This is a genomic window from Clostridium sp. Marseille-P2415 (genome assembly GCF_900155545.1).
GTDB lineage: Bacteria > Bacillota > Clostridia > Lachnospirales > Lachnospiraceae > Lacrimispora.
Genome location: NZ_LT732526.1, coordinates 2,426,982 through 2,484,652, shown reverse-complemented (window position 1 = coordinate 2,484,652; position 57,671 = coordinate 2,426,982). Strand labels below are relative to the sequence as shown.

Below are 57,671 nucleotides of genomic sequence, written 5' to 3'. Positions count from 1 at the left end.
GAAAAATCGGCCATGTTTGAAATCGGAGCCAGGGATATCATTGAACGGATCCTGCCGGTTGTCGATAATTTTGAAAGAGGCCTTGCAGCCGTTCCGGAGGAGGAAAAAGGTACTCCGTTTGCAGATGGAATGGATAAAATATACAAACAGCTTATGAAAACATTAGAGGAGGCCGGCATAAAACCCATTGAAGCGGTGGGAAAGCCATTTGATCCCAATTTCCATAATGCGGTAATGCATATTGAAGATGAGTCTCTGGGCGAAAATACAGTTTCTCAGGAACTCCAGAAGGGTTATACCTACCGCGACACTGTGGTCAGACATTCCATGGTGCAGGTAGCTAATTAAATATATAACATCCAGGAACAGGGTAATATCTTTATGCCCAAAAAGCGAGGGCAGAAAATAGGAAATATTTACATTTTGTTTATGAAATAGGAGGAAAAAACTATGGGCAAGATCATTGGAATTGACTTAGGTACAACAAACAGCTGTGTAGCCGTTATGGAAGGCGGTAAACCGGTTGTAATCCCTAACAGCGAAGGTGTAAGAACCACACCATCCGTTGTTGCATTTACAAAGAACGGAGAGAGACTTGTAGGCGAGCCTGCAAAGCGTCAGGCAGTTACAAATGCGGACCGCACCATCTCTTCCATAAAGAGACATATGGGTACTGATTATAAGGTAACCATTGACGGAAAGAATTACAGTCCTCAGGAAATCTCCGCTATGATCCTTCAGAAATTAAAAGCAGATGCAGAGGCTTATTTGGGAGAAAAGGTTACCGAAGCGGTTATTACAGTACCGGCATATTTTAACGATGCGCAGCGTCAGGCAACCAAGGATGCCGGTAAGATCGCCGGTCTTGATGTAAAACGAATCATCAATGAGCCGACAGCAGCCGCTCTGGCTTATGGACTTGACAATGAAAAAGAGCAGAAGATCATGGTATATGACTTAGGCGGCGGTACCTTTGATGTTTCCAACATTGAGATTGGTGACGGTGTAATCGAAGTACTTTCTACCAACGGTGATACTCATTTGGGCGGTGATGATTTTGATAACCGCATTACCCAGTGGATGGTAGATGAATTTAAGAAGGCAGAAGGCGTTGATTTGTCCGGTGACAAGATGGCAATGCAGAGATTAAAAGAAGCTGCAGAGAAAGCGAAGAAAGAACTTTCTTCCTCTACAACCACGAACATCAACCTGCCATTTATTACTGCTACTGCAGAAGGTCCAAAACATCTTGATATGAACTTAACCAGAGCAAAATTTGATGAACTGACCGCAGATTTGATTGAGCGTTCAACCGCTCCGGTACAGAACGCATTAAAAGATGCAGGTATCACAGCAGCTGAATTAGGAAAAGTACTCTTAGTTGGCGGTTCTACCCGTATGTTAGCCGCACAGGAAAAAGTAAAACAGTTAACAGGCAAAGAGCCTTCCAAATCCTTAAATCCTGATGAATGTGTTGCCATCGGCGCCAGCATTCAGGGCGGTAAGCTTGCAGGTGATGCAGGTGCAGGCGATATCCTTCTGTTAGATGTAACTCCGCTTTCCTTATCCATCGAGACAATGGGCGGCGTAGCTACCAGACTGATCGAGAGAAATACCACAATTCCTACAAAGAAGAGCCAGGTATTCTCCACTGCAGCAGACAACCAGACTGCCGTTGATATCCATGTAGTACAGGGTGAAAGACAGTTTGCAAGAGACAATAAGACTTTAGGCCAGTTCCGTCTTGATGGAATTCCGCCGGCAAGAAGAGGTGTTCCTCAGATCGAAGTTACATTTGATATCGATGCCAACGGTATTGTTAATGTTTCCGCAAAAGATTTAGGAACAGGCAAAGAACAGCACATCACCATTACTTCCGGATCCAATATGTCTGATACCGATATCGATAAGGCAGTGAAGGAAGCCGCTGAATACGAAGCACAGGACAAGAAACGTAAAGAAGGCATTGATGCAAGAAACGATGCTGACTCCATGGTATTCCAGACAGAAAAGGCTCTTCAGGAAGTTGGAGATAAGATTGATCAAAATGATAAAGCAGCCGTTGAAGCAGATTTAAATGCTTTAAAAGAAGCGATCAACAGGGCGCCTATCGATGATATGACAGATGCTCAGATCGAAGATATTAAGGCTGGCAAGGAAAAACTCATGACCGGCGCACAGGCACTGTTTGCTAAGGTTTATGAGCAGGCTCAGGCTCAGGGCGGAGCAGCAGGCGCAGGCCCTGACATGGGAGCAGCAGATGCTTCTTATCAGGACAGCGATGTAGTTGACGGCGATTACAAAGAGGTGTAAACTAGTCTGGTCGATTGACAGGGCTTTGGAAAAAGTGTTGTAGTGATACAGCACTTTTTCCGCAGGCATGAGTTTTTAGCGAAGGCGAGTGAAAGTGAGCCTGAGGTCAGGAACACAGCCGTTCGGCAAGCCATAGCTTGCCGAACTTCCCTAAGTATATGAAAGGTAGACCTAAGATGGCAGAAAGCAAAAAAGATTATTATGAGATCCTGGGCATTCCGAAAGATGCGGATGATGCAGCGATTAAGAAGGCCTACAGGGCATTAGCAAAGAAATACCATCCTGACACAAACCCCGGAGATGCTGCGGCTGCTGAGAAGTTCAAACAGGCTTCGGAAGCTTACAGCGTCCTTAGCGACCCGGATAAGAGACGCCAGTATGACCAGTTCGGTTCCGCAGCCTTTGATGGAAGCGGAGGGGCCGGCGGATTCGGCGGTTTCGATTTCAGCGGAGCGGACATGGGAGATATATTCGGAGATATATTCGGAGATATCTTTGGCGGAGGACGAAGAAGCAGCGCCCATTACAACGGGCCATCAAGGGGTGCCAATGTCAGAACCAGCATCCGGATCACCTTTGAAGAGGCGATTTTCGGCTGCGAGAGGGATATTGAAATAAATTATAAAGAAGAGTGCGCTTCCTGTCACGGAAGCGGTGCGAAATCAGGAACCTCTCCTGTTACCTGTCCAAAATGCAACGGAAAAGGAAAGATCATGTATACCCAGCAGTCGTTCTTCGGTCAGGTTCAGAATGTCCAGACCTGTCCGGACTGCGGCGGTACCGGAACCATTATAAAGGATAAATGTCCGGATTGTTATGGAACCGGATATATTACGAGGAGAAAGAAATTCAAAGTCACCATTCCGGCCGGAATTGACAACGGGCAGTCCGTACGCCTTGTCGGTGCAGGGGAACCGGGAACCAATGGCGGTGAGAGAGGAGACCTTTTAGTAGAGGCCGTGGTATCCAACCATCCGATTTTTAAACGTCAGGATACCAGCATCTTTTCTACAGTTCCGATCTCGTTTGCAAAGGCAGCATTGGGAGGCCCTATCCGCATTAAGACCGTAGACGGAGAGGTGGAATACGAAGTAAAGTCCGGAACCCAGACCGACACCAAGGTGCGCTTAAAGGGAAAGGGCGTTCCTTCTTTACGCAACCGGGCCATTCGCGGCGATCATTTTGTTACTCTGGTTGTCCAGGTGCCTGAACGTTTGACGGAAGCTCAAAAAGAGGCACTCCGCAAGTTTGACGATATCATGAGCGGAGCGGTGGAAAGCGATAAACATAAAAAGAAGGGAATCTTTAAATAGAAACGCTGGAAGGTACATGTTTGGAAGGAAGGGAAGGTATGGGAAGGTTTTCAAAGAAAATGGCTTTAGCAGCAGCTGTTATATGGATAGCAGCGCTGTTTCCGGCGGCCGTCATGGCCGATGACGGTCAGACAGTCAGGGATTTTCCGGGCTGGAACGGCTCCGGCACAAAAATCAGAGGGCCCATTGAGGGAAGTGTATCCTTTGACTGTTGGGACGACGACGATGACGACGATGATGATGATGACGGACCGGGAAGCTATAGCTATCAGAGGGGCTGGCGCTACAGCCCTGCCGGCTGGTGGTTTCAGTACAGTGACGGAAGCTGGCCTTCCAACAGCTGGAAGTATATCGATGGCAGATGGTACCGGTTTAACCAGGGAGGACACATGCTCACCGGCTGGTATACAGATGAGAACGGCTTCCGGTATTATTTAAATCCGGTGGATGACGGAACCATGGGTGCCATGAGGACCGGCTGGCAGATCATTGACGGAAAGGTTTATTATTTTAATACCTTGTCCGATGGCTATTTAGGGAAGCTGCTTACCAATACGGTTACTCCTGACGGATACAAGGTGGGAGCTGACGGTGCCTGGATTCAGTAAATTTTATCGAATGATTTTTAGAAGGTATGGCGGAAATTTTCTGCTGTACCTTTTCTTTTACTTGGTTATTATGTATAATAATTATAGAATAGAAATCTTGAGATGAGTGTTTGAGCGGAGGTATTTCATGAAACGGCATATGCAGTCAATTAACAGTGCTTTAAAGATACTTTGCAGTGAGGCATATAAACCATATATAGAAGCGGTTTATCTTTACGGAAGCTGTGCGAGAGGAGACCAAAAGTTTGACAGTGATGTTGATCTTTTATTGCAGTGCAATGATAAATTCACTCCGGCTATTGGACGCAGAATGAGGATTGATGCAATGCCGGATAATTGGAATCTGCCGGAAGTGGAATTGAAGTTCGTTTATGGAGACAGTTGGAAGACAGGGAGGGACCAGTTCTCACGTAATTTAGAAAAGGAAGGAGTTCTGCTAAAGCCTTGATTATATAAAACAGGAGACGCGCCAGATGACTGAAATGCTTCGGCCACAGACACGTCTCCTGTTTTTTCATTACAAATTCTAATTGCCTTTAGATTGTAATATGTGAAAATAGTTCCTGTTCCAATTCCGGTAACTCGGGCGGGTGTGATGGGGTGTAATGCATCAAGGAATTTCGTTTACTTGATATTTTTTTTGCCCTTGTTCCCGGAACGAAACAAAAGTCATTTTCATCCGTTCAATTAGTTAATGCATCAGCTGTCTTTTTTATTGCATTCTTTTTCAAAAAAAAATTATTTTTTTAAAAAAAGATGAAATAACCTCAAAAGTTCGTTGGTTTTATACGCTTGCAACCAATTTCATTGTATGTTATGATATCATGTGGTTTAGTAATAGGGAAGTTCGATCCGCCTGACGGCGGTCATACCAAAGAAAGGAAACGACACATGTACCAATATCTGATCGTGTGCCCTCTGGTTTTTCTGGCGGGCTTTGTAGATTCCATTGCCGGAGGGGGAGGTTTAATATCCCTGCCTGCGTATCTGGCAGCGGGCATACCGCCCCATTTGGCAATCGGGACCAATAAAATGGGTTCCACCATGGGAACCGTGATCTCTACGGCCCGGTTTGCTAAGAACGGATATATTAAAGTGAAGCTGTCCCTGCTTGCAGCGCTTTTTGCCATGATCGGTTCCACATTTGGGGCACATTTATCAATGCTTGCCAGTGAAAGGATATTAAAAGGAATGATGCTGTTGGCACTTCCGGTTGTAGCCTTTTATGTTCTTAAGAATAAGAATTTGGGAGACAGGCAGGAGGGCAGTGGCATTCCGGAAAGAACGATGTTTTTGATCACCATGGGAGCGGCGCTGGTCATAGGGTGTTATGACGGATTTTACGGGCCCGGGACTGGGACCTTTTTGCTGCTGATTCTGACCGGAATGGCAAAAATGGATGTGAGGTCTGCTTCCGGCACTACCAAGGTGATTAATCTGTCATCGAATATTGCGGCACTGGTTACATTTTTAATAAACGGAAAAGTCCTGATTCCTTTGGGACTGGCCTCCGGGCTGTTTTGCATCGCAGGTCATTACATAGGAGCTGGCCTTGTAGTAAAGAATGGGTTAAAGGTTGTGCGCCCGGTGGTACTGGTGGTGCTTGTCTGCCTGTTTGTGAAGATTATAAAAGGATAGAGGATTGCTATGAAATGGAAGAAATATACGCTGACGACCACGACGGAAGCGGTGGATTTAATCAGCAGCATGTTTGATGAAATAGGGATACAGGGGATTGAAATCGAGGACAATATTCCCCTGACCGAGGCGGAAACCAAAGGTATGTTTATCGACATACTGCCGGAGCTTCCGCCGGATGAGGGCGTTGCGAAAGTCAGCTTTTATCTGGACCCGGATTCCGATACTGAAGGGATGTTAAAGCGTGTGGAAGAAGGGCTTTCAGAGCTTTCCATGTTTACGGACTTAGGGGCATGTACCATAGAGTCCGGCGAGACAGAGGATAAGGACTGGATCAACAACTGGAAACAGTATTTTAAACCATTTACCGTAGATGACATTCTGATTAAGCCTACCTGGGAGGAAGTACCAGAAGAGCACCAGGACAAGCTGCTCATTGAAATTGATCCGGGAACTGCATTTGGAACCGGGCAGCATGAGACGACCCAGCTTTGTATCCGCCAGCTGCGGAAATATGTGACACCGGAAACGGTTCTGCTTGATGTGGGAACCGGAAGCGGCATTCTTGGAATTACCGCTTTAAAGCTGGGAGCGAAGGAAGTGTTCGGAACGGATCTTGATGAGAATGCCATTGCCGCGGTAAAGGAAAACATGTCAGCCAATGACATCGCCGGGGATAAATTTAAGGTTTTACAGGGCAATATCATTGATGACAAAGCGGTTCAGGAAGAAGCGGGATTTTGTAAGTACGATGTGGTTGTGGCCAATATCCTGGCTGACATCATTATCATGCTTCAGAAGGAAATTCCTGTTCATATGAAAAAAGGTGCTGTGTTCATTACTTCCGGTATCATCAATATGAAAGAAGAAGCGGTGAAGAAAGCATTTGCAGAAAATGAAGCCTTTGAGCTGGTGGAAATTACCTATCAGGGTGAGTGGGTCTCTGTAACAGTCAGAAAAAGATAGGAAGAGGCAGCGGATGTATCACTTTTTTGTTAATCAGGATCAGGTCGGACCGGAAACCATCCGGATCACCGGACCGGATGTGAACCACATCAAAAATGTCCTGCGCATGGGCGCCGGAGAACAGGTTTTGATAAGCAACGGTGTGGATAAGGATTATTTATGTGAAATTGTTTCAGTGACTTCCTCAGAAGTGGAGGCAAAGATCCTGTCCGCGGATGAAGGCGGGGGCGAGCTTCCTGCAAAGCTTTATCTGTTCCAGGGACTTCCCAAAAGTGATAAGATGGAGCTCATCATCCAGAAAGCCGTGGAGCTTGGCGTATATCAGATCATTCCGGTAGAGACGAAGCGGGCTGTAGTGAAGCTGGATAAAAAGAAAGAAGAGTCAAAGCTGCGCCGCTGGCTGGCGGTTTCGGAAAGCGCTGCCAAGCAGTCCAAACGTCTTATCATACCGGAGGTTTCGAATGTCATGACCCTTCGGGAGGCACTGGCCTTTGCCGGGGAGTTTGATTTAAGGATCATTCCATTTGAGCATGCCAAAGGTATGGCGGAAACCAGAGAGATTCTGTCCGGAATAAGGCCGGGGATGAGAGTGGGAATTTTTATCGGGCCGGAAGGCGGCTTTGAGGATTCCGAAGTGGAGCTTGCGGAACACTATGGCGCAAAACAGATCACATTGGGAAAACGGATTCTAAGGACGGAGACGGCAGGCCTTGCCATATTATCCGTGCTGGCTTTCCAACTGGAGAGCTTATATGGTTGAAGGGGGTATCCCTTTATGCCCGAAAAGGATGGGCAATAATAAGGAAAGGAGAGTGTCGGATATGGAAGTTTATTTTGATAATTCGGCTACCACCAGAGTGCTGGAGCCGGTAAAAGATATTGTTGTAAAAACCATGACAGAGGATTACGGCAATCCATCCGCCAGGCATAAAAAAGGGATGGATGCGGAACAGTATATCAAAGAAGCGGCGGAAATCATTGCCGGAACCTTAAAAGTCAGCCCAAAGGAGATTGTATTCACATCCGGCGGTTCCGAATCCAACAATATGGCTTTGATCGAAACGGCCATCGCAAATAAAAGGGCGGGGAGCCACATCATCAGTACAGGCATTGAACATGCTTCCGTATACAATCCGCTGGCATTTTTGGAGGAGCAGGGTTTTTCCGTGACTTACCTTTCCGTAAATGCCCATGGACATATTAGCCTGGAGGAGCTGGAGGCGGCCATCCGCCCGGAGACCATTCTGGTTTCCATCATGTATGTAAACAATGAAATCGGTGCAGTTCAGCCCATCGAAGCCATTTCCAGGGTAATAAAAAAGAAAAATCCGGCAATCCTGTTTCATGTGGATGCCATTCAGGCTTATGGAAAATTCGTAATCCGGCCAAAGCGGCAGGGAATTGATCTTTTGTCTGTCAGCGCCCATAAGATTCATGGGCCCAAAGGGGCGGGCTTTTTATACATTGACCAGCGGGTAAAGATAAAGCCTCTGATTTATGGAGGAGGCCAGCAGAGAGGCATGCGTTCCGGTACGGAAAATGTTCCGGGAATCGCAGGTCTGGGCGTGGCGGCTAAAATCATGTATACGGATCACGCAGGGAAGGTGAAGTCCCTGTTAGAAATCAAGGATTATATGATTGACCGTCTTTCGGAAATTTCAGGGGTCACGGTGAACAGCCTTCCCGGTGATTTGTCCGCGCCTCAGATCGTCAGCGCCAGCTTTTCCGGGGTCCGCAGTGAGGTGCTTTTACATGCCCTTGAGGAAAAAGGCGTCTATGTCTCCTCCGGGTCGGCCTGTTCCTCCAACCATCCGGCTGTCAGCGGGACATTAAAGGGGATCGGGGTAAAGCCTGAGCTTCTGGATTCCACGCTGCGGTTCAGTTTCGGTGTTTATAATACCAAAGAAGAAGTGGATTACTGCATCCATGTGCTGAATGAGCTTCTGCCGGTTTTACGGCGCTATCAGAGAGGTTAGTGATCCCAGTTTTTTAGAGAGAAAGGACAACAGATGCAATATAAATCATTTTTAATCAAGTATGCGGAAATCGGCGTAAAGGGAAAAAACCGTTACTTATTTGAGGACGCTCTGGTGACTCAGATCCGCCATTCCTTAAAGAGGGTGGATGGTGATTTTACGGTCTCAAAGGAATCGGGGAGGATCTATGCGTCTGCTGAGTCGGAATATGATTTTGACGAGGTAATAGGAGCTTTGCAATGCATATTCGGCATTGCCGCCATCTGCCCCATGGTTCAGGTGGAGGACAATGGATATGAGGATTTAAAGAAACAGGTATTATCCTATGTGGAGGAATTTTACGAGGATAAGAATTTTACCTTTAAAGTCAATACGCGCAGGGGAAATAAAAAGTATCCGGTAAATTCCGAGCAGATCAACCGGGATTTGGGAGAAGTGATCCTGCACACCTTCCCGGAGACAAAGGTGGATGTCCATAATCCAAAAGTGATGCTTCATGTGGAAGTACGGAATAAAATCAATATTTATTCCCGTGTCATCCCGGGACCCGGCGGTATGCCCGTGGGAACCAACGGAAAAGCCATGCTCCTTTTATCCGGAGGGATCGACAGTCCGGTAGCAGGATATATGGTTGCAAAGCGGGGGGTAAAAATCGACGCTGTTTATTTCCATGCGCCGCCCTATACCAGCGAGCGGGCCAAGCAGAAGGTTGTGGATCTGGCAAAGCTGGTTTCTAAATATTCCGGGCCGGTTCATCTCCATATTGTTAATTTTACGGATATCCAGTTATACATCTACGATAAATGTCCTCACGAAGAGCTTACCATCATTATGAGACGGTACATGATGAGGATCGCGGAGCGTCTGGCACAAGAATGCGGAGCCATGGCCCTTGTTACAGGAGAAAGCATCGGACAGGTGGCTTCCCAGACCATGCAGTCCCTGGCCGCTACCGATGCAGCCTGCACCATACCGGTATTTCGTCCGGTCATCGGCTTTGACAAACAGGAAATCGTGGATGTATCGGAGAAGATCGGTACCTATGAGACCTCTGTTCTTCCGTTCGAGGATTGCTGTACCATTTTTGTGGCAAAGCATCCGGTGACGAAACCGAATTTAAAGATGATTGAGCGGTCGGAGGAAAACTTAAAGGAAAAAATCGATGAGCTGGTTGAGACTGCCATAAGCACTGTCCAAAAGATATGGTGTTAAAGGGAAGAATATAAAAACGGGGTCCGGCTCCTTTTGGAAAAGGCCGGGCCCCATTTTAAACGTATATTTCTTACTGCAGTTAATCGACAATATATGGAGATAAAACGCTTAAGATCTCATCGATATTGCTCTCGGAATGAATGTTTAAATCAATCGGCTTGGATAAATCCAGGCTGAAGATACCCATGATGGATTTTGCATCGATTACGTATCTGCCGGATACCAGATCAAAGTCAGTGTCAAATTTTGTTAAATCGTTTACGAAAGATTTTACTTTGTCGATGGAATTTAAAGATATACGAACTGTTTTCATATGAAAAACCTCCTTGAATTAGCACTTTTTATCAGGGAACCGCCCTTTATTCAATATAATACTACTGATATATTGTATAAAAGTCAATGGTAATTTTACATGAAAATACTGAAAATAAAACGATTATTTAGATAGGAGAAAATGAAATGAGAAAGGCAGCCCTGCATAACCTTGGATGCAAGGTGAATTCATATGAAACAGAGGCTATGCAGCAGCTTCTGGAGAACGCAGGATATGAAATCGTTCCCTTTGCAGAAGGAGCCGATGTTTATATCATCAATACGTGCTCTGTGACCAATATTGCAGACCGCAAGTCCAGACAGATGCTTCACCGCGCTAAAAAAATGAATCCGGGGGCCGTGGTTGTGGCAGCCGGATGCTATGTACAGGCAGCCGGAGAAGAACTGAAAAAGGATGAGGCAGTGGATCTGGTCGTAGGCAATAATAAAAAGACAGAGCTGGTGACCATACTGGAGGATTATTTTGTAAACCGTGAGGAACTGTCAGAGGAGATACCCTACGGGCATACCTTTATGCCAAAAAAGACGGGCAGTAATATGGAAACGGTTATCGACATCGGCGGAACCAGGGAATATGAGAATCTGTCCATTGAACGGATCGCAGGCCATACCAGGGCTTTTATTAAGGTTCAGGATGGCTGCAACCAGTTCTGCAGCTATTGCATCATCCCTTATACCAGAGGACGGGTGAGAAGCCGGAAACCGGATGAGGTGATAGAAGAGGTCAAACGGCTTACCGCTTCCGGCTATCAGGAGGTCGTACTTACCGGAATTCATTTGAGCTCCTATGGAATGGATTTTCCGGAAGAGCAAAGGCTCACTCTCCTGGATCTGATTAAGGGAATTCACGGGATAGATGGCCTCAGACGGATCCGCCTGGGATCATTGGAGCCCCGGATCGTGACCGAAGAGTTCGCCTCCGGCCTTGCCGGCCTTGAAAAAATATGCCCGCACTTCCATTTGTCCCTCCAGAGCGGCTGTAACGGTACTTTGAAGCGGATGAACCGCCATTACACCACGGAGGACTATTTAAGCCGCTGTGAAATTCTGCGGAAGGCATTTAAAAATCCTGCCATCACCACGGATGTGATCGTGGGGTTCCCGGGAGAGACGGAAGAAGAGTTTGAAATGACGAAGGAATATTTAAAGAGCGTTCAGTTCTATGAGATGCATGTTTTTAAATTTTCCAGGAGAAGCGGTACCAGAGCGGCGGCGATGCAGGATCAGATTCCGGAATCCGTAAAAGCAGAGCGAAGCAATGAGCTGCTCCGCCTGGAAGGGGATATGTCCTTAAGCTACCGGAAGTCGTTTCTGGGAACCGGCACGGAGGTGCTCATGGAAGAGGAATATGAATGGAATGGAGTACGTTACATGATCGGCCATACAAGAGAATATGTAAAAGCAGTGGTTCCTTATGAAGAAGGGCTGAAAGGTGCTCTGGTGCAGGGAACCATGGTGGAAATGCTGAATGAAGAGGTTGCATTTTTAAAACGATAAAGGACAAAATTTATTTTTATCTTGCCGAATTCATATTTTTGGTTTAGAATATAGGAGAACAGTTAAAGGACGTGAGAAACATGGGCGATATTCATAATACGCAATTTTTCAGATCAGTGCAGGAAAATAAACTGGACGTAAGCCAGGTTTTGGAACAGGTTTATATTGCCCTTACCGAGAAGGGATATAATCCGATCAACCAGATCGTAGGATATATTATGTCCGGAGATCCTACCTATATTACCAGCCATAAGAATGCCAGAAGTCTTATTATGAAAGTAGAGCGGGATGAGATTCTGGAAGAGCTTATGCGGGTATATATTGATACGATGTTGAAGTAACGACGTGGATAATCTTAAGTCTAGCTGTCAGATGAAGTGGAAGGAGGCGGAGTCTGACAGTTTGTTTTTATACAGTTGGCTGCGGACCAGCTTTGTTTTGTTGCATAAATATTGCGTGGAGAAAAAAATATGAGGATCATGGGACTTGATTACGGCTCTAAGACTGTTGGAGTTGCAGTTTCCGACTTACTTGGTATAACAGCACAAGGGGTGGAAACAATTACGAGAGAAGACGAAAACAAATTGAGAAAAACCTGTGCCCGGATTGAGGAACTGATTCGGGAATATGAGATTGAAACCATTGTTTTGGGTTATCCTAAGAATATGAATAATTCAACAGGTGACCGGGCTGAAAAAACAGAACAGTTTAAGGAAATGCTGATGAGGCGGACCGGGCTGTCCGTTGTTCTCTGGGATGAAAGACTGACAACGGTGGCATCGGAAAGGATTTTACAGGAAAGCGGTGTGAGACGGGAACACCGGAAGGCAGTCATTGATAAGGTGGCAGCAGGACTGATTCTGCAGGGATATTTAGACAGCTTAACAACAGGAGAAAAGTAATGAACAGTGAAGAAAAGAAAATCACCCTGACAACCGATACAGGGGAAGCTGTGGACTTTTATGTTCTGGAAGAAACCAGAATCAACAGTATGAATTATCTGCTGGTAACCGATGCGGCGGATGAGGATGAGGAAGGCGAATGTTACATCTTAAAAGACTTGTCAAAGCGGGATGATGCCGAGGCTTTGTACGAGTTTGTAGAGGATGATAACGAGATAGATTATTTATTTAAGATATTTTCCGAACTGCTTGACGGAGCGGATGTGGATATTGAAGTTTGAAAGAAAAGCATTTTTCAAACTTGAATTTGTGAACGGCGTGCCCTGCTTTACCGGGCGTCAACCGGATATGTAAGCATATCCGCTTGATTCATTCGTACACAAAAATGATGGTGAGTAATTGAGGGACTGTTTATGGAACAGGAAGTTTTTAAGGATATGCTTCGAGAGAAAGGACTCAAGGTGACCAACCAGCGCATGCTGGTACTGGAACTCATGGCAGAGCGCCCCGGGCAGCATCTGACTGCGGAAGAGATCTATGATCTGGCCAGACAGAAATGTCCGGAGATCGGGCTTGCCACGATTTACAGGACCGTGCAGGTACTGGTGGATTTATCAGTCATTGACAAGGTCAGCTTTGACGACGGATTTGCCCGCTATGAATTGGGGGGCTTCGATCGTGAGTCCAGACACCACCATCACCACGCAATTTGCAGCCGATGCGGAAAAGTGTTTTCCTTTAAAGGTGACTTGCTTGATACGCTGGAACAGGCGCTTTTGGATCAGTCAGGGTTTCTTGTGACCGATCATGAAGTGAAGCTTCATGGGTATTGCAGGGAATGCCGGAAGGCAATGGAAGAAGAACAGGACGGAAAATCATAAGATGGAGGTAAAAGATTGAAAAAACAAGACAGCAACGCAAAAGTAAAAATCATTCCTTTAGGCGGAATGGAGCAGATTGGTATGAATATCACTGCTTTTGAATATGAAGACAGCATCATCGTTGTGGACTGCGGACTGGCATTCCCGACCGATGATATGCTCGGAATCGATCTGGTCATACCGGATGTTTCTTATCTCAAACAGAATATTGATAAGGTGAAGGGATTTGTCATTACCCATGGCCACGAGGACCATATCGGTGCCCTTCCCTATATCTTAAGGGACATCAATGTACCGGTTTACGGGACAAAGCTGACCATAGCGCTGATCGAGAACAAATTAAAAGAACATAATTTACTGAAAAATACGAAGAGAAAAGTGATCAAACACGGACAGTCCATTAATTTAGGCTGCTTCCGCATTGAATTTATCAAGACAAACCACAGCATTGCCGATGCTTCCGCCCTTGCCATTTTTTCACCGGCCGGCGTGATCCTGCATACAGGCGACTTTAAGATTGACTATACTCCGGTTTTTGGAGAGCCGGCTGATTTAGAGCGTTTTGCAGAACTGGGCAAAAAAGGCGTTCTGGCTCTCTTATGCGACAGTACCAATGCCACAAGAGCCGGATTCACACCCTCTGAAAAAACCGTAGGGAAAACCTTTGACAACATTTTTGCAGACCATAAGAACAACCGAATCATTGTGGCCACCTTTGCTTCCAACGTAGACCGGGTACAGCAGGTTATCAATTCTGCAGCCAAGTATGGGCGCAAGGCAGTCGTAGAAGGCCGCAGCATGGTCAATGTGATCGGTACGGCAAGCGAGCTTGGCTATATTAACATTCCGGAAGGGACCTTGATTGATATCGACCAGTTAAAAAATTATCCCGATGAGCAGACCGTGCTCATCACGACCGGAAGCCAGGGAGAATCCATGGCAGCCCTTTCCCGTATGGCGGGCAACACCCATAAAAAGATCTCTATTAAACCGAGCGATGTGGTGATTTTAAGCTCCAATCCTATTCCGGGAAACGAAAAGGCAGTCTCCAAGGTCATCAACGAGCTTTCCATGAAGGGAGCCGAGGTGATCTGCGAAGACACCCATGTATCCGGACATGCCTGCCAGGAAGAGATCAAGCTGATGTATGCCCTGGTCCGCCCTAAATATGCCGTTCCTGTTCACGGGGAGTACCGTCATTTGATGGCCCAGAAAAATGTAGTCCAGGCCATGGGCATTCCAAAGGAGAATGTGATCATCATGTCCTCCGGTGATGTGGTGGAACTGGGGCAGGAGTCCTGGGGTATCGTAGACCACGTACAGGCAGGAGGGATCCTGGTGGACGGCCTTGGCGTCGGCGATGTTGGAAATATCGTTTTAAGAGACAGACAGAACCTGGCCCAGAACGGAATTATCGTGGTAGTCCTGACCCTGGAGAAATACTCCAACCAGCTTTTGGCAGGGCCGGATATTGTCTCCAGAGGATTTGTTTATGTGCGGGAATCGGAAGACTTAATGGAAGAAGCCAGAGCCATTGTAAATGACGCTGTTTCCGACTGTCTGGACCGTCACATCAATGACTGGGGTAAGATCAAGAATATCATAAGGGACAGCTTGAGCGATTTCCTCTGGAAGCGCATGAAGCGGAATCCCATGATTCTGCCGATTATTATGGAAGTATAGGGATAAGCGGGAAAGAGCCGTACCTTTAAGGCGAAAGGAGCGGAAGATTATGAGCCGGACAACAAAAGAGATCAACAGAATAACAGGAGCGATCATCGCTATATCAAGCAGGCTCATTGTTCTTGCCCTTGTGGTCCTTCTGCTGTATGAAGGAGTCACCAGAGGATATGAATTCGGCCATGGTATCTTTTATGCTTCCGCTATGGAAGCAGAGCCGGGACGGGATAAGGCAATAACGGTAAATGAAGGGACTTCTGTATCCCAGGCGGCAAAGCTTTTGAAGGATGATGGTCTGATCGCCAATGAATATTCCTTTATCATACAGGCTGAGTTTTTTGGTTATAAGATTATTCCGGGAAGCTATACCTTTAACACTTCCATGACCTCAAAGGAAATCCTTCAGATGATGAATGAGAATACAGAGGAAAAGGAAGAAAAAGAATGATCGTAAATGACAGGATAACGGATTATATCAAATCTCTGGAAGCAGACCGAAGCCCGCTTCTTGAAGAAATCGGGAAAAAGGCCAGACAGACCGGAGTCCCCGTCATAAGGGAAGAAACCGCTGCCTTTTTGCAGACCATGACAGCGGCCATAAAACCAAAGGCCATCCTGGAAATCGGAACGGCAGTCGGCTATTCTACCTTATTAATGGCGGAGGTCATGCCGTCTGACTGCCATATAACAACCATAGAAAAATATGAAAAAAGGATTCCCGAGGCTCAAAGAAATTTTAAAAATGCCGGAGAAACGAACCGGATCACACTGCTTGAGGGGGACGCAGAAGAGATATTAAAGGGGCTTACCGGCCCCTTTGACCTTGTCTTTCTGGATGCAGCCAAAGGACAGTATTTGACCTGGCTTCCACGGATCCTGGAGCTTATGCGGCCAGGCGGCATGTTGATTTCCGACAATGTCCTGCAGGATGGAGACATCATTGAATCCCGCTATGCGGTGGAACGCCGCAACCGTACCATACATTGCCGGATGCGGGAATTTTTATATGAACTGAAACATTCCAGGCAGCTTACGACAACCATTGTCCCCATCGGCGACGGCGTAACCGTCAGCATCTTGGCATAATTTACTTAATGAAGGCAAGAGAATCGAACTTCCTTAAAATATAACACAAGAGAGGATTTTCATGAGAAAGACCGAACTTTTGATACCGGCAGGCAGCTTAGACGTGTTAAAAACCGCAGTGATTTACGGCGCTGACGCTGTCTACATCGGAGGAGAAGCCTTTGGCCTGCGTGCCAAGGCTAAAAATTTTACAAAAGAAGAAATACGGGAAGGAATTGCTTTTGCCCATGAAAAAGGGGTAAAAGTCTACATTACCGCCAACATTCTGGCCCACAATGATGACCTTCCGGGAGTAGAAGAGTACTTTAAGGAATTAAAAGAAACAGGCCCGGATGCCCTGATCATTTCCGATCCCGGCGTTTTTGCCATTGCAAAGCGGATACTGCCGGATATGGAAATCCATATCAGCACCCAGGCCAACAACACCAACTACGGGACCTATCTGTTCTGGTATCAGCTTGGAGCTAAGCGCGTTGTTTCTGCCAGGGAGCTCTCTCTTGCAGAGATAAAGGAAATCCGCCGGAAGATCCCGGAGGAAATGGAAATCGAAAGCTTCATCCACGGAGCCATGTGCATTTCCTATTCCGGCCGCTGCCTCTTAAGCAATTTCATGACAGGAAGAGACGCCAATCAGGGTGCCTGCACCCATCCATGCCGCTGGAAATATTCCATCGTAGAGGAAAAGCGTCCCGGGGAATACATGCCGGTATACGAAAATGAACGCGGAACCTATATCTTCAATTCCAAGGACTTATGCATGATCGAGCACATCCCGGAGATGATGGATGCCGGAATCGACAGCTTCAAAATTGAAGGCCGCATGAAGACTGCCCTTTACGTAGCCACCGTAGCCAGAACCTACCGGAAGGCCATCGACGATTACACCAAAGACCCGGAACTGTACCGGGCTAACATGGAATGGTACCGTTCCGAAATCGGTAAATGCACCTATCGGGAGTTCACTACCGGCTTCTATTTTGGCAAGGCGGATTCCACCACGCAGATTTACGATAACAATACTTATGTAAAAAACTACACCTATCTGGGAACCATTGAAGCCGTCGATGAAAGAGGCTGTGCCCGCATCGAACAGAAAAACAAGTTCACCGTAGGCGAGACCATAGAAGTCATGAAGCCTGACGGCCGGAACTTAGAAGCCATCGTAAAAGCTATTTATGACGAAGAAGGCAGTTCCCAGGAAAGTGCTCCCCACCCACAGCAGGTCCTCTATGTGGACTTAGGTGTGGAAATGGAGCAATACGACATTCTCCGCAGAAGCGAGGCAAAAGGCTGAGAACCTCCGTAAATTTATTTTAATATACAAAAAACCAAAAGTCCCGAACCTTGTGTTTTTTTCATATCTTAAACATCAAAATCATAGGAAAACAGTCATGAAAAGATGGTTACTGCAAATAATAAAGTGGAGGCTGGACTACACAGTCTAAATATTCAGATATTTACAGTTTTATCTTAAATGAGGCCAGCCAGTACGCAGTGGACTTTTTCAAAAACTTTGCCGGGAAAAGAGGCCGGGGGGAGAGCCAGCGGTTGGTTTGCAGGCAGATTAGAGCTTCTTAGGCCGGAAGGGTACAAAAAACATGGGTGAAGGTTGGCCTCAAAGCCAACCTTCAAGGAAACCCGGAGCGCGAATTTCTTTCAGAAATTCGGGCGTAGTTTTCCGGTCCCATGTTTTTTGTGCCCTTCCGGCCTTAGAAGCCCTTCTGCCGAAACTCCAACTGCTGGCTCTCCCCCCGGCCTCTTTTCCCTCAACATTCATTGCCAAAGTCCACGTAACCTCCAGCCAGTAAATTAAAATATAAATCCCCCTTATAATTTTAGTGACAGTTGTAGAATTCCCCATATTGTGGTATGCTATAAAAGAATCATACCCAGAATTTACCTGGGTTTTAAACGTGTAGAAGGAGGCTGGCGTACGTATGGCATGGATCCTGTGGCTGATAGCCGTTTCCTGTATTATTTATTATACTGTGATCGTAATTTATTCGGGGCTTACCACATCGTTTTCATTTATATGGCTTGCGTTTACTGCTATATGCATATTGCTGGCAGTGGGCTGGGAAGCATATATGAAACATAAGGATAAGGTTCCATTATGGATTCCGGTGTCGGTTGTTACCATGTGCTGTACCGGAATTCTGGTATTTATGGTAGTGGAAATACTGGTATTTACCGGAGTAGGTGCCCGTGACACATCCAATCTGGATTATGTCATTGTTCTGGGAGCCAGAGTGAAGGAGACAGGGATCAGCAAATCTTTAAAAAAACGTTTGGATAAAGCCATACAGTATCTGGATGAAAATCCCGGCACGACCCTGGTACTATCCGGCGGACAGGGAGATGATGAGCCTGTCAGCGAAGCAGCGGCCATGCGGGATTATCTGGTGTTTAACGGAGTAAGGGAAGAACAGCTGATTTTAGAGACCCGTTCTTCCAGTACGGTTGAAAATATCGCATACAGCCGTGTGGCGATCGAAGAGGATCAGGCGGAAAAGAAAGCGAAACAACAGAATAATCCGATTTTCATGGAACCCGGAACCTTTGAAGAGGTTCCTGATAAACCGATTAAGATTGGGGTCCTGACCAGTGATTTCCATGTATTCAGGGCACAGCAGATCGCGGAAAAGTGGGGAATTCCGGATATCTACGGCATTTCCTGCGGCTCTGATCCAATTCTTTTTGTACACTTTTGCGTGAGAGAGTGCGTGGCCATATTAAAAGATAAATTAGTGGGCAATATGTAAATAATAAAGATTTTGCAGGAGGAAAAAATACGAAAATGAATCAGTTTAAAAACCTTGCGGCCTATGAGGTTGTGGAAGAAAAGGAAATTAAGGAGATAAACGCATTCGGATGTGTGCTCCGGCATAAAAAGAGCGGGGCGAGAATTTTTACCGTATCCTGCGACGATGAGAACAAGGTGTTTTCCATCGGTTTTCGTACTCCGCCGGCGGACAGTACCGGAGTTGCCCATATACTGGAACACAGTGTGCTGTGCGGTTCCGATAAGTTTCCGGTGAAGGACCCGTTTGTGGAGTTGGTAAAGGGGTCCTTAAACACGTTTTTGAATGCGATGACCTATCCGGATAAAACAGTATATCCGGTAGCGAGCTGCAATGAGAAGGATTTTCAGAATTTAATGAATGTCTACATGGATGCGGTGCTTCATCCAAATATCTATAAAGAACCGAAGATATTCATGCAGGAGGGCTGGCATTATGAACTGGAAAATCCGGAATCCGATCTCATTTACAATGGAGTGGTCTATAACGAGATGAAAGGGGCATTTTCTTCCCCGGAAGAAGTTCTGGACCGCCACACAAGAAAAACTCTTTTCCCGGATAACTGCTATGGCCAGGAATCAGGGGGGGATCCTGCTTTTATTCCGGATCTGACTTATGAAAATTTTCTGAATTTTCATAGGAGATACTATCATCCTTCCAACAGCTATATTTACCTGTATGGGGATATGGATATGGAGGAGAAGCTTACCTGGCTTCATGAAGAATATCTAAGCCATTACGATGAGATTTCCATTGATTCCAGAATTACAAGGCAGGAGCCATTTAAAGAACCGGTGGAGGATGAGATATTTTACTCCATTACAGAAGGGGAATCAGAGGAAAATGCCACCTACCTTTCCGTCAGTACGGTGGCAGGTACGGATCTGGACCCGAAGCTATACATCGCATTCCAGATTCTGGAGTACACCCTGCTTGATGCGCCGGGAGCGCCTTTAAAGCAGGCCCTCATTGATGCCGGAATCGGTCAGGACATTCTGGGCGGATATGACAGCGGCATTCTCCAGCCTTATTTTTCCGTCATTGCCAAAAATGCAAACCGGGAGCAGAGAGGGGAATTTCTGGCCGTTATAAAGGGGACGCTGCGGAAACTGGCAGATGAGGGGATCAATAAGAAAAGCCTGAGGGCCGGAATGAATTATTACGAATTCCGTTACCGGGAAGCGGATTACGGTTCTGCACCAAAGGGCCTGATGTACGGGCTCCAGTGCATGGACAGCTGGCTTTATGACGGGGATCCGATGATGCACTTAGAATACCAGAAAACCTTTGACTACTTGAAAAAAGTGGTGGATGACGGATATTTTGAGCAGCTTATCCGGGAATACCTTCTGGATAATCCGTTTGAAGTATTTTTAACCGTAAGCCCCAGGAAGAACCTGACAGCAATGGAGGAGGAGAAGACGGCAAAGAAACTGGCGGCCTACAAAGCTTCCCTTTCCGAAGAAGAGATCCGTTTGCTGGTTTTACAGACCCGTTCCTTAAAGGAATACCAGGAAACCCCGTCTCCGCAGAAGGATCTGGAGAAAATTCCAATGCTTCGGAGAGAAGATATAAGCGGAGAGCCGGAAGCGATCATATGGGATGAAAAAGAGGTCCATGGAGTAAAGGTGATCCATCATGATATGTTTACATCCGGAATCGGATATTTGAAAGTCCTGTTTGATACCTCTGCCGTTCCGGTAGAAGATCTGCCTTATGTCGGATTTTTAAAGTCCCTGTTAGGTTATGTGAACACAGAGAATTTTACCTATGGGGACTTAACCAGTGAAATCCATTTAAACAGCGGCGGTGTCAGCTTCAGCGTCACCTCTTATCCTGATTTAAAGAATAAGGGACAGTTTAAGGGGTATTTTATGGCCAGTGCCAGAGTGATGTATGAGAAGCTGGATTTCGGTTTCTCCATTCTTGCAGAGATCCTGACCCGTTCCATTTTGGATGATGAAAAGCGTATGGGCGAAGTGATCAGTGAAACCAGGTCAAGAGCAAGGATGAAGCTTGAGGGTTCCTGCCATTCGGCGGCAGTAGCCAGAGCCACCTCTTATTTTTCCGCCACCTCTTACTTTAACGATCTGACCGGAGGAATCGGATACTATGAATTTCTGGAAAAGCTGGAGAAAGAATACCCGGTCCACAAGCAGGAGATCATTGCCCGGTTTAAAGCGGTCATGAAAAAGCTTTTCACTTCCCAAAACATGCTGGTCAGCTACACGGCAAATGAGGAAGGCTATAAGCTTCTTCCCGGTGCACTGGGCAAGCTTTCGGATGTACTGCCGGAAGGAGAGGAAAAACACTACCCATTCACCTTCCCGGCAGGCAAGCGGAACGAAGGCTTCTGCACTGCTTCCCAGGTCAACTATGTAGCCAGGTGCGGATCCTTTGCAGAAAGCGGCCTGGAATATACCGGCGCTCTTAAAATATTAAAGGTCATTTTAAGCTATGATTACCTTTGGATCAATTTAAGGGTCAAGGGCGGTGCTTATGGCTGCATGAGCGGCTTCGGCCGTTCCGGGGAAGGGTATTTGACCTCCTACCGGGATCCGAATTTAAGAGAGACAAACCGGATATACGACGGAATCGTAGATTATTTAAAGAATTTCCAGGTAGAGGACCGTGACATGACCAAATACGTCATCGGTACCATCAGCGATATGGATGTGCCCTACCCGCCATCGACCAGGGGCAATCGCGGTCTTTCCGCGTATTTATCCGGCGTGGACCGGGAAATGATGGAAAAAGAGAGGGAAGAGGTGTTAAACGCCACCCAGGAAGACATCCGCAGACTGGCACCTATTGTAAAAGCGGTTCTGGATACGGGAAGTCTCTGCGTCATCGGCAATGAAGATAAGCTGACCGCGGATAAGGAGCTGTTTGGAGAGATCAAGAACTTATTCCACTCATGAAACAAAGGAGAACCTATATGGAAAACAACTATAAATCAGGCTTTGTTACCCTGATCGGGCGTCCGAATGTGGGAAAGTCCACCCTGATGAACCATCTTGTAGGCCAGAAGATCGCCATAACTTCCGATAAGCCCCAGACCACCAGAAACCGGATCCAGACCGTGTATACCGATGAAAGGGGGCAGATCATCTTTCTTGATACCCCCGGAATCCACAAGGCGAAAAACAAGCTGGGCGAATATATGGTAAATGTGGCGGAGCGCACCTTAAAGGAGGTGGATGTGATATTGTGGCTGGTGGAGCCGACCACTTACATCGGAGCAGGCGAGCAGCATATTGCGGAGCAGTTAAGACAGGTGAAAACTCCGGTTATCCTGGTTATCAATAAAATCGATACGGTAAAAAACCAGGAAGAGATCCTGACATTTATCAATGCTTATAAGGATATCTGCGGGTTTGCGGAAATCGTGCCGGTTTCCGCCTTAAAGGACAAAAATACGGACTTAATGCTGGAACTGATTTATAAATACCTTCCAAGCGGACCTCAGTATTACGATGAAGATACGGTAACGGATCAGCCCATGCGGCAGATTTCGGCGGAGCTCATAAGGGAGAAAGCCCTGCGTCTTTTAAACGATGAGATTCCCCATGGCATCGCGGTAACGGTAGAGAAGATGAAGGAACGGGATAACGGCATCATAGACATTGACGCCACCATCGTCTGCGAGCGGGAATCCCATAAGGGAATCATCATCGGAAAGGGCGGTCTCATGCTGAAAAAGATCGGCAGCTCGGCCCGCAGGGAGATCGAGGATATGATGGATACAAAGGTGAATTTACAGCTTTGGGTAAAAGTAAGGAAAGAGTGGCGCGACAGCGAGCTGTATATGAAAAATTATGGATATAATGAAAAAGACATCTAAAAGCGGTGGTAGGAATTGAGGGAAGTTGAAAAGCTGACGGGGATGGTAATAAAGGTATCCCCGGTCGGGGAAATGGATAAACGCCTTGTGATACTCACCAGGGAAAGAGGAAAGATTACCGCATTTGCCAGAGGAGCCAGAAGGCCAGGCAATCCGCTTATGGCGGTAAGCCGCCCCTTTGCCTTCGGACAGTTCTCTCTTTACGAAGGCAGGGACTCTTACACCCTTAGGTCGGCGGAAATCACCAATTATTTTGAAGAACTGGCCCTGGATGTGGAAGGGACCTGCTATGGATCCTATTTTCTGGAGCTGGCCGATTATTACGCCCGGGAAAATATGGATGGGACGGGGTTTTTAAAGCTGCTTTACCAGTCCATACGGGCTCTTTTAAAGCCGGCGCTGAAAAATGAACTGGTGCAGAGGGTATTTGAGCTGAAAGCAATGGTGTTAAACGGGGAATATACGGAAACCCCTCCCCGCCCTGTCAGCGATTCAGCCAACTATGCATGGGAATATGTGATCGCATCCCCGGCAGAGCACCTTTATACCTTTACATTAACGGAACCGGTATTAGAGGAATTCAGCCACTGCGTGGAAATCAACAAGAAACGCTATGTAGACCGGGAATTTCATTCCCTTGAGATTTTAGAGGTCATGATGGGAAAGTATTGAAATGATGGGTGGTATTTGGTATAATGTCCACGTATGCTATGAGCAGTGCGAATCAGGACACGGAAAATTTTTCGTTGTGCTTGCACATAAGAAAAATTTTCCGTGTCCTGATTCATAGGGCGAATGCCCGTGAGCGATGGAATCCGCAGGATTCCATCGCTGCACTGCGGATTCGCGGATATCAGTGAGTCTTTTGCACCGCGTATACGTGGATAGCAGTGCGAATCCGCAGCACTGCCGATTCAATGCAGGAGGAATATGAATGAAAAAGAAGAAAGCGGTTCTGGCAGTCCTTGTCGCTGCAGGAATGCTGACGGGCTGCTTGGGCGATGGCGGAAGCAGCACCTTGAATGGGGAAAGCAGCAGAATATTTGTAACAGAAGAAGGAATACTCAAGACTTCAACAGTAGAAGCCTATGCGGATCAGGACTATTATAATGCAGAAGAATTAAAGGCTTATCTGGAAGAAGCCGTTTCGGCTTACAATGGAACCCATGGCCAGGGGGCAGTTACCCTTGATTCCTGCACCATGGAAAAGGGCAGCGCCCAAATGATTTTCCGATACGGGTCAGGAAACGATCTGGCCGGCTTTGCTTCTGAGTATGAGGATAAAGCAAACCAGGTGGATTCCATCGCTGTAACCTCCCTTTCGGATGTCTTAGGGCAGACCGAGTCAGAAGGAACCGTATTTGTAAAGGCTTCGGATGGAAAACAGGCAGATAAGAAAGCCTTGTCAAGCAAGGGAGAAAGCCATGCCGTGGTCGTGGAGACACAAAATCCTGTCACAATACAGACCCAGGGAAAGCTTTTATTTATTTCCGGTAATGCAATTGTTAAGGATCGTCATACCGTTCAGATATCACAGGGAAAAAGTTACATCATATTTAAATAAGAGAGGTTAAGATCATGGAAAAGACAATGGAAAAGATTGTGGGGCTTGCAAAATCAAGAGGATTTGTGTATCCTGGCTCTGAGATTTACGGCGGCCTTGCGAATACCTGGGATTACGGCAACCTGGGAGTGGAGCTTAAAAACAATGTAAAAAAGGCATGGTGGCAGAAATTCGTTCAGGAGAGCCCGTATAATGTTGGGGTGGACTGCGCTATATTGATGAATTCCCAGACATGGATCGCATCCGGACATCTGGGAGGCTTCTCTGATCCTCTTATGGACTGTAAGGCATGTAAGGAGCGTTTCCGTGCGGATAAGCTGATTGAAGATTATCTGGCTGAGAACAACATTGAAATCGAGGGTTCCGTGGATGCATGGTCCCAGGAAGAGATGAAAAGCTACATCGATGAAAAGAACATATGCTGCCCAAGCTGCGGGAAGCATGATTTTACGGATATCCGCCAGTTCAACTTAATGTTCAAGACATTTCAGGGTGTTACCGAGGATGCGAAGAACACCGTGTACTTACGGCCTGAGACAGCACAGGGTATTTTTGTAAACTTTAAAAACGTACAGAGAACCTCCCGTAAGAAGATTCCATTCGGCATCGGACAGATCGGGAAGTCCTTCCGCAATGAGATCACTCCCGGTAACTTCACATTCCGTACAAGAGAATTTGAGCAGATGGAACTGGAATTTTTCTGTGAGCCGGATACGGATCTGGAGTGGTTTGCATATTGGAAAGAATTCTGCATCAGCTGGTTAAAGAACCTGGGAATCAAGGAAGAGGAAATGCGTGCCAGAGACCATGAGAAGGAAGAACTCTCTTTCTACAGCAAGGCAACCACAGATATCGAATTCTTATTCCCATTCGGATGGGGTGAGTTATGGGGAATCGCTGACCGGACTGATTACGACCTGACCCAGCATCAGAATACTTCCGGACAGGATCTGACTTATTTTGATGATGAGAAGAAGGAACGTTATGTCCCCTATGTCATTGAACCATCACTGGGCGCAGACCGTGTGACGCTTGCCTTCCTTTGCGCGGCATACGATGAGGAGGAGATCGCGGAAGGAGATGTGCGTACCGTGCTTCATTTCCATCCTGCCATTGCGCCGGTCAAAATCGGTGTGCTGCCTCTTTCCAGAAAGCTGAACGAAGGTGCGGAAAAGGTATTTGAAGAGCTGTGCAAGTATTACAACTGCGAATTTGACGACAGAGGAAACATTGGAAAACGTTATAGAAGACAAGATGAAATCGGTACGCCGTTCTGTATTACCTATGATTTTGATTCAGAGGAAGACCATGCTGTAACCGTGCGGGACCGTGATACCATGGATCAGGTCAGAGTACCGATTGCGGAGCTTAGAAGCTATTTTGAGGATAAGTTCCGTTTCTAGGTATAATTATTTAATGAAGTCAGGCAAAAGCGCGGACCGGATTTGGAAAATCAGCCTTTTGGCTGCCTTCAGGCTTGCCAGTGACGATAGTGACGACTAGCATGAAGAAAGCCCCAGAGCTCGCATCTCTGGGGCTTTCGCTTTGTGTCCAGCTTGGACATAGCTTCATTCTTTGCCTACTGGCATTATATCATATGCCGTGGACAAAATCAAGTATACCCTATTTTAAGTTTTTTAAACCTGCCTGTGTACGAAACCGCTGATCCAGGTACCCAGAATGCTTCCATGGGCCCGGTCCAGGAGAAATCTGGATATCCGGTACTTGCCGGGGGTGATTCCATGTAGGAGGAACCGGAACCGGACAGGAGGGGCATTGAACAGGTACGCCGTCATCAGGAAGCCTTAAGAAGGGCAATTGAAGAATAGAAAACGAAGGGAAAAGCCGGTAAAGTCATTGCAGCATGTGCAGTGGTTCTGCCGGCTTTTGTTCCCCATGTTTGTTTACCTCTGTCCCTTATCATAAGGAATCCCCTCTGCTTTAGGAGCCTGAGAGTTCCTGGAGGTGAAGATCAGTACGATCAATGTGATGATATAAGGTACCATCTTATAGAAATAGCTTGGAATCCCCAGTGCATTTAAGAACGGGATTCCGGAATAAGCAGATGCAACAGCCTTCATCAGTCCGAAGAAAAGAGAGGCAAACATGATATTAACCGGCTTCCACTGGCCGAAGATCAAAACGGCCAGAGCAAGGAATCCGTATCCTGCCACGTCTGCGTTGAAATTAGTGGAGGTCGGAACCACAAAGACCAGTCCGCCAAGTCCGCCCAAAGCTCCGGATATCAATACACCTGCGTACTGCATGTGGTATACGTTAATACCGGCTGCATCGGCTGCATGGGGATGCTCGCCGCAGGCGCGGAGTCTTAAGCCAAACCGGGTTTTATAAAGGACCACGGTAGAGAGCACGAAGATCGCGATGCCGATGTAGGTGGTGAGATAAGCGTTCTGGAACAGAAGAGGGCCGATAAACGGAATTCTGCCCAGTACAGGAACAGAGGTGACGCGGAAGGTGTTGGTAAACTGTACCTGCTGGATCCCCTGAATGACACGGGCCACGAAAATGGCAAAGGCAGGAGCAAACATGTTTAAAGCCGTACCGCTGATAACCTGATTGGATTTCATATTGATGGAAGCGTAGGCATGGAACAGGGAAAATACCATGCCGGCCGCCATGGAAATCAGCACAGCGATGATGAGCTGGAGCTGTCCGCTCATGGAGCCGCCGGTCATATTGATAAACAGAATTCCGGTAAATGCACCCATGGTCATAATGCCTTCCAGAGCGATGTTGACGATGCCGCTCCGTTCGGAGAACATGGCTCCCAAAGCTACGATCATGAGAGGAATCATGAAATACATGGTCTGTTGGAAAATGAAATAGATTACGTTCATGATTTCGTTCCTCCTTCCTTTGCTGCTTCTGTTTTCGCACCTTTCTGCTTTTGGATCTTAGAGATAAGAATCTTTACCATCAGGGCAAAGGCGCTGAAATAGATGATGACCGCCACGATGATGTCTATGATCTCCGTTGAAAATTCAAATAGCTGTAAGTAAAAGCCTCCGGCTGTTAAATATGCGATAAAGATACCGGAGAACAGCACTCCAATGGGGTTGCTTAAACCCAGTAATGCAACGGAAATGCCCGTAAAGCCTTCCGATGCCAGCACATCCTTGATCTCGATATGTTTTCCGGTGCCGGCAAGATACAAAAGCCCGCCGGCCAGTCCGGCGATGGCACCTGCAATCACCATGGACATGATAATGCTCTTTTTCTCATTGATGCCTGCGTATTTGCTGGCATCCCGGTTAAAACCAACAGCTTTCAATTCATAACCAAAAGTCGTTTTATTAAGAAGGACCCAGATCAGAATAACGACCAGGATCGCGATAAGGATCCCTCCGTTCACACTTGAGCCCGGGAATATCTTGTCAAGCCCCATCTTGGGGATGTTGGCGGTCACCGCTACATTGCGGGATTCATTGCGCAGGTTGTTAAACAAAGGCTTATAGCTTTTTACGATCCAGTTTACCAGATACATGCCGATGTAGTTCATCATAATGGAGGCGATCACTTCGTTTACGTTAAAATATGCCTTTAATAGTCCGGGAACAAGGCCCCATACCGCTCCCATGATGACGCTGGCAAGAAGAGCGGCCACCCAGTGGGCCGGTCCTAAGGACGTCCACAGGATACCAACATAAACAGCTCCAAAGCCGCCCATAATGAACTGACCGGGAGTTCCGATGTTAAAAAGCCCTGTTTTGAAAGCAAATCCCACAGAAAGTCCGGTCAGGATGATGGGAGTTGCATAGTAGAAAACCTGTCCCACGCCTTTGGCTCCATGGGTAAACGCACCGGACAAAATAGTAGCAAATCCGGGAAGTGCCTGTTCCGGATTGCAGAGAAGCAGGATAATAAAGCCCACGATAAGTCCGAGCACAATGGCAAAGATGGAAGAGAGAATGCCTGTATGATTCTTTATCTGTTTGGGTTTCATGATTTGCCACCTTCTTTCTTTGCGCCTGCCATATAAAGACCTAATTCCTGAACCGTGATGCTCTTGGGGTCTAAGTCGGCTACGACTCCGCCCTCATACATGACCAGAATCCGGTCGCTTAAATTCATGACTTCGTCTAATTCCAGGGATACCAGCAGGATTGCCGCTCCTGCATCCCTTTGTTTTATCAGCTGTTTGTGAATATATTCTATGGCCCCCACATCTAAGCCCCGGGTGGGCTGAACGGCCAGAAGGATATCCGGCGCTTTTGAGATTTCCCTTGCTACGATGGCCTTTTGCTGGTTGCCGCCCGACATGCTGCGGGCAGTGGTAAAGGGTCCTTCACTGCTTCTTATATCATAATCCCGGATCAGCTTTTCTGCGTATTCATAAATCTTATCGTTCTTTAAAAAGGTACTGCTTTGGAATTCCTTTTCAAAATACTGCTGAAGCACCAGATTATAGGCCAGGTTATAATCCAGTACAAGACCGTGCTTATGGCGGTCCTCCGGAATATGGGACAGCCCGTGAGTGCTCTTGTAACGGATGCTCTTTTTTGTTACATCATCTCCGTTAATGGTAACTGTACCGGCACTCATATCGGAAATCCCTGTGATGGCATGGATCAGTTCGGTCTGTCCGTTGCCGTCAATACCGGCGATGCAGACGATCTCGCCTCTTCTTACCTGAAAGGAAACATCGTGGACCAGCTTTTTGGTGTGTCCTTCTTTCCTTGCTTCCACGGAAAGATCCTTTACTTCCAGTACGACCTCCCCGGGTTTTGAAGGATTCTTGTCGACGGTCAGATTTACCTTACGGCCAACCATCATCTCTGACATTTCCTCGGGCGTTGTTTCTGCTACCTCTACGGTTCCAATATATTTACCGCGGCGCAGGACGGAACAGCGGTCCGCAACCGACTTGATTTCATTAAGCTTGTGGGTGATGAACAGAATGGACTTGCCTTCCTTGACCAGATATCTCATGATCTGCATCAGTTCATCGATTTCCTGAGGGGTCAGAACCGCAGTCGGTTCATCAAATATCATGATTTCGTTGTCTCGGTAAAGCATTTTTAAAATCTCGACCCTTTGCTGCATGCCAACGGTAATATCCGATATGAGCGCATCCGGGTCCACGAACAATTTGTATTTTTCACTTAATTCCATAACCTTTTTGCGCGCATCATCCATTTTTAAAAAGCCGCGCTTTGTTGTTTCCATGCCCAGAACGATGTTCTGAAGTACGGTAAAATTCTCGACCAGCTTAAAATGCTGGTGAACCATGCCGATCCCCAGCCCATTGGCATCCAGAGGGCCGGTGATCTTTTCTTCCTTATCCCGAACTTTGATGACGCCCTTTTCCGGCTGGTACAGACCGAATAAGACACTCATGAGAGTGGATTTCCCTGCACCGTTCTCACCAAGCAGGGCGTGTATCTCGCCTTTCTTTAACTGCAGAGTTATGTCATCATTGGCGATGATACCGGGAAATTCTTTTGTGATATGAAGCATCTCGATAATATAATCCATAAAATCCCCCTTATTTCGGTACCTGTCTATGGAACCCGGTACCAGGTTAGTAAAATATTCCTTGGCATTTTTCGGCTTTTATGAAAAATAAAAAGGAGATGCCGTAAGAGACCAGGTCTGTTCTGACTGGTGAATCAAACGGCATCTCCTTTCCTCTTTCTTTGCCCACGCTTTTTGGGCATAAAGGTATGCCCGAAGGGTGCTTCCTCTTTCTTTGCCCACGCTTTTTGGGCATAAAGGTATGCCCGAAGGGTGCTTCCTCTGCAGATTATTCTACAAAGTTAATTTTGGTCTTTTCAAGCTTTAAGTCAACGGTAGGATTGTTGTTATCCTGGGAAGGCTGTACGAGTTCGATTTTCCCTTCTTTTAACTGGGCGTAAATCTTATCATAATCTTCCTTGGTAAACTTTGTAAACTTCGATGTTTCCAGGGGAAGTCCGATACCATCGTTCTTAGCTGAGAAGATGCTGGTCTTGCCGCCGGGGAAAGCATTGTCATAGAACGCCTTTACGCCGTCATAGACAGAAACGGAAAGCTGCTTCATGGCAGAGGTAATGACCGTTCCGGACTCATAGCTCTGGTCAACGTCAACGCCGATCACTTTTGCGCTTTTTTCTTCAGCAGCAGCCATGACTGAGTTGCCGACGGCGCCGCCGCATCCGAAGATCACTTCCGTTCCGTTCTGGTACCAGGAAGCTGCCATGGACTGAGCTTCCGGTGTAGCTGCAAATGCACCTGTGTAGTTGTACATGATTTCGATGCTGTCAATGCCCATTTCCTTTGCTGCAAAGTCAGCGCCTTCTGCAAATCCGTATCCGAAATGGATAACGGCAGGAACGGCCATACCGCCTAAGAAGCCAAGCTTTGTATTTCCATCCTTAACAGCTGCATAGCCGGCCAGGAATCCAGGCTCGTCTTCCTTGAAAAGGATCGGCATAACGTTAGCTTCCGTTCTGTATTCCGAGTAATCGGCATTGTGAGGTTCGCCATCCAGAAGGATGAAGTGAACGTCCTTGTACTGATCCTGGGCAAGGAATATAGGTTCTTCAAATAAATATCCCGGGCATACAACTAATTTCGCTCCGCCTTCGATTGCAAGGCCGATGGTCTCAAGATAGGAATCTGTGGTGCCTTCCTGGGGCTGATAGTACTTGTAGGAGATTCCGTTTTCCTCAGCGTACTTTTTCATGCCTTCCCATGCTCCCTGGTTAAAGGACTTGTCATCAATGGTTCCTAAGTCTGTAACAAGCGCAAGATCATAACCGCTTGAAGAATCGGACTTCACTGAGGTTGCACCGGTTGTTTCCGCCTGCTTTTCAGCAGCAGTGGTTTCAGCAGGTGCAGCAGTGGTGCCGCCTGAGCCGGAAGAACCACAAGCGCTTAATGATGCGGTCATCATGACTGCCATAGCTAATGCGAATGCTCTCTTTTTCATAATCCTATTTTCCCTCCTGTTATTGATTAATTTTCAGAGATACCATTAATGTATCACATTTTCGGTCCATAGACAATCTCCTTTGGTATTATTTTACAGAAAAAATAGAAAAACACTCTGACAATTTATGGAATATAATCCTTAGCCTTTTAAAATTAACAGATGTTGATTTATTTCACTTGTTGGTTAAGAAAAAAATGTTAAACGGGCAAAATACTTAAAAAAATCAGGGAAATTATGAAGAAAATAAACTTGCCGGAATACCCGGAAAAATTATTTATGAGGTATCTTCTGCCCTCGGTCAGCGCCGGGTAGTTACCTCTATATACATATTAGCAGATATCCTGATGATTGTACAGGGAATCTGGACTGCTACGCCGGCAGCCGGATTTTTAGCTCTGGTAACCCGCCTGATTTTGTTAAAGAACAGAAATCTGTCATTATCCGAAAATTTCTGAATTTATTCCAGAGAAAATATTTTGAATTTCGTATATACGAACGGGAATCGCATATCGGAAAATGACAGAATTTGGAAGTGCTTTCATAATAATTGTATCGAAAAAAGAGCGAATTTTTGCCAATAATTATAGAAAACCCCTTTACTAGAATTTGAATTATGCTATAATATTCGCAGGGCTTTTTCGCAAATGAAACCGGCGGAAGGGCAGAATAACCAACACATTTTGAGGAGGAAATTAACTTATGGCAAAAAAATGGGTTTATTTGTTTACCGAAGGTAATGCAGACATGAGGAACCTGTTAGGTGGGAAAGGTGCGAACCTGGCAGAGATGACCAATTTAGGTCTTCCGGTTCCCCAGGGGTTTACAATAACAACGGAAGCCTGTACTCAGTATTATGAAGATGGCGAAAAGATTAACGATGAGATCATGGGACAGATCATGGAACATATTACAAAGATGGAAGAGATCACCGGAAAGAAGTTCGGCGATAAAGAAAATCCTCTTCTGGTTTCTGTCCGTTCCGGTGCAAGAGCATCCATGCCCGGTATGATGGATACCATCTTAAATCTTGGTTTAAATGAAGAAGTAGTGGAAGTCCTGGCTTCCAAATCCGGCAATCCCCGCTGGGCCTGGGACTGCTATCGAAGATTTATCCAGATGTTCTCCGATGTGGTTATGGAAGTCGGCAAAAAATATTTCGAAGAGCTCATTGATAAGATGAAATCGAAAAAGGGCGTTACAGAAGACGTAGATTTAACTGCCGATGATTTAAAGGAGCTTGCAAATCAGTTCAAGGCCGAATACAAGGAAAAAATCGGCGAAGAATTCCCGGCTGATCCCAAGATGCAGCTGATGGAAGCGATCAAGGCAGTCTTCCGTTCCTGGGACAACCCAAGAGCAAACGTATACCGCCGTGATAACGATATCCCGTATTCCTGGGGAACTGCTGTTAACGTACAGATGATGGCATTTGGAAACATGGGTGAGACATCCGGTACCGGTGTTGCATTTACCCGCGATCCTGCAACCGGCGAGAAGCATCTGATGGGCGAGTTCTTAATGAACGCACAGGGGGAAGACGTAGTAGCTGGTGTCCGTACTCCTCAGAAGATCGAACAGTTAAAGGAAGTTATGCCGAAGGTTTATGAGCAGTTCATCGGCATCTGCGATAAACTGGAAGACCACTACAGAGATATGCAGGATATGGAGTTTACCATTGAAGATAAGAAGCTTTACATGCTTCAGACACGTAACGGCAAGAGGACCGCGAAAGCGGCTTTAAAGATTGCCTGTGACCTGGTTGACGAGGGCATGATCACAGAGGAAAAAGCAGTGAAGATGATCGATCCGAGAAACTTGGATACCTTACTGCATCCTCAGTTTGACACAGCAGCATTAAAGAAGACTGAACCGGTTGCAAAGGCTCTGGCAGCTTCTCCGGGAGCCGCATGCGGAAAGATCGTATTTACCGCAGATGATGCGAAGGCCTGGAAGGAAAGAGGCGAAAAGGTTGTTCTGGTCCGTCTTGAGACCTCTCCGGAAGACATTGAGGGTATGAAAGCCGCTCAGGGTATTTTGACCGTACGCGGCGGTATGACATCCCACGCAGCCGTTGTTGCACGCGGCATGGGTACCTGCTGTGTATCAGGCTGTTCCGAGATCGCCATGGACGAAGAGAATAAAAAATTCGTTCTTTCAGGAAAGGAATACCGCGAAGGGGACTGGTTGTCCATCGACGGCTCCACCGGAAAGATATATGATGGAATAATCCCGACCGTAGATGCCACCATTGCCGGAGAGTTCGGCAGGATCATGGCATGGGCAGATAAATACAGAAGACTGAAAGTAAGAACCAATGCAGATACCCCGGCCGACGCAAAGAAGGCAAGAGAGCTGGGAGCAGAGGGAATCGGCCTTTGCAGGACCGAGCATATGTTCTTTGAAGGCGATCGGATCGACGCATTCCGTGAGATGATCTGCTCTGACACGGTAAAAGAGAGGGAAGCAGCTTTAGAAAAGATCCTTCCGGTACAGCAGGACGATTTTGAGAAGCTTTATGAGGCTCTGGAAGGAAATCCTGTTACCATCCGTTTCCTGGATCCGCCGTTGCATGAGTTTGTTCCAACAGAGGAAGAGGACATTAAGAAGCTGGCTGATGCCCAGGGCAAGACCGTGGCTCAGATCAAGAACATCATTAATTCCCTGCACGAGTTCAACCCGATGATGGGACACCGTGGCTGCCGTCTGACTGTTACCTATCCTGAGATCGCAAGGATGCAGACAAAGGCAGTGATCCGCGCGGCAATCAACGTACAGAAAGCACATGCAGACTGGAACGTATGTCCGGAGATCATGATTCCGCTTATCTGCGATGAGAAGGAATTAAAGTTTGTTAAAAAGGTGGTTGTTGAAACTGCTGACGCAGAAATTGCTGCTGCAGGAAGCAGCTTAAAATATGAAGTCGGTACCATGATCGAGATTCCAAGAGCGGCTCTTACTGCTGATGAGATCGCGAAAGAAGCGGAATTCTTCTGCTTTGGAACCAACGATTTAACCCAGATGACCTATGGCTTCTCCCGTGACGATGCCGGTAAGTTCTTAGATGCTTACTATGACACCAAGATATTCGAGAATGACCCGTTTGCAAAACTGGACCAGATTGGTGTTGGCAAGCTTATGGAGACAGCCATCAAGTTGGGGAAAGGCGTCCGGCCTGAGCTTCATGTTGGTATTTGCGGTGAGCACGGCGGAGATCCTTCTTCCGTAGAATTCTGCCATAAGATCGGTCTGGATTATGTATCCTGTTCCCCGTTCCGCGTGCCGATTGCTAAACTGGCGGCAGCACAGGCGGCGATCAACCAAAAAAATTAATCAAATAACTATAACAACAGGGTATTGCATTTTGAAATGCAGTACCCTGTTTATTTGGTGGGTTATGATGTTAAGTTATAGCTTAAAATTTCAGTAGAAAAGGATGATGGGAGAGGTCATTATCGGAATGTAATTACAAGTAATATGGCTATAAGAAGCATATGAAATCATTAAAGTGGTTTGTCCTGGTTAAATTGGATTTTATAGAATTGGGATATGGAAATAAGTGGATATTTTGATTGCTTTACTGAGTATTTGTTGGTAGAATATTTATATGAGTAATCGTGTACAGGGTGGTTGACCTTCCGGAATTTCATGTTTCACTAATGGAACATAGAAAAGAAGGGAGGTGAAGCGGATGGATACATATCAGGTATTAACATTGTTGTTTTTAGGTGGTAGTTTCCTTGTTGCTTTGCTTGCCTATTTGGATAATAGGAATAACAAGCCAAAAAAATAATGCCTACCCTGTCAGCCAACAGGATAGGCGGCTCTCATTGAGAGCTAAGTAAGCATTATCCGGAAGCTTCCACCTTGTGGGCGGTTGCTCTTTCTAAATAAAATATAACACATCAATCTTTAAAAGTAAAGAGAAAAAAGTACAGTTAAGCCTCCGCAGGACTTGGCTGTATTTTTTATACCCGAAAGAAGACTTAATATACCTCTCCTTTTACTGTCTCAACAATTCCAGTTCCTTCCGGTTGATATAGGTTTCCAGTAAATTCCGGTTGTTGGTGAGACAGTACTCATTGAGGTAATATCCTATAGAACAGGCGGAAAAGGAGCGAATCAGTCTTGTGCAGCCGGGGTATCTGAAAGAGAGCAGGAATCGCTTCCGGAAAGAAATGAGCTGAAGCGGGATCCTGAGAGAAAAAATAATGACTGCTAGGATTTTGCGGGGGAATAAAGAAGTGACAGGAGGGCCCATGAAACCTGGCATGCCGGCCGTGTTTTCATGGGCCACTTCCGGGCTAAAATAAGGAAATTATGAAACAGAAAAAAATGGCTATACTCTCTATATAATATTTCAAAACAGGAAATAAAAAAGGAGGGCAGCATATGAGAATTCCCAGACACATCGGAATCATACCAGACGGAAACCGCCGCTGGGCGCTGGAAAAAGGCATGGGAAAAGAGGCCGGATACGATAAGGGGATATCTCCCGGCCTGGATCTTTACCATATATGCCGGGAGATGGGAATCGAAGAAATGACCTTTTATGGTTTTACGGTGGACAATACCAAGCGTCCGACGGTTCAGAGGGAGGCTTTTTCAAAGGCATGCGTAAAGGCGGTGCAGGAACTGTCAAAAGAAGACGCCGAGCTGCTGGTGTTGGGGAAAACGGCCTCCGCCATGTTTCCGGAAGTTCTAATACCGTATACCAGCAGATGCAGGTTCGGTGCAGGGGGAATGAAAATCAATTTTTTGGTCAATTACAGCTGGGAATGGGATCTGGGGCTTCATGACGGTGTTATAGGCCCTGCATTAAAGACTGCGGATGTTTCAAGGATTGATCTGGTGGTCCGGTGGGGAGGGCGCAGAAGGCTATCCGGCTTTTTGCCGGTACAGTCTGTTTATTCCGATATGTATGTCATAGATGATTACTGGCCGGATTTTAGGTCCCAGCACTTATACGACGCCATTGCATGGTATTCCAGGCAGGAAGTGACGCTTGGAGGATGAGTACGCCAAATAGAAAGCTTCAGCATTAATGCTGGGGCTTTCTATTTACGCGGGTAACGAGCCAGGCGTGTTTCTCCGGTATGGGTTACCGCCTGCGCAGAAGAAGAGGAAGCAGAGAGCCGGCCACAATCAGGCTGAATAGATTCTGAACCAGATTGAATGGAATGTTTATCATGGCAGCCTGCAGGTTATATATGATGAGTTCGAATATAAAATAACCTCCGGTCACTACAGTGCTGGATACGATACCGGCAGCCAGAAAGGGAAGCAGCCAACGGGCCGTCTGGCTGCTGTGAGACAGCCTGTGGTAGAGATATCCGCCTGAATAGGCGGCCAGTGCTTTGATGATAAAGGTAGCCGGTGCATAAAATGCGTAGCCTGACAGTAAGTCTGCCAGCATGGAACCCAATCCTCCGGCGGCTGCGCCGTATAAGGGCCCCTGAAGTATGCCGCTTAACAGTACCATTCCGTCTCCCAGGTGGATATAACCGTTAAATGCAGATGGTATATGGATTAACATAGTAGCTGCAGCGGTAAGAGCTGTCATTAAAGCGCCGAATAAAATTTTTTCCGTTTGTATATCGTTCATAACGATTCCTCCCTGATTGGTAAAGCACATGTTTTTGCTGATACTTATGATATAAAAGAACTGGTATTTTTTAAATAGCCAATTTGATCTAAATTATACATACCAGTTGCAAGGCAGATGGAAAGCGAGCAGCCGGAAGCTGTCTTAACTGCCAATAACCGAAGCAATATGAAACGTGATTGAAGTAAAAATATTTACATAAAAAAATAATAAATATTTTTACTTAAATATATAAATATTTATATAAAAATACTTGAAAATTTAGCAATAATACAATATAATGATATAAAATGAAAATATTGGTTAGCGTATTTGAATATAAATAAGCATAATATCAATCCGTAAATGATAATTTTTCATAATAAGTTATTCTGATCAAGCGAGAAGGAAGATGGGATACAGGTTGTAAATTTAGGACAGGTAAAAAGTTTTAATTAAAAAGTGCTTTAAAACCATTCATATAGACTTTAAGGTAAAATGGGTTGATAAACCTGCAAAAAAATAAGGAGGATCTTATGGGAAAAAGAACGAGAAGGAATGGAAAATTATTAATGGCACTTATGTTATCCGGAGCCATGGTACTTTCTTATGGAAGCAGCGCATTTGCTGATGATGTCCAGACAAAGTCAAAGACAACAACTTACCGTACCGTTATGGAAGTGGAAGACTTTGGCCCGCAAATTAAAAAGGTAATCGTGGACCTTGGTAAAACGGTGAACAAGAATACCGTAGATACGGATACCTTTAAGGTTCTTGCAGTAAGGATTCCAAACAGTGAGAATACTCCGATTATAGGTGATGATGGAGTTGGATACCGGAAGGTCACTAAGGCTTACATATCAGATAAAGACGGCAATGCGGCGGCAAAAGGAAATTATGCAGCTCTTGAATTGGAAATCGGACCGGATATTTCCTTTGGCCTGCCTTTGAATCTGGATTTGAATTTTATCCGCAATGAATGGATTGAATGTAAGTATACAATAACACAGCAAAAGGATATCAAATCCGGTTCGACAACGGTTTCCGGACTGGTAGCGGATGTTTTTGATGGGGGAACGAGAGGACTTCTGGATGAATTTACTGCCTTACAGGGCACTTATGATAATATTACCATGCATTATGCGAGCTATGTACCGGCAAAAGACGGCGCAAAACACCCGTTGATCATATGGCTCCACGGAATGGGAGAAGGAGGAACCGACGGGCTTCTTGGCATCGCGGGAAATAAGGGGGTAAACTTTGCTTCAAAAGAAATACAGTCTTATTTCAATGGAGCTTATGTTTTAGGACCGCAATGTCCGACATTTTGGATGGATGGGAAGACTTCAAATGCTTCTGGAAATGCAGCTTCAAAATATAAGAATGTTTCTGCTTTTGCAGACGGGACTTCAAATTATGAGAAAGCACTCATGGCTCTGATCAAGGATTATGTTGCAAAGAATCCGGATATTGATACAAATAGAATTTACATTGGCGGAGATTCCAACGGCGGATATATGACGATGCTTATGGCCAGAGATTATACCGGCTATTTTGCAGCGGCATTCCCGACCTGCGAAGCATTAAAAGATACATTGATCACAGATTCAGATATACAGAAGCTGAAAGAGCTTCCCATGTGGTTTGTCGCAGCGAAAACGGATACGACGGTTCCTGTTTTAGATTATACGGTTCCGACGTATAACCGGTTAATGAAGGCAGGAGCAAAGAATGTTCACTTATCACTATTTGATAATGTAATAGATACTACAGGATTGTACAAGAAAGCGGACGGTACACCATACGAGTATAATGGGCACTGGTCATGGATTTATGTATTTAACAATAAACCTGCAGAGACAATCAATGGAAAAAATGTAACAATTATGGAATGGCTGTCCGAACAGTCCTTAAATAAAGAAGCAGCAGAATAACCGGTTTATAAGTAAAACAACGAACGGACCTATGGGAACATGGGTCCGTTTGTTGTGCTCCCATGCTTGCATATTTAGAGAAATAGTAATAAAATAGTTAAAAGAAATTGTCTGATGGGTCTGGAAAATATAGAAAAAATTATCTTTATGTTTGCAGTTTCCTTCAAATGTGATACAATGATTGTATGACAGCATGAAATATTTATACAAAAGATATATAAGAAGAGGGAGTGAAGATCATGGAAGAGGTTTCTAGAATTCCAATCGTGCAGCAGGTGGTAAACAGCATGAAGGAATTTGTTGCAGCGGATGGAATAGCGGTCGGACAAAAATTACCTACGGAAAAAGAATGGTGTGAGAAGCTGACGGTGGGACGTGGTACAGTCAGGGAAGCCTTCCGTATTCTAGAGGCCCGGGGGCTGGTGGAGATCAAACCTGGACGCGGTGCATTTCTGGTAAGTAAAAAAGAACTGGGTCAGGAAGAGCTGGCGGAATGGTTCCTTAAAAATGAGGTGGAATTAAAGGATTATATTGAAGTCAGAAGTGTCCTGGAGCCCTTATGTGCACGGTTTGTAGCAAAGCGGGCCACCGATGCGGAGCTTGAACAGATCGAACGGACCCATTTCCGGTTTATCCGTGCAGTAGAGGAAGAGGATTTTGCCGGAATGGCAAAATACGATGAGAAGCTGCACCGGCAGATCGTGGAAGCCAGCAGGAATAAAATGCTGATTTTTATGAATAAAAAGATCGACGAATGCATCCGGGACTTCCGGTTAAAGACATTCCAGGTGCCGCAGAACGCCCGGAATGCCATAAAGGCACATCACAATATCGTAGAAGCTTTAAAGGCCCGGGATGAAGAGGTGGCGGAGCTTTATGCAAAGAGACATATCTCCCTGATCAATACGGATATGAATGTCATCATTAAGCGGTAAACCATAGAAAGAGCTGCAGCAGAACGAACGGAAGGAAGGAGACCGTTTTGCTGCAGTTTTTTTCCTGCCAATATTAACTGCTTCTGTCAATAAGCAATGGTTGTGTTTCGGAATGATTTGTAGTACAATTCAACAGGATATGATAGAAAAATCATGAGTTTATGTTTGCGGTTGCCGCAGGAGGACTTCCATTGAGATACCGGGTAAAAAAGATCCGCGCTGTAAGCCGGATACTGGCAATGTTATTTTGCATTGCCTTACTTTCAGCAGAACTGAATATGTCTGATAACGACAGGAATCCCGGCCAGTCTTATTTCTCTTCTGCGGGAACCATATCGGAAGGATATCACCACCATAGGGAGGCCGGTTCTATCGCTGCAGTGCCCGGCGTTCTCGAGGATGAGGTGGTCGGTGAGATTTTATCCGGTGCAGGAAACCGGTTTTCATTCAGGGTCTTGCCTTTAAAATATATATTGGTCAGGACATTTTTCTTATTTATTCCGCTTGTTTTATGGTCCATACGGACGGTGCTGCTCCAAAGCGGGTATATCAGCAGAATGTTTCTGATACGGTACATACATGATTCGGACGGAGAGAAAGGGGAAGCAGCAGGCATTTAACGGCAAATAGAAAATGAAACAGGAAAAGAGGAAAACCTATGAAGCCAGGAAAGAAAATGCTTGCTGTAATTTTTTTCGTAATTGCAGCACTGATTTATGTTGCGGTATTTGGAGCTGGAGAAAGCATCAAAGGCGTATTTGACATGCGCTACGGCATCGACATCCGCGGAGGAGTGGAAGCTGTTTTTGAACCACAGGGGCTTGACCGCAGCCCCACCGAACAGGAGCTTGAGACAGCCAGGGAAGTTATTGAAACCCGCATGGACAACCAGAATATCACGGACAGGGAGGTGACCGTGGATAAAAACGGCGGTTATATCATTGTCCAGTTCCCGTGGAAATCCGGTGAAACCAATTTTAATCCGGAAGATGCTATTGCGGAATTAGGTGAAATGGCAGAGCTTACGTTTCGGGATCCCGATGGTAATGTGCTGATCCAGGGGAAAGATGTGCAGAGCGCATCACCGGAGACCACGAATTCCAATGGAATAAAAAGCTATCAGGCAGCACTTCAATTTAATGATGATGGGGCGAAGCTGTTTGAAGAAGCCACCGGGAAGCTGATCGGGAAACGGATGAGCATTTACATGGACAACGATCTGATATCCAGCCCTACGGTGCAGACCCGGATATCCGGAGGCCAGGCTGTCATTACAGGAATGAGGACCTATGATGAGGCAAAGGACCTGGCTAAAAAAATCAATGCCGGCGCCCTGCCGTTTTCCTTAAAGACAACTAATTTCTCGACCATAAGCCCTTCCCTGGGAAACAATGCTCTTAATATTATGGTTGATGCCGGTATTGCCGCGTTTTTCGTCATCTGCCTCTTTATGATCGTGTTTTACCGGCTGCCAGGCATCATTGCCTGCATTACCTTAGTGCTTCAGATGATCCTGCAGATGCTTGCAGTATCCATACCCCAGTATACCCTGACCCTTCCGGGGATCGCCGGTATTATCCTGACGCTTGGTATGGCAGTGGATACGAACATTATTATTTCGGAGCGTATATCGGATGAGCTTAAAAAGGGCATTTCCGTGAAAGGAGCTGTTTTAGCCGGATATAAAAATGCGTTTTCATCTGTTCTGGACGGGAATGTGACCACAGCGATCGTTGCGGTGATTCTGATGTTTTTGGGATCCGGTACCATGTTAAGCTTTGGTTATACGCTGTTGATCGGTATGATCGTAAACCTTTTGATCGGAGTTTCCGTTTCCAAGCAGCTCCTTTTATCATTGATCCAATCCGATCTGTGGCGTGACGAAAAATGGTTCCGGATCAGGAAAGATAAAAAGACGGTACCGTTTTACCAAAAGAAATATGTGTTTGCGATCCTTTCCGGTTTCGTGATTTTATCCGGCATCGCAGGATGCTTCTTTTATGGGGTCAAGCTTGATACCCAGTTTACCGGAGGCGCCGTACTCAGCTATTCCGTAACCGAAGGGGCAGATACCGGTAAAATTCAGGAAGCCGTTGAAAAACAGACAAACCGTCCGGTTACGGTTCAGATCAAGGAAGATAACATGACCGGGCTTAAGAGGCTTTCGGTCACGCTTGCAGGGAATTCAGGCATGTCGCCGGAGGACCAGAAAAAGGTAACGGATGCGATTAACAGCACTTCGGACCAGGCGGATGCAAAGCTTTCTGAAACCTTTGTGGTCGAGCCTTATATCGGGGCAAAGGCACTGAAGAATGCAGCCATTGCCATTGCCCTGTCCATGATTTTCATCGTTATATATGTATGGATCCGTTTTTCAGCCATATCAGGCCTTTCGGCAGGAGTCACCGCAATGATTGCACTGCTTCATGACGTTTTGGTCGTATTCTTTGCATTTGTGCTGTTCCGGATTCCGTTAAATGATGCCTTTGTGGCAGTCGTCCTCACGATCATCGGTTATTCCATCAATGACACCATCGTCATCTATGACCGGATCCGTGAAAATAAAAAAAGGGATTCCAAAAAACCGGTGGCCGATCTGGTAAACGAAAGCACGACCCAGACTCTTGGCAGATCCATCAATACGTCTTTTACGACAGGGATCTGCGTGCTGATCATTCTGGCTGCTTCGGTCTATTTCCAGATCGAGTCCATTCTGGAGTTTTCCCTTCCCATGTTTTTTGGTATCCTGACGGGATGCTACTCCTCCATTTGCGTGGCGGGTACACTCTGGGCAATGTGGGAGAAACGAAAAAAAAAGAAATAATCCAGCTTCCAAAGAGCCGGAAAGTCAATGGTTCCATGACTTTTCGGCTCTTTTTTTGTGGAAAAACCGGCAGATGGGGCAGTTATTATACAATCCGGGTTGTAGGGCATATGACAACATTTTGTATGATTTGCATAATTTTAAAAATTCTATTGACAAAATTCGAGTAAAGATGTATTATTGGATTACAATATTGTATGACAGCAGACAATAATGCAAACCCGGGGAAGCGATTAAGAATGATATCATACAATAGTTTTAACATTTGTAACAAAAACTAGGGTATAAAAACAGAAACAAATTCAAAGAATGCTACAAAAGAATGAAAATGTTGAGAGGTGGATTATTATGAGAAAAGTTACCGCAATTGTATTATCAGCCATGATGGCATTGTCTTTAACCGCTTGCGGTTCCTCTGCTAAGGAAACAACAGAAGCAAGCAGTGGGACTGAAACGACCGCAGCGGCTACAACCGCAGCAAAAGCAGAGGAATCCAAAAAGCCGATTAAAATTGGAGTTTCTGCACCGGATTTAACCAATGTGTTCTTCATCCAGATCAAAGACGCGATGCAGGCGGCTCTGACCGGACCGGAAGACGAACTGATCATCCAGGATGCAGGCGGCGACCAGAATAAGCAGATGAACGACGTAGCAGATATGATCAACCAGGGAGTTGACGTAATCTGTATCTCTGCGATCAACTCAGAAGGAGTGCGCGCCACTCTGGAAGCATGTAAGGAAGCGGACATACCTGTAATTGCGTTTAATACAGCGGTTAAGAATCCGGAGCTGGTTCAGTGTACCGTTGTTTCTGATAATAAAGAGGCCGGAAAGCTGTGTGCACAGGCTCTGGCTGAATCTTTAGGCGGAAAAGGAAAGGTAGTAGAAATTACTTATAGTACCACAGAGGTTTGCTATGACCGTCAGCTCGGTTTTGAAGAAGAATTAAAGAACTATCCGGATATTGAGATCATTCAGACTAAAGACGTTGAGAAGCCAAAGTCCGATTATTCCCAGCCGATCATGGTAGACTTTATCAACGCAAACCCGGTGATTGACGGCGTATTCACGATCAATGACCCGACAGCCCGCGGTGCAATCGCAGCCCTGAAAGAAGCAGGCCGCCTGGAAGCTGCCAAGGTTGTTTCCGTTGACGGTTCCGATGAAGGAAAAGGCTTTATCCGCTCCGGTGAAATGGTGGCATCTGCAGCACAGGATCCGGCAGGAATCGGTACAACCTGTATCGAAACTGCATACAGACTGCTGACAGGCCAGACAATTGAAGAGAAGGTAGTCGTACCGATGTCCATCATTACAAAGGAGAACGTAGATCAGTAATCCGTAAAGTATTGACCCGAAGCGAAGAATGCAGAACAGGAGTGTAAAAAACATGTTAAATGAATATGTTTTTGAAATGAAAGATATTACCAAAGCGTTTGGTCGCAATGTTGTACTTGACGGAGTCAGTATTTCCATAAAGCCCGGAGAAGTCCGGGCTCTTATGGGAGAGAATGGTGCAGGAAAATCCACCTTGATGAAAATTCTGGGTGGCATTTTCAGCGCTGATTCGGGCACCATCTGCATGGAAGGGAAGGAAGCTTCCATAAAGACCGTAGACGATGCCCGCAAGTATGGTGTCAGTTTTATCCATCAGGAAATCACCAACATTCCTGAGATGACGATTGCAGAAAATATTTTTCTTGGCCGGGAACCGAAAAACCATTTGAAGATGGTAGATTACCGGAAAATGAAGCATGAGGCGCAGAAAGCTCTTGATGCGCTGGGGCTTAATCTGGATGCTGGAATGCTGATCCGGGGGTTATCCGTAGCACAGCAGCAGATGATAGAAATTGCAAGAGCGGTGAACGAGGGGGCAAAAATCCTGATTCTGGACGAACCCACAGCATCTTTGTCAAAAAGTGAGACAGACAATCTGTTTGCACAGATCGACCGTTTAAAAAAAGCCGGAGTTGCGATGATTTACATATCACATCGTATGGAAGAGACCTTTAAGGTCTGCGATTCGGTAACGGTACTCCGTGACGGTAAGTTTATAGGAACCAGAGATACAAAAGAAACATCAGAAAACGAATTGATCAGCATGATGGTAGGCCGTGAATTTAACAACATGTATGGAAACAAACGTGTCATCGGCGGGGACGTCATCATGGAAGTGAAACATTTAACAACCCAAAAGGTATCCGATATCAGCTTTACATTGAGAAAAGGGGAAATACTTGGTTTCTCAGGATTGGTAGGAGCAGGACGTACCGAACTGGCTCTGGCATTATTCGGCATTGACAGCATTCAGTCAGGTGAGATCTGGCTGGAAGGAAAACGGCTTACCATTAACAGGCCAAAGGATGCAATGGACGCAGGCATCGCACTGGTGCCGGAAGAGCGTAAGGAGCAGGGGCTTTTCCTCAGCCATAGCATTGCAACCAATCTGACATTCCAGGTGCTTTCTGAATTTATACATCAGTTACGAGTGGACAAGAAAAAGGAATCGAATATTGTAGGTGAGTTCAAGCAGAAGCTTTCTATTAAGATGGCATCCGTGGAACAGACGGCAGGAGAGCTTTCCGGCGGCAATCAGCAGAAGATTGTCATATCCAAATGGCTGGCAGCAAAGCCAAAGGTACTCATTCTGGACGAACCGACCCGAGGGATCGACGTAGGCGCAAAGGCAGAGATATATAAGCTGATGCACAGCCTGGCCAGTGAAGGAGTTTCCATTATCATGATCTCTTCAGAGCTTCCTGAGATCATCAATAACTCCAGCCGGGTTGCCATCATGAGGGAAGGACATCTGGCCGGAATCTTAGACCAGCAGGAGACGGAAGCTACACAGGAAACGATCATGTCATTTGCAGTGGGAGGAGAACATACAACATGTTAAGCAAGAAGAATCAATCAGAGACATCAGAGATACAAGCACCAAGCCTCTGGAGCACCAATCCCTTTATGATCTGGCTGAAACGCAATATGGCGGCCATGATCGCGTTGGTATTCCTGTGTATTGTTTTATCGATTACAACCGATACGTTTCTTGTTAAAAACAACCTGTTCAGCGTATTGCGCCAGGTATGCGTAAACGGCTTCATCGCATTTGGTATTACATGCGTTTTGATCTGCGGCGGCATTGACTTGTCCGTAGGTTCGGTCGTAGCGGCTGCCGGTGTTATCGCCGTGCGCTGCGGAAATGCGGGACTGCCGCTCATCTTATGCATTCTGGTTCCCCTGTTATTTGGTGCGGTTATTGGTTTCATCAATGGATATGTCATTTCCCATACAACTCTGCCGCCGTTCATTGTAACGTTATCCATGCAGATCATCGTACGTGGTGTCAGCTACATATTAACGGGCGGCCAGCCGGCACAATCCAATAACGAAGTATTCAACAACATGGGGGTAGGAAGCTTCCTCGGAATTCCCATTCCGGTCGTATTCGTAATCGTAGCATTTATAATTCTGTATTTTATTATGAACCGTACCTCCTTTGGACGTCACGTCTATGCAACCGGCGGAAATAAGGAAGCAGCAAAATACGCAGGCGTTGATACCAAATGGATCCAGGTAAGAGTATTCATCATCAGTGGTGTGATGGCAGCTTTAGCCGGTGTGGTTCTGGCAGCAAGACTGTATTCCGGCCAGCCATCCGTAGGAGAAGGCTTTGAGCGCGATGCAATCGCAGCTTCCGTACTTGGGGGTACAAGCTTTAACGGCGGTCTTGGTACATTAGGCGGAACCGTTATCGGTGTACTGATCATCGGTGTTTTGAACAACGGTATGAACCTTCTTAAGATAAACAGCTACTGGCAGTTTGTAGTAAAGGGATGCGTAATCCTTGGGGCAGTATACGTGGATTACTTAAAGAAGAGAGGTTCACTCAAAAAGTAATATTTCATAATTAAGACGGAGGCATAAGAACATGATGGACATTGAGGAATTAAAAAGGAAATGTAATGATATCCGAAGGGATATTATTAATATGACGGCAGACGCAGCCAGCGGCCATCCGGGCGGCTCTTTATCAGCCGTAGAGCTGATGGCAGCTATGTTCTACACACAGATGCGGGTAGACCCAAAGGATCCGGACAATGAGGACCGTGACCGTTTCGTGCTGAGCAAGGGACATGCAGCTCCCTGCTACTATGCAGTATTAGGAGAGATGGGCTTTTTCGATAAAGCGGAATTTAAGAATTTCCGGCAGCTTCACAGCATTCTTCAGGGGCATCCGGATGCGAAGAAGGTTCCGGGGATCGATGCTTCCACAGGTTCTTTGGGACAGGGGATCTCCATCGCAGTCGGTATGGCACTTGGAGCAAAGGCTCAGAAAAAGGATACGAAAGTATTTACTCTGCTTGGAGACGGAGAACTGCAGGAAGGCCAGGTCTGGGAGGCATGCATGGCAGCGGCCAACTATCATCTGGACAACCTCACCATCATCATTGATAACAACGGTCTCCAGATCGACGGAACAAATGATCAGGTTATGTCTCTCGGCGATTTATCCTCCAAATTCAAAGCATTTGGATTCAACGTACTGGAACTGCCGGATGGCAACAACTTAGAAGAAGTGCTGGCTGCATACTCCATCAGCACCATGGCAGGAAAGCCAAAGTGCATTCTGGCGCACACCGTAAAAGGAAAAGGCGTTTCCTTTATGGAAAACCAGGTGGGCTGGCACGGCAAGGCACCAAGCGAAGAGGAAAGACAGCAGGCATTAAAGGAACTGGAGGGTTAATGACATGAGTGAAATGAAGGCAATTAGAGTGGCATATGGTGAGGCATTGGCCGAACTGGGCGAAGCAAATGAAAAAGTCGTTGTATTGGATGCGGATCTTGCGCATGCCACAATGACCGCTACCTTTGCGGCAAAATTTCCTGAGCGGTTTTTTAATGCTGGTATTGCGGAAGCAAATATGGTCGATATGAGTGCAGGTCTTTCTACCATGGGATACATTCCATTCTGCAGCACCTTTGCCGTGTTTGGTGCAGGACGGGCCTATGAACAGGTCCGCAATGGCGTAGCTTATCCTCATTTCAATGTAAAGCTGGGCATGACACATTCCGGAATTACTCTTGGGGAAGACGGCGGAAGCCACCAGGCCATCGAAGATTTGGCACTTATGCGCGTAATTCCCGGCATGACCGTGGTCGTTCCCTGTGATGCCAGTGAAACACATCGTGCCGTAAAGGCGGTAGCAGAGATGGAAGGGCCGGCTTATCTTCGTCTGGCAAGACTTCCAAGCCCTGTATTTGAAGAAGAAATGCCGTTTGTGATCGGAAAGGCAAACGTATTAAAAGAAGGTACGGATGCAGTGGTATTTGCGTGCGGCATCATGGTATCTGCCGTACTGGAATGTGCAAAGAATCTTTTAGCAGAAGGAAAATCCATTACCGTAGTCAATATGCATACCATCAAGCCCATCGATAAAGAGTGCATTTTAAAATACGCGGCACAGTGCAGCAATGTGATCACCGTAGAAGAACACAGCGTCATCGGCGGTCTTGGAGATGCGGTCGGTGAGGTTCTTTTGGATAACAAGTGCAATGTAACATTTAAGAAGATCGGTGTTCAGGACCGTTTCGGACAATCCGGAAAACCGGAAGACCTTCTGGAAGAATACGGACTGAGCGGGAAACAGGTATATAATCAGATAAAAGGAGTTTTGAAAGCATGAGAATCGCATTAATTAATGAGAACAGCCAGGCGGCTAAAAACGGATTGATTTACAACAGCTTAAAGAAAGTTGCAGATACAAAAGGCTATGTGGTGGATAACTATGGAATGTATTCCGCAGAGGACAGCAATTCCCTGACTTATGTACAGAACGGAATTCTGGCAGCTATCCTTTTAAACTCCGGTGCAGCGGATTATGTGGTCACCGGATGCGGAACCGGCGCGGGTGCCATGCTGGCATTAAACAGCTTTCCGGGCGTGATCTGCGGCCTTGTATGTGACCCAAGCGACGGTTACATGTTTGCACAGATCAACGACGGCAACGCCATTGCCATGCCATTTGCAAAGGGCTTTGGCTGGGGAGCAGAACTGAATCTGGAGTATACATTTGAAAAATTATTCTCGGAAGCAAGCGGACAGGGCTACCCAAGAGAGAGAGCCGTTCCGGAGCAGAGAAATAAGAAGATATTAGATGGAGTAAGAGAGAATAACTTAAAAGATATCCTGACCTGTTTAAAGGGACTTGACAAGGAACTGGTAAAGGGAGCCATCGGCGGGGAGAAATTCGGCGAGCTGTTCTTCGCAAACTGCAAGGATGAATCCATTGCGGAATATGTAAAGAGCCTGTTGGCATAGGAGGTCCCTCATGCTGAAAAACAAACCATCTGGAGTTGCCCATGTGGCAATTCCTACGGATGAACCGGAAGTAACCGTAGCTTTCTATGAGAATCTGGGTTTTACCAGGCTGGTGGATGGAGGCGTCCGCGGAATGCTGCAGTGCGGGACCTGCGTCATTGAATTTTATCCAAGACGCCAGGATGTGAAGCCCATCGGTAATATCGACCACATTGCCCTGACTTGTGAGAATCTGGATGAAGCATATGAGGAAATCGCGGCTCAGGGACATAAGTTCCTATCGAACGGCATCGAATCCAACCAGATGTTTGCCCCCCGCACCAACCGCTTCTTTCTCTTCCAGGGTCCCAATGGCGAGAAGATTGAATTTTGCAAAGTCAGCTAGTTTTGAGTAAATATAAAATTTAAGGAGAACTGCCATGAGATTTTTTATCGATACAGCAAATACGGAAGACGTAAAGAAAGCAAACGACATGGGCATCATCTGCGGTGTTACCACCAATCCTTCCCTGATCGCCAAAGAAGGCCGCGATTTTGGTGAGGTCATCAAAGAAATCACTTCCATCGTGGACGGACCCATCAGCGGGGAAGTGAAAGCAACAACTGTGGATGCAGAGGGCATGATTGCAGAGGGACGTGAAATCGCAGCGATCCATCCGAATATGGTTGTAAAGATCCCCATGACCGTAGAAGGACTGAAGGCCGTTAAGGTATTGACTGCAGAGGGAATCAAGACCAATGTAACACTGGTATTTTCTGCCGCTCAGGCACTTTTAGCTGCCCGTGCAGGCGCGACCTATGTATCCCCATTCTTAGGCCGTTTGGATGACATTTCCATGCCGGGCATTGACCTGATTTGTGACATCACGGATATTTTTACGGAACACGGAATCGAGACAGAAATCATTGCAGCCAGCATCCGCAACCCGATCCATGTGATCGACTGTGCAAAGGCAGGAGCAGACATTGCTACCGTACCATACAGCGTACTGGTGCAGATGACAAAGCACCCGTTGACCGATCAGGGGATTGAGAAATTCAAGGCGGATTATAAAGCGGTATTCGGGGAATAATCAGTAATTTTGGGCGAAGCTTTTTCAGGCTTCGCCCTTTTTTTGAAACAATATTTTTACATTACAGATCTATTCTTGCTTATTATCAGATGTTACTGATAAATAATATTTTTTGATATATGATTGAATATTTTTAATAAAAATGTTAGAATATGATAAACCCAGATCCTGGTATTGTGCCTGTTTACAGTAATTTGATTTTTGAAACCGATATGGAAATCAACTTTAAAGGAGGACGAAGATTATGCTAAATAAAGAAATTGTAACGAAAATAAATCAACAGATCAATTTTGAGTTTTATTCCGCATATTTATATCTGGACATGTCCAACTATTATGCGGACAGCAATTTAAACGGCTTTGCCAACTGGTTTAAAATCCAGACTCAGGAAGAGCGGGATCATGCCATGCTCTTTATGGATTATTTGTTAAACAACAGTGAAAAGGTCGTATTTCAGGATATTAAGGCTCCGGCTTTTGTTTACAAAGATTTCCGCCAGCCTGCAGTGGAGGCTTATGAACACGAGCTCAAGGTGACGGCTTCCATTCATGATATTTACGGTACAGCTTATGAATTAAAAGACTTCCGCACCATGCAGTTCCTTGACTGGTTCGTAAAAGAACAGAATGAAGAAGAAAAGAATACGGATGAAATTATAAAGAGATATGATTTATTCGGCAATGATGCCAAGGGATTATATTTACTGGATTCTGAACTGGCGGCGAGGGTTTATACGCCTCCGACACTTGTAATCTAATAACGGAATGGTGTTCGCTATCGTAACGCTATAAAAAGAGCAGCTTCTGACATGATATTGCACCGGCATTCATGGCAGAAGCTGTTCTTTCGTTTGTCAGTTCCGAATGATAGGAAAGGTGTATGCAGATAAAGCAGGAAGAATGAAAAGCCGCTTGCTTTTGGTTCGGGATTGGATATAAAATGGAAAAAAGAAAGCGAGGCATATATGGAAATCATTACATTGTCAAAGGAAAATTTAGAGCAGGAGCACATCTGCTGCGCCATTGCCAATAATAAGGACTGTCAGGTCGCGGCTAAAAAAGCCTGGCTGGCCGAACGCCTTGAGGAGGGACTGGTATTCAAAAAGGGAAATGTTCGTGGGAAATGTTTTATTGAATATATTCCGGCGGAGAAAGCATGGGCACCCATTGATGCTGCCGGGTATATGTATATCAACTGCTTTTGGGTATCCGGTCAATTCAAAGGACAGGGGAATTCCAATCTTTTACTGGAAGCCTGTATAGAGGACAGCAGGGAAAAGGGGAAAAAGGGGCTGGTTATCTTGTCTTCAAAAAAGAAGCTCCCCTATCTTTCTGATCCGAAATATCTTCGCCATAAAGGCTTTGAACTGGCGGATACCGCGGAGCCTTACTATGAACTGCTGTATCTGCCTTTTATAAATGACGCGGATAAACCTGGCTTTAAGCAGTCAGTCAGGGAACGTAAAATCATGGAACCGGGCTTTGTCCTTTATTATTCACATCAATGCCCTTTTACTGCAAAATATGTTCCATTGATAGAAGCAGCGGCAGAAAAGAAAGGAATACCGTTTCAATCCATTCGTTTTGAGTCTGCGAAGGAAGCGCAAAATGCTCCGGCACCGTTTACAACGTACAGTCTGTTTTATAATGGAACGTTTCTAACCAATGAAATATTATCGGAAAAAAGATTTGAAAAAATGTTTGGGTAAAGGGGGGAGCGGTGTTCATGGCGAAACAGAGGGAGAGGGTGGAATTCCGCTACTATGAGATACCTGAGGATGAACCGGTTCTGGCTCTATTGGGAGAGGACTGGATCAGAGAATACGGGAAACATATCAAATACCTTCACTTTCATAATCTTATGGAAATCGGATACTGCCACTGGGGTACCGGGGAAGTGATACTGGGGCAGGAGCGTATTCCTTTTTCCAGAGGCTCACTGATGATCGTGCCGCCAAGGCTTCCCCATACCACCAACAGCGACGAGGGAACAAAAGGGTTCTGGGAGTGGATGTACATTGATTTTCAAAAGATTATTTCCGATGTTTACCGTAATGATTCCATACTCCCCAAAAACATATTAAAGCGGATACACAGAACCGGATACCTTCTGTCCGGTGACGAGAACCCAATACTGGCCGGGCTGATTTCGGGAATCATGAATGAGACCCAATATAAGAAGCCCTATTATAAAGAAAGCATAAAGGGGCTTCTGCGCGCCTGCATGGTGGAATTATTACGGCTTTCCGATGGTGAGGAACATATCATGCGCTCCAGGACCAACACCGCTATGATTGCAGGTGCCCTGGATTATGTGGCGGATTATTATGCCGGCGAAATCAAGATAAGAAGTATGGCGGAGGCCTGCAGCATGAGCGAAAGTCATTTTCGGCGGGTTTTTGAAGAAGGCATGAATATGAAACCGGGGGATTATATTAATCTGGTCCGTATCCAGAATGCCTGTGAACTGTTGAAAAAAACGGACAAATCCATGGAAGAGGTGACAATTGCAGCAGGATTTGCTTCTATTTCTGCATTTAACCGGAATTTCAGGAAAATAATGAATAGTTCTCCTTATCAATGGAAGAAATCGGCGGAAAATTATGAGGGGAAGCTGCTGTATTGCAGGATCAGCGCTCAGAAAGGTTGGGAATAAGAAACGCAAATGATTGAATATGCGCGTTTTTTAATTGAATCTAAAAACTTTAAATCTTCAGAATTGGTATAATGTGGTTATCAGAAATCTTTCGAAAGAAAAAGATAATCACATGAGCCAATTTTTTTATGAAAGAGGAGGAGTTTCGCTATGAAGAAAAAGATCACATCCGCATTACTGGCCGGAGCCATGGTGGTTTCCCTGGCAGCCTGCGGGAATTCCGGTACCGCAGGAAAAGCGGCAGGAGACAAGACCGGAGAGGGGGCACAGCCGGCAAATGAATTGACCGTCTGGTGCTGGGACCCGGCATTTAACATGTATGCCATGGAAGAGGCGGCAAAGGTATATCAAAAGGATCATCCGGATTTTAAGCTGAATGTGGTGGAAACACCCTGGGCCGATGTCCAGACCAAGCTGACTACGGCGGCAACCTCCGGAAACTTAGATTCCCTTCCGGACATTCTTTTGATGCAGGATAACGCATTTCAGAAGAATGTGCTCAGTTATCCGGACGCATTCAAGGATCTGACAGGTAGCGGAATCGATTTTACCAAGTTTGCAAAAGCCAAAACTGCTTATTCCGTAGTTGACGGAAAGAATTATGGAGTTCCGTTTGATAACGGGGCCGTGGTCGCATGCTATCGCACCGATATCTTAAAGGAAGCCGGATATACGGTTGATGATTTTAAGGATATTACCTGGAACCAGTATCAGACCATAGGGGAGGACATCCTGGCAAAGACAGGAAAGCCTATGTTATCCTGTCAGGCCGGTGAATCTGATCTGATCATGATGATGCTCCAGTCAGCGGGTGGAAGCCTTTTTGACAAGGAGGGAAATCCCAGCATGGTTGGAAATGACAAGCTGAAGAAAGTCATGGAAACCTATGCTTCGCTGGTGAAGAGCAGTGTTCTGGTAGAAGTCAATGACTGGGATCAGTATGTAGGGACCCTGACCAACAGTACCGTAGGTGGAACCATTAACGGCTGCTGGATCATGGCCAGCATCCAGACCGCGGAGGACCAGTCCGGCAAATGGGCCATTACCGATATTCCTAAGCTTGAAGGCGTGGATGGTGCCACCAATTATTCCAACAACGGCGGTTCCAGCTGGGCAGTTACGAAAGCCTGCAGGAATCCGGAGCTGGCACAGGATTTCCTGGCTAAAACCTTTGCAGGCAGCACAGAATTCTATGAGACCATACTTCCCAAGTCCGGTGCGCTGGCTGCCTATCTTCCCGCAGCTGACAGCAAGGTTTATGCAGAACCTCAGGAATTCTTCGGAGGCGAACCTGTGTATTCCTTAATTACGGATTTTGCTTCAAAGGTTCCTTCCAACAACACAGGTGTCTATTATTATGAAGCGCGTGACGCGGTGGCCACTGCCATTACCAATGTGGTCTCCGGCGGAGATATCGATGCGGAGATCAAGACTGCAGAGGATACGGTTAATTTTGCAATGGGAAAATAGTGGCAGAGGGAGGAGGCATTATTGGTGGGTGATAGAAAGAAAAAGTTATCGTTAGGCCAGAATCAGAGCCTGGCAGGCTGGGCATTTCTGACTCCGGCGGTCCTGTTTATCGCAGTCATGAGCTTTCTGCCCATGATTCAGGCGCTGTTCCTTTCCTTTAAGACAGGAGTCGGCGCAGGGCTTAAATGGACCGGGGGAACCAATTACATAAGGATGTTTAAGGACCCTGTTTTCATGCAGGCTTTAAGAAATAATTTCATCTACCTGATCATACAGGTTCCGATCATGTTGATACTGGCCCTGATACTGGCCTCTCTGCTTAACAATAAGGACCTTCGTTTCAGGGGCCTGTTCCGCACGGCAATCTTTCTGCCCTGCGCAACCTCACTGGTATCTTACGCGGTGATTTTCCGGTCCCTGTTTACAGTGGATGGGCTGGTGAATACGGTTTTCATAAAGCTTGGGATATTGTCCACCGGATATAATTTCCTGGGTCATCCGGCCAGTGCCAGGATCGTCATCATTCTGGCACTGGTCTGGAGGTGGACCGGTTACAATATGGTGTTTTATCTTTCCGGGCTCCAGAACATTGAGTATTCCATATATGAGGCTGCAAAGATCGACGGGGCTTCTCCGGTTCAAGCTTTTTTGCGGATCACGGTTCCGCTTTTAAAGCCCACCATTCTGCTGACTGCGATCATGTCTACCAACGGCACGCTGCAGTTGTTTGACGAATCCGTGAACTTAACATACGGCGGTCCTTCCAATGCCACCATTACCATGTCCCATTATATATACAATGTATCCTTTAAATATGTACCGAATTTCGGGTATGCGGCAGCCATGTCCTACCTGATTCTGATCCTGGTGGCAGTTCTTGCATTTATGCAGATGAAGGTAGGTGATAAACGTGACTAAAGGAAAGAAGTTTCTGGCATATGGTTTTTTGACGGTTGTCTCTGTCATTTCCGTTTTTCCGCTATACTGGATGATGGTTGCGGCCACTAACAAAAGCGTGGCTGTGACACGGGGGACTCTGATATTCGGTACGGAGCTGTTTGAAAACCTGAAAAAACTGTTCGGTTCCCAGAATGTAGGCGCAGCCCTTGGGAATTCATTTAAGTATTCTGCAGTCATGACGTTGGTTTCCCTGTTTATATGCTCCATTGCCGGATATGGTTTCGAGATTTTTCATGACAAGGCAAAGGACCGGGTAATGAGTATTATTTTACTGGCAATGATGGTTCCCTTTGCCGCGACCATGATACCGCTGTATCAGATGTTTTCAAAGGCAAATCTTTTAAACAGTACCCTTGGTTTCATTCTTCCGACCGTTTCGACGCCGTTCTTGATCATGATGTTCCGCCAGAGCGCAAGGTCCTTTCCCGTCGATATCATGGAGGCAGCAAGGCTTGACGGTTTAAGTGAGTTCCAGATTTTCTGCCGGATGTTCATTCCTGCCATGCGCTCCACCTATGCTGCGGCCATGACCATTACCTTCATGAATGCCTGGAACAGTTATCTATGGCCCAAGGTGATCATGTCGGATGCGGACAGCATTACCATGCCCATGCTGGTTGCCAACTTAAAATCAGGGTATGTGACCGATTACGGGACCCTGATGTTAGCGGTATTGATCTGTACCATTCCTACCGTGATTATTTTCTTCCTGCTGCAGAGAAGCTTTGCAGAAGGGATCACAGGGGCAGTAAAGTAAATAAATATAGGATTAAAGCAGGCGCTGCGGCCGTGCTTCCAAATGTGGAAAACGGCGGCAACGCTTATTTAGAAAGGAATAAGAGGATATGAAGAGTAATTGGTTATGGTACGGAGGGGATTATTATCCGGAGCAATGGCTGGACCGGCCTGATATCCTGGAAAAGGATCTGGAATACATGAAAAAAGCGGGAATTAATATGGTGACCCTGGGAGTGTTTTCCTGGTCCTTTTTGGAGCCGGAAGAGGGAAGGTACCGGCTTGAATGGCTTAAGGAGAGGGTGGATAAGCTGTATGAGAACGGGATATCCACGATTATGGGAACTCCTTCCGGTGCCCGTCCCAAATGGCTGGCGGACCGGTACCCGGAGGTGCTGCGGGTGGATGAGACGCGCAGGCGCCGGTTTTTCGGAGGGCGGCATAACCACTGTTATACCTCTCCCGTATACCGGGAGAAGGTAAGACGGATCGACGGAGAACTGGCGAAACAGTTTGGCACTCACCCAGGAGTTGTGATGTGGCATATCTCCAATGAATTCGGCGGCGAGTGCCACTGCCCGTTGTGCCAGGCCGCCTTCCGCAGATGGCTGGAAAAGAAATACGGTTCCATAGAGACTCTGAACCGCAGCTGGTGCACCGCGTTCTGGAGCCACATCTATCAGTCCTTTGACCAGGTGGAAAGCCCGTCTTCCATTGGGGAGAGCATGGTCCACGGGTTAAATCTGGATTGGAAACGTTTTGTGACCGAACAGACTGCGGATTTCGCCTTGTGGGAAGCGGCCTCTTTAAGGGAGGCAGGAGCCGGACAGCCAACGACGACGAACCTTATGTATGATTACACCGGGCTCAATTATCAAAGGCTGTCCCAGGCAGTGGATGTGGTTTCCTGGGATTCCTATCCCCTGTGGCATAAGGAGAAGGAGATCCTGACGGCCAGGGATAATGGGATGCAGCATGATTTCATGAGAAGCTTAAAGAAAAGGCCCTTTCTGCTCATGGAATCCAGTCCCAGCAGTACAAACTGGCAGGAAGTCAGCAAGCTGAAACGGCCCGGTCTTCTAAAGCTGGCCTCCTGGCAGGCCGTAGCCCATGGCTCGGACAGTGTGATGTATTTCCAGATACGCCAGAGCCGGGGCAGTTCGGAGAAATTCCACGGGGCGGTCATTGACCACTATGGAGGATGTGACACCAGGGTATTTGAGGAGGTCAGCCAGACCGGAATGGAGCTTGCCCTTCTTCGGGAATTGGCCGGCACCGGGACCTTTGCAAGAGCGGCACTCATCTATGACGTGGAGTGCCGCTGGGCCATGGAGGATGCCCAGGGGCCCAGAAACAAAGGTCTTTATTATCATGAAACCTGTGTGAAGGTTTACAGCGCCATGAAAAAGCTGGGCTTCAATGTAGATGTCCTCACCATGGAAGGAAGTCTTAAGGATTACCGGCTTGTTGCAGCTCCCATGCTTTACTTATACCGGAATGGGATTGAGGAAAAGCTGAAGGAATTTGTGAAAGGCGGGGGACAGCTGGTCACCACCTACTGGTCGGGTATAGTGGATGAGACAGATGAGTGCTTTCTTGGAGGCGTTCCTCATGGACTCCGGGAGGTTTTAGGG

Annotated in this window: 53 protein-coding genes (2 of these 53 cut by a window edge); 47 read left to right on the top strand and 6 right to left on the bottom strand. The window is 46.3% G+C overall.

The window, feature by feature from the left end:
- The 10 genes from grpE to thiI form a co-directional block, all read left to right on the top strand.
- A protein-coding gene (gene grpE / locus BQ9856_RS16255; RefSeq protein WP_077611971.1) for a nucleotide exchange factor GrpE crosses the window boundary here: on the top strand, positions 1-348 show its 3' portion. 306 nt of this gene lie to the left of the window's left edge; 348 of the gene's 654 nt are visible here — the last part of the coding sequence; the start codon falls outside the window, past its left edge; its stop codon occupies positions 346-348.
- Positions 349-450: 102 nt separating this feature from the next.
- On the top strand, positions 451-2,313 hold the full coding sequence (gene dnaK, locus BQ9856_RS16250) for a molecular chaperone DnaK (protein ID WP_077611970.1): 1,863 nt from the start codon (positions 451-453) through the stop codon (positions 2,311-2,313).
- 176 nt (positions 2,314-2,489) lie between these two features.
- The gene (dnaJ, locus tag BQ9856_RS16245) at positions 2,490-3,626 is read left to right on the top strand and encodes a molecular chaperone DnaJ (RefSeq protein ID WP_077611969.1); all 1,137 of its coding nucleotides are present in this window, start codon (positions 2,490-2,492) and stop codon (positions 3,624-3,626) included.
- Between the two features lie 38 nt (positions 3,627-3,664).
- The gene (locus tag BQ9856_RS16240; RefSeq protein ID WP_077611968.1) at positions 3,665-4,234 is read left to right on the top strand and encodes a glucan-binding protein; all 570 of its coding nucleotides are present in this window, start codon (positions 3,665-3,667) and stop codon (positions 4,232-4,234) included.
- A gap of 127 nt (positions 4,235-4,361) precedes the next feature.
- Complete coding sequence (locus BQ9856_RS16235) at positions 4,362-4,682, top strand: nucleotidyltransferase domain-containing protein (protein WP_077611967.1); 321 nt, start codon at positions 4,362-4,364, stop codon at positions 4,680-4,682.
- 443 nt (positions 4,683-5,125) lie between these two features.
- A complete protein-coding gene (locus BQ9856_RS16230; RefSeq protein ID WP_077611966.1) occupies positions 5,126-5,872 on the top strand; it encodes a sulfite exporter TauE/SafE family protein in 747 nt (248 codons plus the stop codon).
- A gap of 9 nt (positions 5,873-5,881) precedes the next feature.
- Entirely contained in the window at positions 5,882-6,838 is a 957-nt protein-coding gene (prmA, locus tag BQ9856_RS16225) for a 50S ribosomal protein L11 methyltransferase (protein WP_077611965.1), read from the top strand.
- Between the two features lie 13 nt (positions 6,839-6,851).
- Positions 6,852-7,598, top strand: a complete 747-nt coding sequence (locus tag BQ9856_RS16220) for a 16S rRNA (uracil(1498)-N(3))-methyltransferase (RefSeq protein WP_077611964.1) — start codon at positions 6,852-6,854, stop codon at positions 7,596-7,598.
- 61 nt (positions 7,599-7,659) lie between these two features.
- Positions 7,660-8,814 carry a cysteine desulfurase family protein gene (locus BQ9856_RS16215; protein ID WP_077613409.1) on the top strand — a complete coding sequence of 385 codons (1,155 nt, stop codon included), beginning with the start codon at positions 7,660-7,662 and terminating at the stop codon, positions 8,812-8,814.
- A 33-nt stretch (positions 8,815-8,847) separates the two neighbouring features.
- Entirely contained in the window at positions 8,848-10,026 is a 1,179-nt protein-coding gene (gene thiI / locus BQ9856_RS16210) for a tRNA uracil 4-sulfurtransferase ThiI (RefSeq protein WP_077611963.1), read from the top strand.
- A 79-nt stretch (positions 10,027-10,105) separates the two neighbouring features.
- On the opposite strand, the gene BQ9856_RS16205 is transcribed toward thiI, so the two are convergent.
- Positions 10,106-10,339 carry a PTS sugar transporter gene (locus tag BQ9856_RS16205; protein WP_077611962.1) on the bottom strand — a complete coding sequence of 78 codons (234 nt, stop codon included), beginning with the start codon at positions 10,337-10,339 and terminating at the stop codon, positions 10,106-10,108.
- Positions 10,340-10,485: 146 nt separating this feature from the next.
- On the opposite strand from BQ9856_RS16205, the gene mtaB reads away from it, so the two are divergent.
- The 15 genes from mtaB to BQ9856_RS16125 all read left to right on the top strand — a co-directional run bounded on the left by mtaB (position 10,486) and on the right by BQ9856_RS16125 (position 26,017).
- Entirely contained in the window at positions 10,486-11,856 is a 1,371-nt protein-coding gene (gene mtaB, locus BQ9856_RS16200; RefSeq protein WP_077611961.1) for a tRNA (N(6)-L-threonylcarbamoyladenosine(37)-C(2))-methylthiotransferase MtaB, read from the top strand.
- Positions 11,857-11,936: 80 nt separating this feature from the next.
- Positions 11,937-12,197 carry an IreB family regulatory phosphoprotein gene (locus BQ9856_RS16195; RefSeq protein ID WP_077611960.1) on the top strand — a complete coding sequence of 87 codons (261 nt, stop codon included), beginning with the start codon at positions 11,937-11,939 and terminating at the stop codon, positions 12,195-12,197.
- A gap of 129 nt (positions 12,198-12,326) precedes the next feature.
- On the top strand, positions 12,327-12,758 hold the full coding sequence (ruvX, locus tag BQ9856_RS16190; RefSeq protein ID WP_077611959.1) for a Holliday junction resolvase RuvX: 432 nt from the start codon (positions 12,327-12,329) through the stop codon (positions 12,756-12,758).
- A complete protein-coding gene (locus BQ9856_RS16185) occupies positions 12,758-13,039 on the top strand; it encodes a DUF1292 domain-containing protein (RefSeq protein WP_077611958.1) in 282 nt (93 codons plus the stop codon). The genes ruvX and BQ9856_RS16185 overlap by 1 nt, the downstream gene beginning before the upstream one ends.
- A gap of 132 nt (positions 13,040-13,171) precedes the next feature.
- Positions 13,172-13,639 (top strand): Fur family transcriptional regulator, encoded by a 468-nt coding sequence (locus tag BQ9856_RS16180; protein WP_077611957.1) that lies wholly within the window; start codon positions 13,172-13,174, stop codon positions 13,637-13,639.
- A gap of 15 nt (positions 13,640-13,654) precedes the next feature.
- Complete coding sequence (locus tag BQ9856_RS16175; protein ID WP_077611956.1) at positions 13,655-15,322, top strand: ribonuclease J; 1,668 nt, start codon at positions 13,655-13,657, stop codon at positions 15,320-15,322.
- A gap of 49 nt (positions 15,323-15,371) precedes the next feature.
- Positions 15,372-15,767, top strand: coding sequence for an endolytic transglycosylase MltG (locus BQ9856_RS16170; RefSeq protein WP_077611955.1), 396 nt, complete (start codon positions 15,372-15,374; stop codon positions 15,765-15,767).
- Positions 15,764-16,405, top strand: a complete 642-nt coding sequence (locus tag BQ9856_RS16165) for an O-methyltransferase (protein WP_077611954.1) — start codon at positions 15,764-15,766, stop codon at positions 16,403-16,405. Before BQ9856_RS16170 ends, BQ9856_RS16165 begins: the two co-directional genes overlap by 4 nt.
- A gap of 61 nt (positions 16,406-16,466) precedes the next feature.
- On the top strand, positions 16,467-17,699 hold the full coding sequence (locus tag BQ9856_RS16160) for a peptidase U32 family protein (protein WP_077611953.1): 1,233 nt from the start codon (positions 16,467-16,469) through the stop codon (positions 17,697-17,699).
- Positions 17,700-18,342: 643 nt separating this feature from the next.
- Positions 18,343-19,167, top strand: coding sequence for a YdcF family protein (locus BQ9856_RS16150; RefSeq protein WP_077611951.1), 825 nt, complete (start codon positions 18,343-18,345; stop codon positions 19,165-19,167).
- A gap of 35 nt (positions 19,168-19,202) precedes the next feature.
- A complete protein-coding gene (locus BQ9856_RS16145) occupies positions 19,203-22,127 on the top strand; it encodes an insulinase family protein (RefSeq protein ID WP_077611950.1) in 2,925 nt (974 codons plus the stop codon).
- Positions 22,128-22,144: 17 nt separating this feature from the next.
- Positions 22,145-23,050, top strand: coding sequence for a GTPase Era (era, locus tag BQ9856_RS16140; RefSeq protein WP_077611949.1), 906 nt, complete (start codon positions 22,145-22,147; stop codon positions 23,048-23,050).
- Between the two features lie 15 nt (positions 23,051-23,065).
- Positions 23,066-23,722 (top strand): DNA repair protein RecO, encoded by a 657-nt coding sequence (recO, locus tag BQ9856_RS16135; protein WP_077611948.1) that lies wholly within the window; start codon positions 23,066-23,068, stop codon positions 23,720-23,722.
- A 262-nt stretch (positions 23,723-23,984) separates the two neighbouring features.
- Positions 23,985-24,614 (top strand): hypothetical protein, encoded by a 630-nt coding sequence (locus BQ9856_RS16130; RefSeq protein WP_077611947.1) that lies wholly within the window; start codon positions 23,985-23,987, stop codon positions 24,612-24,614.
- A 14-nt stretch (positions 24,615-24,628) separates the two neighbouring features.
- On the top strand, positions 24,629-26,017 hold the full coding sequence (locus BQ9856_RS16125; RefSeq protein ID WP_077611946.1) for a glycine--tRNA ligase: 1,389 nt from the start codon (positions 24,629-24,631) through the stop codon (positions 26,015-26,017).
- Between the two features lie 501 nt (positions 26,018-26,518).
- Here the strand turns inward: BQ9856_RS16125 and BQ9856_RS16115 are convergent.
- The 4 genes from BQ9856_RS16115 to BQ9856_RS16095 all read right to left on the bottom strand — a co-directional run bounded on the left by BQ9856_RS16115 (position 26,519) and on the right by BQ9856_RS16095 (position 31,545).
- Positions 26,519-27,472, bottom strand: coding sequence for an ABC transporter permease (locus BQ9856_RS16115; protein ID WP_077611944.1), 954 nt, complete (start codon positions 27,470-27,472; stop codon positions 26,519-26,521).
- A complete protein-coding gene (locus BQ9856_RS16110) occupies positions 27,469-28,578 on the bottom strand; it encodes an ABC transporter permease (protein WP_077611943.1) in 1,110 nt (369 codons plus the stop codon). The genes BQ9856_RS16115 and BQ9856_RS16110 overlap by 4 nt, the downstream gene beginning before the upstream one ends.
- Positions 28,575-30,110: an ABC transporter ATP-binding protein gene (locus BQ9856_RS16105; protein WP_077611942.1), complete on the bottom strand. Its 1,536-nt coding sequence runs from the start codon at positions 30,108-30,110 to the stop codon at positions 28,575-28,577. The genes BQ9856_RS16110 and BQ9856_RS16105 overlap by 4 nt, the downstream gene beginning before the upstream one ends.
- A gap of 268 nt (positions 30,111-30,378) precedes the next feature.
- Positions 30,379-31,545 (bottom strand): BMP family lipoprotein, encoded by a 1,167-nt coding sequence (locus BQ9856_RS16095; RefSeq protein WP_077611940.1) that lies wholly within the window; start codon positions 31,543-31,545, stop codon positions 30,379-30,381.
- Between the two features lie 702 nt (positions 31,546-32,247).
- On the opposite strand from BQ9856_RS16095, the gene ppdK reads away from it, so the two are divergent.
- The 3 genes from ppdK to BQ9856_RS16085 all read left to right on the top strand — a co-directional run bounded on the left by ppdK (position 32,248) and on the right by BQ9856_RS16085 (position 36,561).
- Entirely contained in the window at positions 32,248-34,878 is a 2,631-nt protein-coding gene (gene ppdK, locus BQ9856_RS16090) for a pyruvate, phosphate dikinase (protein ID WP_077611939.1), read from the top strand.
- A 358-nt stretch (positions 34,879-35,236) separates the two neighbouring features.
- The gene (locus tag BQ9856_RS25290) at positions 35,237-35,338 is read left to right on the top strand and encodes a putative holin-like toxin (RefSeq protein WP_235839229.1); all 102 of its coding nucleotides are present in this window, start codon (positions 35,237-35,239) and stop codon (positions 35,336-35,338) included.
- Positions 35,339-35,937: 599 nt separating this feature from the next.
- Positions 35,938-36,561 carry an undecaprenyl diphosphate synthase family protein gene (locus tag BQ9856_RS16085; RefSeq protein WP_077611938.1) on the top strand — a complete coding sequence of 208 codons (624 nt, stop codon included), beginning with the start codon at positions 35,938-35,940 and terminating at the stop codon, positions 36,559-36,561.
- A gap of 85 nt (positions 36,562-36,646) precedes the next feature.
- Here BQ9856_RS16085 and BQ9856_RS16080 read toward each other — a convergent pair whose 3' ends face one another.
- Positions 36,647-37,150, bottom strand: coding sequence for an ECF transporter S component (locus tag BQ9856_RS16080; protein WP_159442017.1), 504 nt, complete (start codon positions 37,148-37,150; stop codon positions 36,647-36,649).
- A 515-nt stretch (positions 37,151-37,665) separates the two neighbouring features.
- Between BQ9856_RS16080 and BQ9856_RS16075 the strand changes: the two genes are divergently transcribed.
- From BQ9856_RS16075 to BQ9856_RS15985, 19 genes are all read left to right on the top strand, one after another.
- A complete protein-coding gene (locus tag BQ9856_RS16075) occupies positions 37,666-39,063 on the top strand; it encodes a prolyl oligopeptidase family serine peptidase (RefSeq protein ID WP_077611936.1) in 1,398 nt (465 codons plus the stop codon).
- A 239-nt stretch (positions 39,064-39,302) separates the two neighbouring features.
- Complete coding sequence (locus tag BQ9856_RS16070) at positions 39,303-39,998, top strand: FadR/GntR family transcriptional regulator (protein WP_077611935.1); 696 nt, start codon at positions 39,303-39,305, stop codon at positions 39,996-39,998.
- A 191-nt stretch (positions 39,999-40,189) separates the two neighbouring features.
- A complete protein-coding gene (locus BQ9856_RS16065; RefSeq protein WP_077611934.1) occupies positions 40,190-40,618 on the top strand; it encodes a hypothetical protein in 429 nt (142 codons plus the stop codon).
- 38 nt (positions 40,619-40,656) lie between these two features.
- Positions 40,657-42,822, top strand: a complete 2,166-nt coding sequence (locus BQ9856_RS16060; RefSeq protein ID WP_077611933.1) for a protein translocase subunit SecDF — start codon at positions 40,657-40,659, stop codon at positions 42,820-42,822.
- A gap of 348 nt (positions 42,823-43,170) precedes the next feature.
- Positions 43,171-44,160 (top strand): sugar ABC transporter substrate-binding protein, encoded by a 990-nt coding sequence (locus tag BQ9856_RS16055; protein WP_159442016.1) that lies wholly within the window; start codon positions 43,171-43,173, stop codon positions 44,158-44,160.
- Between the two features lie 52 nt (positions 44,161-44,212).
- Entirely contained in the window at positions 44,213-45,721 is a 1,509-nt protein-coding gene (locus tag BQ9856_RS16050) for a sugar ABC transporter ATP-binding protein (protein WP_077611931.1), read from the top strand.
- On the top strand, positions 45,715-46,722 hold the full coding sequence (locus BQ9856_RS16045; protein ID WP_077611930.1) for an ABC transporter permease: 1,008 nt from the start codon (positions 45,715-45,717) through the stop codon (positions 46,720-46,722). The genes BQ9856_RS16050 and BQ9856_RS16045 overlap by 7 nt, the downstream gene beginning before the upstream one ends.
- A 31-nt stretch (positions 46,723-46,753) precedes the next feature.
- Positions 46,754-47,569: a transketolase gene (locus tag BQ9856_RS16040; RefSeq protein ID WP_200801317.1), complete on the top strand. Its 816-nt coding sequence runs from the start codon at positions 46,754-46,756 to the stop codon at positions 47,567-47,569.
- A gap of 4 nt (positions 47,570-47,573) precedes the next feature.
- The gene (locus BQ9856_RS16035) at positions 47,574-48,509 is read left to right on the top strand and encodes a transketolase family protein (RefSeq protein ID WP_077611929.1); all 936 of its coding nucleotides are present in this window, start codon (positions 47,574-47,576) and stop codon (positions 48,507-48,509) included.
- Positions 48,506-49,144, top strand: a complete 639-nt coding sequence (locus BQ9856_RS16030) for an RpiB/LacA/LacB family sugar-phosphate isomerase (RefSeq protein ID WP_077611928.1) — start codon at positions 48,506-48,508, stop codon at positions 49,142-49,144. Before BQ9856_RS16035 ends, BQ9856_RS16030 begins: the two co-directional genes overlap by 4 nt.
- Positions 49,145-49,154: 10 nt before the next feature.
- Positions 49,155-49,529 carry a VOC family protein gene (locus tag BQ9856_RS16025; RefSeq protein WP_077611927.1) on the top strand — a complete coding sequence of 125 codons (375 nt, stop codon included), beginning with the start codon at positions 49,155-49,157 and terminating at the stop codon, positions 49,527-49,529.
- A 34-nt stretch (positions 49,530-49,563) separates the two neighbouring features.
- A complete protein-coding gene (gene fsa, locus BQ9856_RS16020) occupies positions 49,564-50,217 on the top strand; it encodes a fructose-6-phosphate aldolase (protein ID WP_077611926.1) in 654 nt (217 codons plus the stop codon).
- Positions 50,218-50,461: 244 nt separating this feature from the next.
- The gene (locus BQ9856_RS16015; RefSeq protein ID WP_077611925.1) at positions 50,462-50,974 is read left to right on the top strand and encodes a ferritin; all 513 of its coding nucleotides are present in this window, start codon (positions 50,462-50,464) and stop codon (positions 50,972-50,974) included.
- Between the two features lie 207 nt (positions 50,975-51,181).
- Positions 51,182-51,925, top strand: coding sequence for a YoaP domain-containing protein (locus BQ9856_RS16010; RefSeq protein ID WP_077613407.1), 744 nt, complete (start codon positions 51,182-51,184; stop codon positions 51,923-51,925).
- 17 nt (positions 51,926-51,942) lie between these two features.
- On the top strand, positions 51,943-52,872 hold the full coding sequence (locus tag BQ9856_RS16005; protein WP_077611924.1) for a helix-turn-helix transcriptional regulator: 930 nt from the start codon (positions 51,943-51,945) through the stop codon (positions 52,870-52,872).
- Positions 52,873-53,022: 150 nt separating this feature from the next.
- Positions 53,023-54,342, top strand: coding sequence for an ABC transporter substrate-binding protein (locus tag BQ9856_RS16000; protein WP_077611923.1), 1,320 nt, complete (start codon positions 53,023-53,025; stop codon positions 54,340-54,342).
- Between the two features lie 24 nt (positions 54,343-54,366).
- Positions 54,367-55,260, top strand: a complete 894-nt coding sequence (locus tag BQ9856_RS15995; protein WP_077611922.1) for a carbohydrate ABC transporter permease — start codon at positions 54,367-54,369, stop codon at positions 55,258-55,260.
- Positions 55,253-56,059 (top strand): carbohydrate ABC transporter permease, encoded by an 807-nt coding sequence (locus BQ9856_RS15990; protein WP_235839228.1) that lies wholly within the window; start codon positions 55,253-55,255, stop codon positions 56,057-56,059. Before BQ9856_RS15995 ends, BQ9856_RS15990 begins: the two co-directional genes overlap by 8 nt.
- 88 nt (positions 56,060-56,147) lie before the next feature.
- Positions 56,148-57,671, top strand: the 5' portion of a protein-coding gene (locus BQ9856_RS15985; protein ID WP_077611921.1) for a beta-galactosidase. 513 nt of this gene lie beyond the right edge of the window; only the first 1,524 of its 2,037 coding nucleotides appear in the window; its start codon is at positions 56,148-56,150; its stop codon lies off the right edge, out of view.

Bases quoted from the DNA above. Each gene is read 5' to 3' on its own strand.
- BQ9856_RS16070 (WP_077611935.1), top strand. From the start codon at position 39,303: ATGGAAGAGGTTTCTAGAATTCCAATCGTGCAGCAGGTGGTAAACAGC.
- BQ9856_RS16160 (WP_077611953.1), top strand. From the start codon at position 16,467: ATGAGAAAGACCGAACTTTTGATACCGGCAGGCAGCTTAGACGTGTTA.
- BQ9856_RS16165 (WP_077611954.1), top strand. From the start codon at position 15,764: ATGATCGTAAATGACAGGATAACGGATTATATCAAATCTCTGGAAGCA.
- BQ9856_RS16075 (WP_077611936.1), top strand. From the start codon at position 37,666: ATGGGAAAAAGAACGAGAAGGAATGGAAAATTATTAATGGCACTTATG.
- BQ9856_RS16015 (WP_077611925.1), top strand. From the start codon at position 50,462: ATGCTAAATAAAGAAATTGTAACGAAAATAAATCAACAGATCAATTTT.
- dnaK (WP_077611970.1), top strand. From the start codon at position 451: ATGGGCAAGATCATTGGAATTGACTTAGGTACAACAAACAGCTGTGTA.
- BQ9856_RS16095 (WP_077611940.1), bottom strand. From the start codon at position 31,545: ATGAAAAAGAGAGCATTCGCATTAGCTATGGCAGTCATGATGACCGCA.
- BQ9856_RS16050 (WP_077611931.1), top strand. From the start codon at position 44,213: ATGTTAAATGAATATGTTTTTGAAATGAAAGATATTACCAAAGCGTTT.
- BQ9856_RS16080 (WP_159442017.1), bottom strand. From the start codon at position 37,150: ATGAACGATATACAAACGGAAAAAATTTTATTCGGCGCTTTAATGACA.
- ruvX (WP_077611959.1), top strand. From the start codon at position 12,327: ATGAGGATCATGGGACTTGATTACGGCTCTAAGACTGTTGGAGTTGCA.
- BQ9856_RS16230 (WP_077611966.1), top strand. From the start codon at position 5,126: ATGTACCAATATCTGATCGTGTGCCCTCTGGTTTTTCTGGCGGGCTTT.
- BQ9856_RS16055 (WP_159442016.1), top strand. From the start codon at position 43,171: ATGAGAAAAGTTACCGCAATTGTATTATCAGCCATGATGGCATTGTCT.
- BQ9856_RS16235 (WP_077611967.1), top strand. From the start codon at position 4,362: ATGAAACGGCATATGCAGTCAATTAACAGTGCTTTAAAGATACTTTGC.
- BQ9856_RS16025 (WP_077611927.1), top strand. From the start codon at position 49,155: ATGCTGAAAAACAAACCATCTGGAGTTGCCCATGTGGCAATTCCTACG.
- BQ9856_RS16220 (WP_077611964.1), top strand. From the start codon at position 6,852: ATGTATCACTTTTTTGTTAATCAGGATCAGGTCGGACCGGAAACCATC.
- prmA (WP_077611965.1), top strand. From the start codon at position 5,882: ATGAAATGGAAGAAATATACGCTGACGACCACGACGGAAGCGGTGGAT.
- ppdK (WP_077611939.1), top strand. From the start codon at position 32,248: ATGGCAAAAAAATGGGTTTATTTGTTTACCGAAGGTAATGCAGACATG.
- BQ9856_RS16180 (WP_077611957.1), top strand. From the start codon at position 13,172: ATGGAACAGGAAGTTTTTAAGGATATGCTTCGAGAGAAAGGACTCAAG.
- BQ9856_RS16000 (WP_077611923.1), top strand. From the start codon at position 53,023: ATGAAGAAAAAGATCACATCCGCATTACTGGCCGGAGCCATGGTGGTT.
- BQ9856_RS16125 (WP_077611946.1), top strand. From the start codon at position 24,629: ATGGAAAAGACAATGGAAAAGATTGTGGGGCTTGCAAAATCAAGAGGA.
- era (WP_077611949.1), top strand. From the start codon at position 22,145: ATGGAAAACAACTATAAATCAGGCTTTGTTACCCTGATCGGGCGTCCG.
- BQ9856_RS16115 (WP_077611944.1), bottom strand. From the start codon at position 27,472: ATGAACGTAATCTATTTCATTTTCCAACAGACCATGTATTTCATGATT.
- BQ9856_RS16045 (WP_077611930.1), top strand. From the start codon at position 45,715: ATGTTAAGCAAGAAGAATCAATCAGAGACATCAGAGATACAAGCACCA.
- BQ9856_RS16215 (WP_077613409.1), top strand. From the start codon at position 7,660: ATGGAAGTTTATTTTGATAATTCGGCTACCACCAGAGTGCTGGAGCCG.
- BQ9856_RS16010 (WP_077613407.1), top strand. From the start codon at position 51,182: ATGGAAATCATTACATTGTCAAAGGAAAATTTAGAGCAGGAGCACATC.
- BQ9856_RS16005 (WP_077611924.1), top strand. From the start codon at position 51,943: ATGGCGAAACAGAGGGAGAGGGTGGAATTCCGCTACTATGAGATACCT.
- BQ9856_RS16110 (WP_077611943.1), bottom strand. From the start codon at position 28,578: ATGAAACCCAAACAGATAAAGAATCATACAGGCATTCTCTCTTCCATC.
- BQ9856_RS16240 (WP_077611968.1), top strand. From the start codon at position 3,665: ATGGGAAGGTTTTCAAAGAAAATGGCTTTAGCAGCAGCTGTTATATGG.
- BQ9856_RS16185 (WP_077611958.1), top strand. From the start codon at position 12,758: ATGAACAGTGAAGAAAAGAAAATCACCCTGACAACCGATACAGGGGAA.
- dnaJ (WP_077611969.1), top strand. From the start codon at position 2,490: ATGGCAGAAAGCAAAAAAGATTATTATGAGATCCTGGGCATTCCGAAA.
- BQ9856_RS16150 (WP_077611951.1), top strand. From the start codon at position 18,343: ATGGCATGGATCCTGTGGCTGATAGCCGTTTCCTGTATTATTTATTAT.
- BQ9856_RS16060 (WP_077611933.1), top strand. From the start codon at position 40,657: ATGAAGCCAGGAAAGAAAATGCTTGCTGTAATTTTTTTCGTAATTGCA.
- BQ9856_RS16030 (WP_077611928.1), top strand. From the start codon at position 48,506: ATGAGAATCGCATTAATTAATGAGAACAGCCAGGCGGCTAAAAACGGA.
- BQ9856_RS16130 (WP_077611947.1), top strand. From the start codon at position 23,985: ATGAAAAAGAAGAAAGCGGTTCTGGCAGTCCTTGTCGCTGCAGGAATG.
- BQ9856_RS16085 (WP_077611938.1), top strand. From the start codon at position 35,938: ATGAGAATTCCCAGACACATCGGAATCATACCAGACGGAAACCGCCGC.
- fsa (WP_077611926.1), top strand. From the start codon at position 49,564: ATGAGATTTTTTATCGATACAGCAAATACGGAAGACGTAAAGAAAGCA.
- BQ9856_RS16195 (WP_077611960.1), top strand. From the start codon at position 11,937: ATGGGCGATATTCATAATACGCAATTTTTCAGATCAGTGCAGGAAAAT.
- mtaB (WP_077611961.1), top strand. From the start codon at position 10,486: ATGAGAAAGGCAGCCCTGCATAACCTTGGATGCAAGGTGAATTCATAT.
- BQ9856_RS16170 (WP_077611955.1), top strand. From the start codon at position 15,372: ATGAGCCGGACAACAAAAGAGATCAACAGAATAACAGGAGCGATCATC.
- BQ9856_RS16035 (WP_077611929.1), top strand. From the start codon at position 47,574: ATGAGTGAAATGAAGGCAATTAGAGTGGCATATGGTGAGGCATTGGCC.
- BQ9856_RS16040 (WP_200801317.1), top strand. From the start codon at position 46,754: ATGATGGACATTGAGGAATTAAAAAGGAAATGTAATGATATCCGAAGG.
- BQ9856_RS16205 (WP_077611962.1), bottom strand. From the start codon at position 10,339: ATGAAAACAGTTCGTATATCTTTAAATTCCATCGACAAAGTAAAATCT.
- BQ9856_RS16145 (WP_077611950.1), top strand. From the start codon at position 19,203: ATGAATCAGTTTAAAAACCTTGCGGCCTATGAGGTTGTGGAAGAAAAG.
- thiI (WP_077611963.1), top strand. From the start codon at position 8,848: ATGCAATATAAATCATTTTTAATCAAGTATGCGGAAATCGGCGTAAAG.
- BQ9856_RS16105 (WP_077611942.1), bottom strand. From the start codon at position 30,110: ATGGATTATATTATCGAGATGCTTCATATCACAAAAGAATTTCCCGGT.
- BQ9856_RS25290 (WP_235839229.1), top strand. From the start codon at position 35,237: ATGGATACATATCAGGTATTAACATTGTTGTTTTTAGGTGGTAGTTTC.